Source organism: Vibrio minamisatsumaniensis (assembly GCF_050337445.1).
GTDB classification, from domain to species: domain Bacteria; phylum Pseudomonadota; class Gammaproteobacteria; order Enterobacterales; family Vibrionaceae; genus Vibrio; species Vibrio artabrorum.
In genome coordinates, this window is sequence record NZ_JAKJSY010000011.1 from 1 (window position 1) to 57,671 (window position 57,671).

Sequence of the window (57,671 nt, forward strand, 5' to 3'; positions counted from 1 at the left end):
ATCTGGTAGCGAGTCGTTTTTTCGATAACTTCTGCTTTAACAAAGCCACTGATATTGGCTGACTCCGTAGTTTGTAACTGCTGGCGCTTGGCATAAAAAGTAGAAAGACTTAACCCATTACGCTCACAGAAGACCCGTTGTGATAGATGACTGGATTGGTATTGCTCGAACAAGGTTTGCCATTCTTTGTTGGTGCGCCGTTTTGCCATTTCAAATCTCCTTGTAGTTGGAGATTTGATCTTATGGCGGACTGAGGATGATTAGAATGTGGGGTTTATGACGCGCTTACCGATTTTCATTCAATGATTTACGATGTAAAACAATAAAGTTCAATTAGCGCAGCTATTGATAAACTTGTTGCTACTTTTCTTTAGGCAAAAAAAACACCGCCATAAGGCGGTGCAAACAAATTTGACAGACAGGTCAAAATAAATATAGAAAGTACATGTCTCATTTCAGCATATTGCTACAACAAAACATTTGGTAGAACGCTACCTAACTCGAAAATGACGAGTTTGCAAACACAACATCGCAGGAGCCGAGCCAATTGATTCTGGAAAGAACCAAGCCGTTCAGGCTAGCTACTGCGGAACGAAATATAGAATTTCTCTAGCGGCTAGGCAATGGACAAATTATAATGTTTCAGATAAAAAAAACTAATGCTTATTTAGAGAGTGACTATGTCTCGTCGATTACCCCCATTAAACTCATTAAGAGTGTTTGAAGCTGCTGCTCGACACTTGAGTTTCACGCGCGCCGCAGAAGAGTTATTTGTGACTCAAGCGGCGGTCAGTCATCAAATAAAAGCACTAGAAGAATTCTTGTCTTTGAAGCTTTTTCGTCGAAGAAACCGCTCTTTACTCCTGACCGAAGAAGGGCAAAGTTATTTCTTAGATATCAAAGATATATTCACATCACTGGCCGAAGCGACTGATAAAGTGCTTGAGCGAAGTGAGAAGGGCGCACTGACCATCAGTTTACCCCCTAGCTTTGCGATCCAATGGTTAGTTCCAAGGCTTGCCGATTTTAATCAGCAAGAACCTGATATTGATGTAAGAATTAAAGCCGTTGATATGGAGGAGGGCTCATTAACTGATGATGTCGACGTTGCCATTTACTACGGGCGAGGTAATTGGTCTGGCTTACGAGCGGATAAGCTTTATCAAGAGTACCTAATTCCTTTGTGTTCTCCTTCAGTATTGCTAGGGGCAAAACCATTAGAAACGCTAAGTGATTTAGCATGTCATACGTTATTACACGATACCTCTCGAAAAGATTGGAAACAGTTTACCAAGCAAAATGGTATCGACGGCGTCAACGTGAACCATGGCCCGATCTTCAGCCATTCGACAATGGTGCTGCAAGCTGCGGCTCACGGACAAGGAATTGCACTGGGCAACAATGTCTTGGCGCAGCCTGAAATTGAAGCGGGTCGCTTGATTGCACCATTTGATGAGGTATTGGTCAGTAAGAACGCTTTCTATGTGGTTTGTCATGAGAAACAAGCCGACATGGGTCGTATCGCGACCTTCCGTGACTGGATGCTAGCGAAAGCACAGAGTGAGCAAGAGGATCTGCTGGATGAATAATGTCACCATTGACGGTGAAGGCAACCCTGTTACTTTTATTTTCGCACATGGTGCTGGCGCAGGTATGGATCATGAGTTCATGCGATTGGTTGCTAAAGGATTGGCCTTGAAAGGGATACGAGTGATTCGTTTCAATTTCCCGTACATGATTAAGCGTGCCGAAGAGGGGAAGCGTCGTCCTCCTGACAGAGCGCCTAAGCTACTTGAAGCTTACCAAGGTATCATTGAGCAGTGTTGTGATGCCGATAAGCTTGTGATTGGCGGTAAGTCGATGGGAGGACGTATGGCAAGCCATTTGTCTGAAGTTAATAAGGTGGCTGGCATCGCGTGTTTAGGTTTTCCTTTTCATCCACCGGGTAAGCCAGAAAAATACAAAGGTGAGCACTTAGCTGAGTTGAAAAAGCCATGTTTGATTTTACAAGGCGAGCGTGACACCTTTGGTAAGCGTGAAGAGTTTGCTGACTTTGATCTGTCTGACTCGGTACGTGTCGAGTTTATCCCAGATGGCGACCACAGCTTTAAGCCTCGTAAGAGTTCTGGTTACACCGAACAGCAGAACATGGCGTTAACCGTTGAGAAACTATCAGCGTTTATCAAAGAGGTGCTCGATGAGAAGTAAGTATTTACTATCGTTTGCTGGTTTATCTGGCGCGACTGCTGTGATGCTTGGCGCCTTCGCCGCCCACGGTTTGAAGGCTATCCTGCCTGAATATCTGCTCGGTGTGTTTGAGACCGGTGTTCAGTACCAGTTTATCCATACTTTGGCGATATTGGCGTGTGGTGCTCTGCTGCAGATGAAACTTGGTGCTAAATCACAAAAATATTTTTTCATTGCGGCAATTTGCTTTATCATCGGCATCCTTTGTTTTAGTGGCAGCCTTTATGGCTTGGCACTGACAGGAATAAAATGGTTTGGCCCTATCACTCCGTTTGGTGGTCTACTATTTATCATTGGTTGGGGAGTCTTCTCCTTCGCTGCTTTGAATATAAAAGAGGTAACTCAGTGAAACACGTACTACTTTATTGTCGCTCTGGTTTTGAAAAAGAATGTGCTGGCGAAATTCAAGACAAGGCAACACAACTGGAAGTGTTTGGTTTTCCTCGCCTAAAGAATAATACAGGCTTTGTATTGTTTGAATGTTATCAAGCAGGTGAAGCGGACAAGTTGATCAAAGAGATCGATTTCCAATCACTGATCTTTGCTCGTCAAATGCTAGCAGTGGCTGTTGAAATCAAAGACCTGCCAACAGATGACCGTATTTCTCCAATTCTTGAGGCGCTTTCTCATAAAGAAGGTTTCCCTCGTTGTGGTGATATCCGTATTGAAACGCCAGACACTAACGAAGCAAAAGAGCTTTTGAAGTTCTGCCGTAAGTTTACCGTGCCGATGCGTCAAGCGATGCGTGGTAAAGGCCTGATGACTGCGAAAGATAACGCTAAGAAGCCTGTACTTCATTTATGCTTCATCGCTCCGGGTCACTGTTTTGTTGGTTACTCTTACCCAACCAATAACTCACAGTTCTTTATGGGTATCCCTCGTCTGAAGTTCCCATCAGATTCGCCAAGCCGTTCTACATTGAAGCTAGAAGAAGCATTCCACGTATTCATCCCTCGTGATGAGTGGGACGAGCGTCTGGCTCCGGGTATGTGGGGCGTAGATTTAGGTGCGTGTCCTGGTGGTTGGACTTACCAATTGGTTAAGCGCTCGATGTTCGTTCACTGTGTTGATAACGGCATGATGGCAGACAGCCTAATGGAAACGGGTCAAATTAAGCACCATATGGTGGATGGCTTTAAATTCGAACCTGATCGTAAGAACGTAACTTGGATTATCTGTGACATGGTTGAGAAGCCAGCTCGTGTTGCGCACCTCATGGGGGAGTGGATCATCAAAGGTTGGGCAAAAGAAGCACTGTTTAACCTTAAACTGCCAATGAAAGGCCGTTACGATGAAGTACTGCAAGATATCGAGAACCTAAAAGTGTTCCTGATTGAGAACAAAGTGAAGTTCAAGATGCAGGCTAAGCACCTTTATCATGATCGCGAAGAGATCACGGTTCACATTCAAGCGCTTTCAAACATCTCACCGCACTAATACGCGGTTAATAAACATAAAAAACGCTCCTTGTTAGGAGCGTTTTTTTTGTATCAATATTATCGAGTCACAGCGACTTAAGAGTTTGCTTCGTAGCGTATATCTTGCAGATTGAACCCTAAATCAATATCGGTTTTGAGTGCCGATACTTGCTTACATACACGAGCGGATTCGATGTGTTCGTCGAACTTTTTACGATACTTTTTCGGTAGATCTTCTGCTTGATAGGCCGCTTCGATATCTGGGTATGTGGTTAAAATCTCTTTTGCGGCTTTGGGTCCAACGCCCGGGATCCCCGGAACTTGGCTAGAGCTCACGCCAGTTAATCCCCAATAGTCAGCAAGTTGTTCTGGTTTTACGCCGAATTCAGTTTCAATAAAAGGTTTGTCTAACCAACGGTGTTGGAAGTAATCACGAATCTGTAGTGTGGGTGATAACAGCTGGCAATAGCCTTTATCGGTAGAGATGATGGTGACTTTTTCGCCGTGCTCGGCCACTTTCTTGGCAAGTGTTGCCACGAGATCATCGGCTTCATCACCATCAGATAGTAACGAGTCAATACCGAGTTCCCACCAAGCCTGCTGAATAGCATCAAGGCCTTTCATTAATGGTTCTGGCATTGGCTTTCGGTTCTGTTTATAGGCAGGAAGCACTTTGGCACGCCAGCCTCGGTCTTGTAGATGATGATCAAATACCGCAATGATGTGCGTGGGTTGTGATTCGTTTAGGATTCGGTTCAGTGTACGAGTTGTGGTGGTGATGGTTCTTGCTATATCGGTGGGATCCGGTTGAGCAGAGTGCACGCGTCGGATGAGGTTCAAGGCATCGATAATAACAAGATGGATAGACATAAGTATTCCACTAAATAGGCAATAAATAAGGGGCTGCTAGCCCCTTATAGTAACGTATCAATCAGTGAGTTGATACGGTGTTGATGTCAACGTCATGACTTGTTGCTCTGTCTTAGAGCGATGGGCTAGAACCTAGGTGTCAAAGATGACTTAGGACCAATAAGAGTTCCATGATCAGTGTTGACTTGGTGCAATTTTGTAGCAAGGCACGTAGTCAGTGCCGCCCGGCAGTTTCATTCGATGTTGTTCAACAAAGTCATTCAGCAGCTGATCCATCTTAGTCATTAGCTCCTTATCACCATCAATCAGGAATGGGCCATGCTTCTCAATCTCTAGAATACCCTCGGCTTTGACATTACCTGCCACAATACCAGAGAACGCCTTACGCAGATTCGCAGCAAGGCTCTCTGTTTTTTGATCCATATGAAGGTCGAGCGCCGCCATTGATTGATGAGTTGGATCGAATGGCAGTTGGAACTCTGGCTCAATATGCAGTGACCAGTTGTAACTGTATGCATCGCCGGTCTCTTTGCGGTGAGATCGTACTTCTGGCATCGCTTGTTTCATGATTTTCGCTGCGCGAGCTGGATCATCAATGACGATTTCATAATGCTTTTGCGCTTCTTTACCTAACGTTTCACCAATGAATGTATCAATTGAGCGAAAGTAAGCTTCGCTCTCTTTTGAGCCAGTTAAAACGATAGGCATCGGTTGGTCTGCGTTACTCGGGTGCATCATGATCCCCAATATATACAACAGCTCTTCGGCAGTACCTGGGCCGCCAGGGAAAATGATGATGCCATGTGCCATCCGAACAAACGCTTCAAGGCGCTTCTCAATATCAGGCATGATCACCAGTTCATTGACGATGGGGTTTGGTGGCTCTGCCGCAATGATTGACGGTTCGGTAAGCCCTAGATAACGATGATTGGTATAACGTTGTTTCGCGTGACCAATAGCGGCACCTTTCATTGGGCCTTCCATCGCTCCCGGTCCACAACCGGTACAGATGTTCAGTTCGCGCAGGCCTAATTCATTACCGACTTCACGAGTGTATTGGTATTCGTTGGCATTTATGGAGTGACCCCCCCAACATACAATTAGGTTAGGTTCAATGCCTGGCGTTAGCGCACCTGCATTTCTCAAGATACCAAACACAAGGTTGGTGATGTGAGTCGCGTTGGTGAGATTGAGCCTTTGGTTATCGGCGAGATGCATGTTGACGTAAACAATGTCACGTAACACTGAAAATAGATGTTCTTGAATACCCTTAATGATTTCACCATCGACAAATGCATGCTCAGGTGCGTTATTCAGTTCGAGTTTGATCCCACGTTCACGGCGCACCACTTCAACATCAAATGATTGATATTTATCGAGCAACTCTTTGGAGTTGTCGGTGTGACTACCTGAGTTCAGGACCGCTAACGTGCAGTTACGATACAGTTGGTACAGATCACTAGATGCGGTTTTTTTAAGACGCTCAACTTCAAGTTGAGAGAGTAAATCCATGCTGCCAGTCGGGCTAATGTGCGTGATCATAGCGCCTCCTTATTAAGAAGAGCCGGGGCGCCGATTAAGTGCCCCTCAGGCTCGAGAGTGAGAAGCAAGCGTTGAAAGTGTTTGGTTAAAGGTGAGGAGTGTTAACCAGACGAAACGGTTACGACTGCTTGTTTAATGATTTTACCGATTTGCTTAATCGCTAATATACTGCTGTTTAAGTTAAGTGCATGTATATAGCATGACTTACCGAAAAAATGCTTGTTAATTTAATGTTAACTATCAGCTTAGCAAACATTGGGGAAGTGAGTATGTGATAACTATTTGAAAAAATGAAATAAATTAATTACAGAGTTACTTTAGTTCCAAACAAGTTGGTTAGTACCGCGTTTTTTCGCTTTATTTAGTGTTTTATTGAGTCGCTCTAACACTTCTTCCGGAGTATCTGACTCTTTAAATTGGATGCATGTCGCACATAAGGTTATCTTGATTTGTTGGTCACGGAACTTAAATGGCAGGAGGCTCACTTGAGTTTGGATGTTTTGAATCACCTTGTGACAATATTCATCCGTTTGTTCTGGCAGCAATAAAATGAACTCTTCACCAGAAAAACGTGCAACGGTGTCGGTCGTACTGGTCTCTTTAGTGATGGTTCGGGCAATGATTTTAAGCGCTTTATCACCGGCCGTATAACCAAAACTATCGTTAATGGCTTTGAAGTTGTCGATATCGAGCAATACCACACGCAACGAGTGTTGTGCCCGAATCCAACGTCGATATTCAAGCTCTAGGCGATCAGTAAACGCCGTTCGATTATAGACCTTAGTGAGAGGATCAAGCAGCATACGCTGAGCCTGATCTTCCAAGCGTTTGCGATAGTCTTGGGTTACTTCATAGAGTGAGTCTAACTGCGTTTTTCCATAATTCATTCGTTCGATTAGAGCATGTTCTTTCTGCTCTGCATGATTCAGTCTTTCTGAGAGAGAGGCCAACTCCTTAAGCAGAGGGGTGATGGATAGCTTTAAGTTATCCATGTCTGTCGCACAGTCAACAGAGTGTAAGCTTTTCGTAACAAGGTTATTAAGATTGGAATTAAGTTCTTGGCGGTGCTCAAAATAGCTTTGACTCTGATCGGTGTTTTGGGCGGCTGTTTTGATACTGCAAGCAAGTGAAGCATTGAGTTGATCGAGAAATTGTTCTGATTTCTTGCGCTCTAAGTTGGTGCCTTCAATAACTTGTTTGAGAACTTGAAGTGCTAACTCAAGTAGATGTTGGGTTGAAACACCAAGCAGCAGTTTTGCTCGAATATCAGTAAGTAAATCCCCAGATTCGCCTTCAAAGTCGAGCTCTGTGATCAGGTGTTGTAATTCTATCGATAAATCAGAAAGGAGTTCTTGCTCTGGAGTGTGGGCTGCATCGGCAAAATGAGTACGTGAGTCATTGGCCATGATTTTTATGGCACGTTCGTAAATACCGAGGAGTTTCATGGCATGGTCTACTTTCTGACTGCCATTGCATTCGGAGAAGCTCAGCAAGTTTCGTAGATCACGTTTCAACGGCGCTGGCAGGCCAGTTATGCGTTGTAGTGTTTCACCACTTTGCTTAATGCTATCATCCAGATATCCGTTCTGTTTATTCATAGCTAACGTTTTCTGCTTAAGCATCCTTTCTAAGATTGCCAACTTTGGGATCAGCGAGCTGATGTCTTTTTGCTTTTCTAGCTCTTCCCTCAGGGTAATAAGATTTTCATCTAAATAGCAGTTACTACCAGTACACGCATGACTTAAAGATGTAACGATACGCTTTAGAACTTTCTGCTCTCGAATAAATTTGAAAGAGGAGTCCCTTTGTGTCAAGCGAGTTTGTTCCAGCTGACATTTCAGTTGGTGGAGTTGCGCCTGAATGTCTTGTTCAAGAATGCCCATAGATGTATTAATTAGCGCCGCAGAGATCGATTACGATCGTTTAAATGAAATTCCGTTGCATCGATAATAACAAAACTAAAAATAAGGTCACGGCTTGCAAGTCTTAACCGCTCGCAAATCAGTCATCTTTTAGCAATTTTTTGATGTTGTCCTCATTCTTGTAAGATGATTGTACTTTTACTAACCCTTGATTAATGGCCTGTTTACAGGCTTCTCTTATGTTACCGGTTGCAAGACTGGCCGCGGGTGCATTGTCGATAGCCTTTAGATAGACCCATTGACTCGTGCCTTCTTTTAAGCTGATTTCACGCGCTAGGTTGGCCGACATCAATAAAACATCGAGCAGTTCTTGATCGTTAATCGCAGTGTAAGCTCTTGGTAAGAATGGGTAGTCCGCGATGCCCATCCGCACAGTCCGATTGATGTTGCGCTCTGGCTCGAAGTGATTAATCCAAGATTGAATTTTTAGGAACATCTCTTCTGGAGAGGAATCACGATCAGAGTTCGACTCTATATAAAGCAGGTTAGCATCAGAGAAGTGGTAGACGCGAGCCAAACCATCCAGTTTTGATTTTATGAAATTGCCGAAAGCGTCTTCGAGTTCTAAACCCGCCTTATAACCATTTTGCGTGTACATATTGCGTAAGAAAGGTAAATCAATCATCACAAAACGTAAACGGTCGTTGAGTGGTTCGTGGATCAGTTCGCCAAGTTGCCATTGTTCGAAATTTTGACTGGTTTTCTCCAAGGAGTTAGAGAGTTTCGCATTGAGCATTCTTAGATTTGGGAGCTTTGAACGCGAGTGCGTAAACAGGTCAGTTTGCAGCGAGTCCACTTCTTTGGCTAAGGTTTGAATGAGGTAGCCTCTGCGCAGCACGAAGAAAAACAAAATGATACTGAACAAGAATAGGGCGAACGATATTTTTTGGAATTTATGATGCTCTAATTGGTATTTTTGTAGTTCCTGCTCTTGGCCGGCATAGTGCAACGTTTGTTCGGCAAACTCTTTTTGTTGTCTGAATGCATCTTCACCAACCCGGTTGAGTTTTTGCTGCTCTAAAGAGACAAGACTGTTGTATTGCTTGAGGTTCGCTAAGGCTTGTTGAGGACGCCCCGCTTGCTCGTAACCCAAAGAGAGTAAATAGTATGAACGTTGAGACAGATACATGCTCTCTATTTGACGTGAGATTGTGAGAGCTCGTGTTGCATGCTTGATCACGTCGGCGCTGTTTTGTAAGTGATAAGCCAACCCTGCCGATAACAATGCCGCTCGGCCTTCCAGTCTTGGAATGTCTGTTTTTTCCAGCAGTTCAAGGGCTCGTGATAGGTAGTGTTCTGCTTGAGGATAGTTAAAAAGGCGTAAATAAGTGGCTGATAAACTCAAACGAATATCGATGACTTGGTGAATATCTCGGTCGCTACTCTCATGATCCAATACATTGAAAAAATGCACTAAAGCAAGGTTATATTTTCCTTGTAAGAAGTACACATCGCCCATCTTTTTGAGCACTTGCGCCAAAATAGGCGAGTTTTCAAAGCCGTCATAGAAATCAGCGGCTTGTGAAAGGTGTTCTAGTGCCTTATCTAACACTTGGCGTTCAAAGAAAAGTTGGGAAAGTAGGCGGTTGACTTTTGCTAAGCGTGCGCTTTGGTTGCTTTCTACTGATTTCCAATAGCCATATAGTAGCTCTGTAAGCGCGTGGTTGTACTCTTTGTGAGTCAGGTAAAATTCCCCAACGACAATGTGATAGTCGATGGTGACTTTTTCAGAGTAGCGTTGCTCTAAGTAAGATTTAGCTTCTTGGTAGAACATCTCGGCTTCGTCGACTTTATTATCATAAGAAGCAATATCAGCCTTCAACATAATTAAACGATAGGTAATGCCTTCTGTTAAGCGCAAGGTTTTGTTCACCGACTCTAGGTTGGTTTCGATCTTCGCGAGCTCGGCTTTTGCTGTGGTTGACTCTCTATCGTTCAGCCAAAGCAACTTAACTTTTAATATTTGAATATCCAGTTTTAGGTAGTCAATATTATAGGTTTTTGCTAACTCAGAGGCTTTGTCGAGTTGTTGAATCGCAGTATGGATGTTGCCAAGGTTATATTCCGCTTTCGCTAATATTTTGTAGGCATCGATGCTACTGCTTGGCGTTCTAATTGAAGAGTCTGTTTCCTCGCGAGAAATCGCTGATGGGCTCTTCTCGCGTTGATCTGATAGAACACGGCTCGTTAGATAGCTGTTCGCCATTTTTTTTGCTTGGCTTGGCTCGATCTCAATCAAGTTATTGGCTTCATTGAGTAGGGCTGACGAATAAATCGACGCATAGACCGGTGTGCTTAAGCTTAAAATAAACAGGCTAACAACGTATAACCAACGCATTTCTATGTCCCTTTAGAGGTGAAGTAGGTTCAAATAAGTGTGGGAGCTTCCAGCCTGGTTATTGGCGAGCCATACGCTTATTGTGACTTGGTCTGTCTTGTTCTGTTGAACGGTATGGATTGATATCCAAACCTCCACGACGCGTATAACGTGCAAACACGGTGAGTTTCGATGGCGCACAGTATTTCATGATGTCAGTGAAGATACGCTCAACACATTGTTCGTGGAATTCATTGTGCTCACGGAAAGAGACTAAATAGCGTAGCAGAGCTTCACGGTCAATTTGCTTACCTGAATATGCGATCTCAACGCTCCCCCAATCGGGTTGGTTTGTGATCAAGCAGTTCGACTTCAATAGATGGCTGTGCAGTGTCTCTTCAACGTCTTGCTTGCCTGCAGCGCCTTCAAGCAGTGACGCTTCAAAGTCGTAGCTAGTGATTTGGATATCTTGGTTGTCGATACAGTCACCTTCCATCGTCACGATAGGTTGGTTGGTGTAGTCGGTGACGGAGTTTACATTCACAAGCACTGTTTCACCTGCGCACGCCGACAAATCTTGAGTAAGACGCTCTATGACGTGGTCCCAGTTTTCAAATTGAGTCTGGTTATAGCTGTTTAAGTACAGTTTGAAAGATTTTGATTCAATCAAATTTGGACTGGTGGCTGGGATGAAAACTTCACCGACAGCCACTTGTGGTAGGCCGTTGCTGTTTAGCCACGAAAGTTCGTACATTGTCCAAATATCATGTCCAATAAAAGGTAGCTCACCGTTTAGCGCAAGATCATCACGATTCAAGCTACGAGGTACAGGTTGCAATAAACTTGCATCGTATTGGTTAGAGTATTCAGTTTTTTGGCCTAAAGTTAAACCCGCCAGCTCTTTTGCGTCAGAATATTTGCTCATACTTTCGTTTCAAATTCGATTAGAATGGGATCGATTTTACTGAATCCCCATTATCCTGTCATTAAGTCATCGCTCAATCGACAAGGAAAGGTTCCCTGATTCTATTTATTATTTTGTGTTTAGGAGATTTTCATGACTCAACGTGCTCAAGACGCACTACTTTCTTTTAGTCAGCGATACGTTGATGCGTGGCAACAGCAACATCAAAGTTTACCTTGTAACGATGAGCTGGTGGATATTGTGTCGCCTTGCGTAGAAGAAAAGAGCGACGATGCCGTGTTGTGGAAGCACTATCCACGTGAGCAATTCGCGGATTTTACCAACGTTGAAACCGGCATCGAGTTGACGCTGCATGATGACATCAAGACGTTCTACGGTGCACAATTTAGCGCAAATATGAACGCGACTTTTGATGGTAATGAACTGACTCTGTTACAGATTTGGAGTGATGAAGATTTCGAATGCCTTCAAGAGAACATTTTAGGTCACTTGGTGACTCAGCGTCGTCTGAAGTTAAAACCCACGGTTTTCATTGCCGCAACCGATGCCGAACTGGATGTTATCTCGATTTGTAACCTAACGGGCAACGTGATTTTGGAGCGTTTAGGCACTAAAAATCGTGATGTATTAGCCGAGACATTGGCTGAATTTTTAGAAAAGCTACAACCAGTGGTATAAATAGATGTACGTACTAGAGCTTCAATTTGAGTGTTTTGATAACACCACGGTAAGCGCTGTCGATAAGGCGGTTAACGGATTAATGGATGCACTTCGTTATAACGGACAAGTATTGGGGCGTGAATTTCCTATCGTGATGGGGGATGGTGAATTTTATGTTCGTGTAGTGTGCCCTGAGCAGGACAGCTTACACCCGCGTAATCATTCCGATTTCGTAAAAGTGTGTTTTGATCGCTTATCTGCAGCGAACTTATTAGCGCCCAAAATGCGTTTGCTTGGCCGAGATCTGAACTCTGAAGAAGTGGCAGAAGATGAAGCGCCGAGTTGGCAAGTGTTGTATACGACCTTTGTTCATACCTGTTCACCGCTGCGCAGTGGTGACAGCTTGCTGCCGATCCCTTTGTATCGAAATCCTCCGACTTTCAATGGCGACCATAAAGCGGTATTGAAATGGCAGACAGAATGGCAAGCCTGTGATGAAGTCCAAATGGGGGGAGGCTGTCGCGCTGAGCATGCAACACTCACTGAGATCAGTGACACCCAAAGCGTACTGTTTAAACGGGGTTGGGGTCTAAGAGGGCGCATTGAATATCTGACTAAGATTCCAACCTATTACTACTTATACCGTGTCGGAGGGATCAGTCTGAAAGCTGAAAAAGAGCGTAAATGCCCGCAATGTGGCGGTGAATGGCTGCTTGATGCGCCGATCCACGACATTTTCTATTTTAAGTGTGATGACTGCCGCTTGGTGTCGAACATCTCTTGGGATCACATTAAGTAGCCGCATTCAAGTCATCAGCAGTTCGAAGAAAAGAAAAAAGCCGATATTCAAAGATATCGGCTTTTTTGTTTATTTGCGTATCAGTAGGAAGTCAATCGGCGGGGTTACCAACCTTTAACTACACCACCGTGGAAGATATCAGAAGCGGCTTTGTACACTTCTTCAGTCTGGTAAGCTTTCACGAAGTTCTGCACGTTTTCAGCGTTTAAATTGTCTTCACGAGAAACGATTAGGTTTACGTATGGAGAGTCTTTGTCTTCAACGAAGACACCGTCTTTTTGTGGCGTCAGGTTGATAGAACTTGCGTAAGTTGTGTTGATGATAGCCAGAGTCACATCATCAAGAGAGCGTGGTAGTTGCGCAGCGTCCAATTCAACAATGGTTAGATTCTTAGGGTTGCTCACGATGTCACGTACTGTTGCTAGAAGACCGGCACCTTCACGAAGTGTAAGCAGACCTTGCTGCTCAAGAAGTAGTAATGAACGACCTAGATTGGTTGGATCGTTTGGTACCGCAATTCGAGAGCCGTCTTGGATTTCGTCTACAGATTTCACTTCTTTCGAGTAACCTGCAATTGGATAAACAAACGTGTTACCAGCGATTGTTAGTTTGTAACCACGGTCGGCAATTTGCTGATTTAGATAGGGTGCATGTTGGAATGCGTTGATGTCGATAGAACCATCATCCAACGCAGCGTTTGGTGTTACATAATCAGTAAAAGTAACCAGTTCAACATCCAAGCCATATTGCTCTTTTGCTACTTTCGCAGCCACTTCAGCGACTTGTGCTTCAGCACCTGCCATTACGCCAACTTTTATTTTAGACGTGTCCACTTCTTTATCACCACAACCGGCTAGAACAAGCGCTGATGCTGTTACTGCGATAGCAAGTAGAGCTTTAAGGTTAAATTTCATAATAATCTCCTTTTAATAAATCGATGTCATTTAATTCAGACGACTGACGTTCCTCATAACGTTACATTAACGCAGTCAGTCGTTATCTGTGATCAACGCGGCGAACCAATGCATCACCGATTGATTGAATAATTTGTACCAGCACAATCAACATCACTACTGTCACGGCCATAATGGTCACCTCGTAGCGGTGGAATCCGTAACGAATTGCCACATCACCTAGGCCACCACCGCCCACGGTACCAGCCATTGCTGAGTAGCTAACTAGAGTCACGAGCGTAATCGTTACTGAGTTGATGATCGTTGGTAGTGCTTCTGGAAGCAGAACCTTATTGATGATTTGCATAGGGGTTGCGCCCATTGATTGAGCGGCTTCCACAAGACCGGTTGGTACTTCAAGTAGTGCACTTTCGATAAGTCGAGCCACGAATGGGATAGCACCGATCGTCAGAGGTACAATTGCTGCGGTTGTCCCAATGAAAGTGCCAATCAGCATTTTAGTCAGTGGAATAATCGCAACCATGAGTACTAAGAAAGGCACGGAACGACCTACATTCACAATCGCACCTAAAATTTTGTTTAGCTTGGTGTTCTCTAACAGGCCACCTTTTTTGGTTGTGTGTAGAATCACGCCCAGTGGGATACCAACCGCGAAGCCTACAATGCCTGCAACTGCAACCATGTAAAGTGTTTCGCCCGTTGCGCCCAATAGAAGGCTACCGTTAAGGCTGATCCAATCAGCAATCTCGTTGAAACTAAAGGACATAACCAAGCACCTCTACTTTTACATTGTTATCGCGTAGGAATTGGATTGCAGCATTATCATCGGCTTCATTTCCGAACAGTTCTGCGACCATCATGCCAAACTTCACACCACCGGCGTAATCAAGGTCAGAGCTTAGGATGCTGACATCGATGTTGAATTTACGAGCAATTTGCGTCATCAGCGGAGCATCAACCGTCGCACCTGTAAACTCAAGGCGTACCAGTGGGTAGCTGTTGTTGACGCGAGTTTGTTGTAAACGCGCTTGGTAGTCTTCAGGAATCGTCAAGTCCAGTGTTGAGCGAATGAATTGATGGGCGAGTTCCGTTTTAGGGTGTGCAAATATTTCACCCACAGTCCCTTTTTCGACCAGCTCACCACCACCAATGATCGCGACTTGATGACAAATGCTTTTAACCACATCCATCTCGTGAGTAATCAGTAGGATAGTGATATTTAACTTACGGTTGATTTCACGTAGCAGCTCAAGGATAGATTGAGTGGTCGCAGGATCCAATGCGCTCGTTGCTTCATCACATAGCAGTACTTTTGGGTCTGACGCGAGTGCACGCGCAATCGCCACACGCTGTTTTTGACCACCACTTAGGTTTGAAGGATAAGTATCACGCTTATCAGCAAGGCCAACCAGTGCAAGTAACTCGCTTACTTTTGTTTCAATAACCGCTTTATCTTTACCAGCAAGCTCTAAGGGCAGTGCTATATTATTAAAGACAGTACGGGAAGAGAGCAGGTTGAAGTGCTGGAATATCATGCCGATGTTACGGCGTGCTTCGCTAAGTTCTGATTTACTGAGTTTTGTCAGGTCGATACCGTCAACAATCACTTCACCGGAAGTCGGAGCTTCCAACATGTTGACACAACGGATCAGGGTGCTTTTCCCAGCACCTGAAGAGCCGATGACTCCAAAGATTTGACCTTGAGGTATATGAAGGTTGATATCTGTTAAGGCATTGATTTCTTTAGTACCTTGATAAAAAACCTTGTTGACTTGATTCACTTTAATCATAGAAAAACTCGTGCAGGTGAAACAGAATAATATGTCGATAGCTCGCTCGATTTACAGACGATGCTATGGTGTTCTGTGATCTAAGTCAATAGATATTTTTACGTCTAGACGGCTAAACGCCAGTTGTATTATTTGCTGCGCAACAACTGATTAACAAGCACAACGCTAAATAGATAGTGATGAAGCAAATAAAGCGTGTAATAATTAATGATTAATAGAGAGTTGATAGAGAACAAAATTTTGTCCAAACCTGCTGTTTTTTTAGATCGTGATGGTGTGATTAACATTGATCACGGCTATGTACATGATGAGCATGACTTTGAATACATCGACGGTGTGTTTGATGCGGTGAAAGCGTTTAAAGATATGGGCTATTTGTTAGTACTTGTGACTAACCAATCAGGTATTGCTCGCGGCATGTTTAGCGAAGATCGTTTTCTTTCTTTAACGCAATGGATGGATTGGAACTTTGTCGATAATGGCGTTGAGCTAGATGGCATTTATTATTGTCCTCACCATCCAGAACACGGTATTGGTGAGTACAAGCAAGATTGTGAATGTCGTAAGCCAAAGCCAGGTATGTTCATTTCTGCTCGTGACTTTCTGAAGATTGATATGGCGAACTCTGTCATGATCGGCGATAAAGCTGAAGATATGATGGCAGCAGAATCCGCGGGGGTTGGTACTCGAATATTGGTGAAAACCGGTAAGCCAATCACTGAAAAAGGTGAAGCATTAGCCAGTGTGGTACTTGATAGCATTAAAGACGTGCCTGCTTTCCTGAAAGGCTAAGACATTTCTCTATCGTTAACGGGCTTAACTTATCACTCTAGCCCGTCAACTGGGTAGCCTCCCTTATATAGAGATAAGCGTCGTTAACTATATGGATGAGGAACACAGTATGAAAACATTGTTATTAGCATCTTTAGGTACGGTAGCGTTAGTCGGATGTTCGAATTCCGCAGCGCCTGACAATGCAGTATCAGATAATCAAGTCGTGACTTATCAATGTGAGGCTGACGTTTCGTATGAAGTCACTTACCTTGATAATGAAAAAGCGGTACTGAGTTTATTCGATAATGAATACCACCTGATCCAAGTACCGGCAGGCTCTGGAACGAAATACATTTTAGATGACGATACCTCAAAAGAGGCTGAGGGGCGCAACGTTACTTTACGTACTAAAGGTGATCATGCTCGCTTAGTCGTTGACCGTAATGTTTATAAAAATTGCCGACAGTAACTCATCGCAGCTGTTAGGCGTTACAAACAGTTAAGTGAGGGATTGCCCTCACTTTTTCTTCTCTTTCCTTTAACATTAGACTTTTATGAGCAAAAAACTCACTATCCTCGATATTGCTAAGTTGTCCGGAGTTGGTAAATCAACGGTATCACGCGTTTTGACTAACGATCCAAAAGTGAAACCTGAAACCCGCGAGAGGGTAGAAAGAGTCATTCAAGAGTCAGGGTACACGCCTTCTAAGTCTGCGCAGTCGATGCGTGGTGGCAGTCAAAAAGTTATCGGTGTCATCATTTCTCGTTTGGACTCGCCCTCAGAAAATAAAGCGGTAAGTACAATGCTGGCTGAGCTGTATCGAGCGGATTACGATGTCTTGATCATGGAAAGCCAACTCGATAGAGAAAAAGCCAATGAGCACCTACAGGTTCTCAAGCGTCGTAATGTGGATGGGATTATCGTGTTTGGTTTTACTGACTGTGATATTCCGGCAATTGAAGCTTGGGAACACAAAGCTGTGGTGATAGCCCTAGATACTGAGAATGTAACGTCGATTAACTATGATAACCAGCAGGTGATCAATAGTGCGTTGACCCATTTGTCAGAGCAGGGGATCTCTGAGGTTAGTTTCATTGGTGTTGATCCCAGCGATAAATCAACGGGTGAATTGCGCCTTAGGGCTTATCTTGAGTGGTGTGAAGATACGGGCGTGATGGCAAACTATCGTACAGGCCAACTTCACCATGAAAGCGCTTATCAGTTGGTGGATGAAGTGCTAACTCCCGCGACTCAAGCGATCGTTTGTGCCAGTGACACGCTCGCGCTTGGCGTCATTAAACGTTTACAAGAACGACAACGTGAAGATGTCGTGGTCACCGGTGTCGGTGGTAATGATCTTCTCTCTTTTTTGTTCCCGCGAGTATTTAGCATTGATCCTGGCTATCAGTCTGCGGGGAAATTAGCCGCTAACCTTTTGATCTCTCAACTTTTAGGTAACGCAGAAATCTCTCATCACACACAATCTCCGATTCAATAATCCATTCAATTAAGCGCAATTTAACTGCCTAGATTAAAAATATAATGTGATCGCTTTCAATTGATGGGACTGTTCCCATTTTAATTCATTATCCATCTTGGCATTATAATTACCGTAATTGGGAATGTTCCCATAAGTCTAAGTCTGAGTGGTTATTGCTTTACGGTTTAGATGAGTAATTGAATGAAACCTGGGTGGGATAGTATGAGTAAGATAGCGAAGCAAGACGTCGCGCGTCTTATCGAGTTAGTCGGCGGCAAAGAGAACATTGCGAGTGTCAGCCATTGTCTGACTCGATTGCGTTTTGTATTGAACGATACAGAACAAGCGAGCAAAGTAGAATTAGAGAAGCTTAAGTTAGTAAAAGGCTGTTTTACGAATGCAGGTCAATTCCAAGTGGTTATTGGCACCGAGGTTGATGAGGTATACGCACTTCTGATCGAGCAAACTGGCAAAGAGGCATCATCAAAAGATGAGGCTAAACTGGCGGCTCGTCAGAATATGAACGTCCTTGAACGCGGCATCTCTCATTTAGCCGAAATTTTTGTACCACTGCTACCAGCCATTATTACCGGTGGTTTGATTCTCGGTTTCCGTAATGTGATTGGTGACATTCGCATGTTCGATGGAAAAACCTTGGTTGAAATTAGCCAATTTTGGGCAACCGTTCACTCTTTCTTGTGGCTGATTGGCGAAGCGATTTTCTTTTTCCTACCGGTTGGCGTGTGTTGGTCAACGGTTAAGAAACTCGGTGGAACGCCGATCTTGGGTATCACGCTCGGTATAACCTTAGTTTCCCCGCAATTGATGAACGCTTACATGATCGGTAAGTCGGTTCCTGAGGTGTGGGACTTTGGCTGGTTTGTGATTGAGAAAGTCGGCTATCAAGCGCAAGTCATTCCTGCGATGTTAGCGGGGGTCGCTTTGGCGTTTATTGAGACGAACCTCAAGCGTATCGTACCCTCTTACCTATATCTGGTTGTTGTGCCATTTGTCTCGATTATCTTGTCTGTGATTTTGGCTCACGCCTTTATTGGTCCATTTGGTCGTATGCTTGGTGATGGTGTGGCATTTGCAGCTAAAGCTGCGATGACCGGCGACTTTGCGATTATTGGTTCTGCGATATTTGGTTTCCTATATGCACCGTTGGTGATTACGGGGATTCACCACACCACCAACGCGGTGGATCTTCAATTGATGCAAGACTTAGGTGGCACACCAATCTGGCCTTTGATTGCACTATCAAACATTGCACAAGCTTCAGCGGTTGTCGGCATCATTATCTTGAGTAAGCGTGAAGGTGAACGAGATATCTCGGTTCCTGCAGCAATCTCAGCCTACTTAGGTGTAACAGAGCCAGCGATGTACGGTATTAACCTTAAATACAAATTCCCAATGCTGAGCGCAATGATTGGTAGTGCTGTTGCCGCCGCAATCTGTGGCAGCGCAGGTGTGATGGCGAATGGTATCGGTGTTGGCGGCTTGCCGGGCATCCTATCGATTCAACCTCAATATTGGTCGATTTACCTAGTCGCGATGCTGGTGGCGATAGTACTGCCTATCACGTTAACCCTGTTCTTCTACAAGCGAGCCCAATCAAAGGGTGAGTTAGAAACCGCGAACGCGTAATGCATTTAATAAGCGATGACTCCAAAGTGAGTTATCGCTTCTTCTCTTAGGAATGACTCCTATTCGACCATGATTTGCATGGTGATTTTTATTTTATATTTTCTGGTAAGTGAGTGTTAGAGATGGCGATGACTGAACGTGATGAAAGCTGGTGGAAAACCGCAACCATCTATCAAATCTACCCAAAGAGCTTCTGCGACAGTGGCAGTAAGGGTACTGGCGATATCAAAGGGATCATTTCGAAACTGGATTACCTCAAACATTTGAGCGTCGATGCGATTTGGCTAACCCCGGTTTACGCATCACCCATGATCGATAATGGCTACGATATTTCAGACTACTACGCGATTAATCCTCAATTCGGCACCATGCAAGACTTCGACTTATTGCTGTCTGAAGCGCACCAACGTGGTATCCGTATCGTGATGGATATCGTGGTAAACCACACCTCGACAGAGCATGCATGGTTTCAGTCTGCACGGGGTGACAAAAACAGCCCATACCGTGATTATTACATCTGGAAAGACCCAGTAAACGGTCAAGCACCAACTAACTGGCAGTCTAAGTTCGGTGGTAATGCGTGGGAATTAGATGAGACGACTGGGCAATACTTCCTACACCTGTTCGCCAAAGAACAGGCTGACCTAAACTGGGAGAACCCGGTTGTACGCGAAGAAGTGAAAGACGTGATCAGCTTTTGGGCCGAGAAGGGCGTTGACGGTTTCCGCTTGGACGTGATCAACCTGATTTCAAAGCAACAAGACTTCCCTAATGATGATATTGGCGATGGTCGTCGTTTCTATACCGATGGCCCACGAGTACACGAGTACCTGAAAGAGATCAGCGAAGCGGTCTTCCAGAAATACGGCAGCGTGACCGTCGGCGAGATGTCTTCAACCACGTTGGAACATTGCCAGCAATACTCAAACGTTGATAACAGTGAGCTATCGATGGTGTTTAACTTCCACCACCTTAAGGTCGATTACACCAATGGTGAGAAGTGGACTCATGCGCCATTCGATTTCTTACAGCTTAAGTCGATCTTCAATCACTGGCAAACGGGATTGAACGGCAAAGGTTGGGGCGCACTGTTCTGGTGTAACCACGACCAACCAAGAGTGGTGAGCCGCTTAGGTAACGATCAGCAATATCGCGTTGAATCAGCCAAGATGCTCGCTGCTTCTGTCCACATGATGCAGGGCACACCTTATATCTATCAAGGTGAAGAGATTGGCATGACTAACCCTGGCTATACTGAAATTAGCCAGTATCGTGATGTTGAGAGTACCAATATGTACGACATCATGGTCAACCGTGATGGTGTGGCTCATCAAGATATGATGGCGATTTTGGCGCAGAAGTCTCGTGATAACTCTCGTACACCAATGCAATGGAACAGTGAGCTTTACGCAGGATTCTCACAAGCTCAGCCTTGGCTTGATGTAGCGAATAATTACTCTGAGATCAACGCTGAGCAAGCACTTGAAGACCAAGACTCTGTTTTTTACTTCTATAAGAGCTTGATTGAGTTACGTAAACAAGTGCCAGTGATTACGGATGGCAGTTATCAAGATCTACTGCCTGAGCACTCATCCATTTTTGCGTATGCACGTGAGAACGAAGGGCAAACCTTGCTGTGCATTAACAACTATTATGGTGAAGAGGCGGAGTGCGTGTTACCGGAGCGTTTTGAGATGACGAAGGCGCTGAGCCTGTTGTCTAATTATCCAGTGAGCGAGCGTTCTGTTACGTCTCATCGCCAAGTGCTACGGCCTTACGAGACGCGTATTCTCTTGATTGAAGGGTAACCTTGTTTCATTTTAATAAGCCTAATTCTGATTCCCCTTAAAGGATTCGGCTTCTACAAAGGCTTTGGAGTGCTCCCCAAAGCCTTTTTTATCGTGGTTTGGCTAGTTAGCAGTTACGCTCAGGTTTAGTGAATCTAAGTCAAGGCTAGCTAATCGAAGTCAGTATCGCTGCTGATTCTTCGATCGTAGATTGTTCTACAGACATCAATTCAATCTGTTCAATCAAACCGATGCTAGGGTTGAACCAGCGTTCTGATGATGTGCCAAATTCTGCGGAATCCATGCCTTCACATCTGATGTAGTAGGTGTTTTTCTCTGTTAGGTTCGCCGCTTCGATTGATTTTTCTGAGATAGTGAAACTCTTACGTACGCCTGTTTCGCCAATTTTTCGTTGCCAGGTAACTTGGCATGAAGTATCAATCGGCAAATTTTTAACCCATAGGTGCTCTTCAAAGTCGTCTAATATATTTTTGACATCTGCACCATTTAGAGTCATTAGTCGTGAGGTGGTTTCTTCACTGATATCGAGGTTAGGGTTACTTTCTTTCACATCGGCGCCATTCAAACGAAAAAGTGGACTGCTGCGCATAACTGTTGTGATGAATAGGCTATCAATAAAGTAAGCATTGGTGATTTCATGTAGACCGCGGTCAGGGCCTGCAAAATAAATGCTGCCGTCTTCTTGTGTACCTTCAACATTCGTCATGATGTCTTCAGAAACATAAAATTCGGTGATGCCGTAATTGATCAGGTCATTGATAACTTGAACAACCGCTTCATTGCCGGCCTCTTCTTCTAACCCTGCAATAATGAGTTCACCACTTAAAGGAGTGAAGTTCATTGTCATCACGCCTTCAGTCTGACCATCTTTGGTAAACGAGTAGCCCAATGTTGTTTCTGGTTTAGGGGAAAATGCAGAGCTCGCAATCGGGTAATCCACCTGATTGTTTGGACCTTTATTGCCATCTGTTGAACCAGAAGAAGAGCCGCCTCCGCCGCCACAACCATAGAGAGCAAAGAGAGAGGTCGCTAGCAGGGTCATTGTTTTTTTCATGTTGAACATTCCTAAAGTTGGAAGCCCTTGGTGGGCCCGATGTTTTTAGGAATGCTATTGTTTGAGGAGTAAATAGGGCAAAAAACGAAGTCACATAAGATCTTAATTTATGTTTAAGTTATTTATTTCAAAGGTTTTTTGTTTTTCCTTTGAGAGCTGTTGCCCGACAGCAGTGCAGTAGTTAAGCATTAATTTTTCCCACTGCTTTATGATTAAAGGTTCTTTAACGCTTAGCTTTAAGTTCTTCCAAGGTTGTAGGCAGGTCGATTTGGATTCAGGTTTGGATAGTCGAGCGAATAGATCTTCGGATGGAACCACTCTTAATAACGCAACCAGAGACTCCATGTAGTTTAGGCGGAACTTCTCCATGTTGCCTTGCTTATAAGCAATGTGAGAAACCATCATATAAACCAACGCATTTTCGATCGTAGAGTTTCCTGAGGTATTGGTCAGGAGTTCTTTTGCGGTTTGCAGGTCTCTCAGTTTGAAATGAATGATACCAACCCACAGTTTGAGTTCGTCTGGCAGTAACTTAAATCGAGTTTGGACAAGATTGGTGAACGCAATGAGCTTCTTCTGATCCGTTTCAAATAGAGCAAGTTGTCGTGCAATCAGAGTAGACGTCATGGTGTTGAGCTTGATGTTATCAAACATTATGGGTTTTCCACTCAGCAACTCGCTGACTTCGGTATTGTCGACAGACCATTCCGGCGACAACGGTGCGGGCAAAGCAAAGTAGCTGGCTAGCTCTTGGTTAATCTCCATCAAGCTTTCGCTGAGGTTGTCTATATCAACAGAATAAACGCCACGAAAGGCAAGCTTACCTGAGATCGGGTAGATCAGGCTGACCTTGGCCGCGAGTCGTTTGTTAACTTCTTGGTCCTTCAGTTGAATGTTAAGTAGATAGTCACTGGTGCGCATGTTTTTCGCGCCAGGGAAGAAAGGGGAGCTATCTATTGGATCTAAGAAGTAACTAGGAGCATCTTGGTTGGCTAAATCGGTGTAGGCGTACTCAATTTGCTGTTGAAGTAGCAGAGCTTTAACTACCTTGCGATAGTGCCTTGCGTTGTCTCCGACAGCATCAATGCGATTGAGTAGCAGCTCAACCTTAGGAATCAATCGTTGGTCGCGTTCGACTTCAGAGGCTCGAGTCGAAGATTGCCAAAGCATATAACTCATTACCGCAGTGCTGATCAGCAAAACCAAAGACACCACAATAAGCCAAGGGTTAGCAGGATTGGAGCTAAATCCTTTTTTATTGGTTGGAGACTCTATGGTGGCGTTATTAGGTGCGTTTTCAGGGGAAGCCGCGGCAAAGCTAACCGAGCTTGGGTTAAGGAAGTAGCCCTTGCGTGGGTAAGTCACCAGTATTTTGGTCGCGTCGCTATCTGGTAGGTGTTTTTGAAGTACTGAACGTAAGGTACTGATTCGGTTTGTCAGAACATTTTTGGAAATGAAGTTACTTTGCCATACAGATTCAATGATGTGCTCAGCAGCGAGCGGTTCACCCACGCTAGTCAGAAACAGTTCGAGTAATTCAATAGAACGAGGTTCTAAATCGATGACCTGCTCGTCGCAGCTTAAGACTCGTGTGTTGGGGTTGAATTTCAAGCCTTCAATATAAATAGAGGTTTGTTGGTCTTTGGCGCTAGAGAGGTAATCTTGCATAGAAAAGGCGACGGTTTATAAAACCTAAATTCTAGCTGTTTTTGTTTTTAAAAACAGCTAGTAATTCACAGGGTGATTGGTATTAAGACGCGTAATTCACCGAGTAGCGAGTTGGTTTATGATTCATCGCAAGCACGATATTCAATACAGCGGTGCCCAATACTGAAACGGCAATTATCCAAGGGGATACGAAGAAGAACGATGCAAACAGAATACACGCATCAATACCCATTTGTGTTTTACCTACCGAGATACCGTAGCGGTCTTGGATAAACAAACACAATACGTTGAAACCACCTAGGCTTGAGCGGTGACGGAATAGGATTAGCATACCTAAGCCCATTAACAAGCCGCCGGCAACAGCACAATAGATCTCGTTATGAACTTCTAGCGAAATAACTAAGTATAAATGGTCAGCAAGGACAGACACTAACGCCCCAGCGATGGCACTGCTAATCGCAAAGCTACGGCCGAACCGTTTCCATGCTAACAAGTAGAAAGGGCAATTGGCCATAAAGTACAAAGTACCAAAGGTTACAGGCAAGAATTGACTCAAAAGCAGAGCCAGACCTGTAGTACCACCGGTAAGCAGATTCGCTGACTGCAAAAAGAAGACGCCTAACGCCACCAAAAACGTGCCAGTGAGAATCGCGATCCAATCTTCTTTACGTGAGTGTTTTTCCATCGTTTTTGTCATTACCTAACCAATAAAGGCGAGCATAGTAGAGAAAAACTTTAGCTTTCGGTAGCTTGAGGTGCAAAATTAAGGTAAACCTATGTAATCTGCGTTTTACAGGGTGTAAAGCGTATAATTGACAGTAAGCGTCATCTTTGGTTCGATAAGCTTAATAACCATGATGAATCTTATTTGTGATTATGAAAAAACTGCATGATAAAATGGCAATTAGCTCTTTATGACCTAGATCAAATTATGTAGAATGCATCGCATTAAAACAGTGACGAAAACGTTTGCTTTCGGTCGTTGTGCGGTTTTTTTGAAACTTTCAGTACAATCTGAGTCAGGAGATACAGATGCTTAAGCGTGACATGAACATTGCTGATTACGATGCGGATCTATTCGCAGCTATCCAAGAAGAAACTCTTCGTCAGGAAGAGCACATCGAACTTATCGCTTCAGAAAACTACACAAGCCCACGTGTAATGGAAGCGCAAGGTTCTCAACTTACAAACAAATACGCTGAAGGCTACCCAGGTAAGCGTTACTACGGTGGTTGTGAGTACGTAGATAAAGTTGAAGCGTTAGCAATCGAACGTGCATGTGAACTGTTTGGCGCGCAATACGCAAACGTACAACCTCACTCAGGTTCTCAAGCAAACAACGCTGTGTACATGGCTCTTCTAAACGCTGGCGATACCGTTCTGGGCATGAGCCTTGCGCACGGTGGTCACCTTACTCACGGTTCTCCAGTCAACTTCTCTGGTAAGCTTTACAACATCATTCCTTACGGCATCGATGAAGCTGGTCAAATCGATTACGAAGAGATGGAAGCGCTAGCGATCGAGCATAAGCCTAAGATGATCATCGGTGGTTTCTCTGCTTACTCTCAAGTTTGTGATTGGAAGCGCATGCGTGAAATCGCTGACAAAGTTGGTGCTTACTTCTTCGTAGATATGGCTCACGTTGCTGGTCTAATCGCTGCGGGTGTTTACCCGAATCCAGTGCCACACGCTCACGTTGTAACAACAACAACGCACAAAACGCTTGCTGGTCCTCGTGGCGGTCTTATTCTTTCTAATGAAGGTGAAGATCTTTACAAGAAGCTAAACTCAGCAGTATTCCCAGGCGGTCAAGGTGGCCCTCTAATGCACGTTATCGCGGGTAAAGCTGTAGCGTTCAAAGAAGCGCTAGAGCCAGAGTTCAAAGAGTACCAAGCTCGTGTCGTTGCTAACGCAAAAGCAATGGTTGCTGAATTCCTAGCACGCGGTTACAACATCGTGTCAGGTTCTACAGAGAACCACCTGTTCCTAGTTGACCTAATCGACAAAGACATCACAGGTAAAGAAGCAGATGCAGCACTAGGTTCAGCGAACATCACTGTGAACAAGAACTCAGTACCTAACGATCCTCGTAGCCCGTTCGTGACTTCAGGTATCCGTATCGGTTCTCCTTCTATTACTCGCCGCGGTTTCTCAGAAGCCGATGCGAAAGAGCTAGCAGGTTGGATGTGTGACATCCTAGATAACATGGGCGATGAGTCTGTTATCGAAGCAACGAAAGCAAAAGTACTAGAGATCTGTAAGCGTCTACCGGTTTACGCATAATTTTTCTGCGTAGTAATTTGAACTTCGTTGTCGAGCATGCTCACTTACATCCGTAAGCTCCGCGTGCTCTCCTAGAATTTCAAACGACTACTTTGAAAAACGGTAAATTTGAAGGCTCCTGTTGGGAGCCTTTTTTGTATTCGTAAGTAATAAAGTCGTTGTCGAGCATGCTCACTTACATCCGTAAGCTCCGCGTGCTCTTCTAGAGTTTCAACGTCTACTTTGAAAAATGATGATACTAGAGGCTCCTTCATAGGAGCCTTTTTTTGTTTTTGAAGATGGGTTATTGCAGGAAACAAAAAGGGGTTGATGTTTGCACATCAACCCTTTAGCGTTTTCTGATCTTGGTTTTATTTTTTGATGCTCAATAAAGTGCCTGACTTACACTTAAATGAGTAGTAGTTGCGGCTTTCATTGAATTTGCCTAAGCCCTCGCCATCACAGTAGTCGATGTTGATATCACGCATCACTTCCAGCGTGTCTTCGCTGTTCAAAGCGAACTTGGAACCGTCAGAGCAGACGATACGAACGCGCTCATCTTGGCTGACAGAGTAGATATCGACTTCAGTATTACACAGCTCAAAAGAGGCTTCACGAAAGTTGTCTTGCTGAGTATTTGAAGCGCACCCAGCCATGAATGTGGCTGCGATAACGGCTAAAATTCCGAGTCTTTTCATTATTAGTCCTTCGGTATTATCGAATGTGGCGATGAATGTCATAGGGTACTTGAGGTAGCCTATACAACAATACGCTTTGGTTCAAGGCGCGTTCGTTGACTCTAAGATATACAAGTATAGATGTAGGCAGACAATTTATTATTGACTCACTACATGTTTATCCAATACGTATCATTAAAAAAAAGACCAACACTGAGGCTGGTCTTTCAAAATTAAGCGTGTTCTAAATGACTATCGAAACTGTTTGGCTTCTGGAAGATAATCAAACCCCGCAGATGCCAGTTTTGCGATTAATGCTGCTTTGTCTATTTCATAGAAATTGACCACTCGATCTAAATCCCCACCGAAGTCGTCACGTAGCTTCATGTTGACGATACTCATCAACATCACGGGATCCATCTTTTCAAAGTTAGCGAGATTCATATTAGTCCTCGAAATCAGAGATCAACAGGTTAGCTGCGGCAAAGGCGGCACGATCTCTTGCCTCTTTCGGCAGTGCTTCATCTGCAGCAAGGTCATTCAATGTTTTGACCGCACAGGTGATCGCTTTAGGAATATAGCCTTGGTCGCCACTGCCAATTTGAGAATACAGTTCACGCACCAAATCACAACAATCGTATACTTTCATTTTTATACCTAACCAAATGATAACTGCTCTCAATATACACATAGAGGTAGATAAAACAAAGTGGAGATTATGAAGAGCAGGGTTATTTTGTTCTGGCTCAATGTCTCATTTCACCAGCAAGAGAACTCAGTGGATATTCGGTCGCAGTGGATTTTCTTTACTGATAAATAAAAGGCCACCTAATGGCAGCCTTTCAATGGTTATCTGGTCAGTTATCGGATTACTTAGCGAGTTGAGCTTTAAGGTGGTCGATAACTGTGTCCATAGCGATAGCTTCTTTATCACCAGTGCGACGGTTTTTGTATTCGAAGTTGCCTTCGTCCATGCTGCGATCGCCGATAACGATAGTGTGAGGGATACCCACTAGTTCGATATCTTTAAACATGACACCTGGGCGCTCTTTACGGTCATCGAATAGTACTTCGATACCCATAGCTGTTAATTCAGCGTATAGCTTCTCAGCGGCTTCTTTAACGCGCTCCGATTTGTGCATGTTCATTGGTACGATAGCAACTTGGAACGGCGCTAGTGCGTCAGGCCAAGTGATACCGAATTTATCGTGGTTTTGCTCGATAGCCGATGCAACAACACGTGAAACACCGATACCGTAACAACCCATTTCTAGGATTACGCTCTTACCATCCGGACCAAGCACGTTACAGTTCATTGCTTTAGAGTAAGTATTACCCAGTTGGAAGATGTGACCAACTTCGATACCACGCTTAAGCTGAATAGTACCTTGACCACATGGGCTTAGGTCGCCTTCAACAACGTTACGTAGGTCTTCAACTTGAGCAAGCTCTACATCACGACCCCAGTTGATGCCAAAGTAGTGCTTACCATCTACGTTAGCGCCCGCGCCGAAGTCACTCATTACAGCAACAGAGCGGTCAACGATGAATGGTAGCTCTAGACCAACAGGGCCAAGTGAACCCGGACCGGCACCAACAAGTGCACGGATTTCTTCTTCAGAAGCCATCTCTAGCGGAGAAGCAACTTGTGGAAGGTTCTCTGCTTTCACTTCGTTCAGTTCGTGGTCGCCACGGATGATTAGCGCGATGATATCAGCGTCTACTTCATCAGAAGCTTTAACGAATAGAGTCTTAACTGTCTTCTCGATGGCTAGACCGTGTTGCTCTACCAATTCTGCGATTGTTTTTGCGTTTGGCGTATCAACCAGTTCCATCTCTTGAGTTGGCGCTGCCGCTTCAGTCGTTGGAGCTAGTGCTTCTGCTTTCTCGATGTTCGCTGCGTAATCAGATTCTGTAGAGAATGCGATTAGGTCTTCGCCGCTTTCAGCAAGAACGTGGAATTCTTGAGAGCCGCTGCCGCCGATTGCGCCAGAGTCTGCCAATACTGGACGGTACTCAAGGCCCATGCGGTCGAATGCTTTACAGTAAGCATCGTGCATCGCTTGGTAAGACTTTTCTAAGCCTTCTTTATCGATATCAAAGCTGTACGCATCCATCATAGAGAATTCACGTGCACGCATTACACCAAAACGAGGGCGGCGCTCATCACGGAATTTAGTTTGGATTTGGTACAGGTTTAGCGGGAGCTGTTTGTAAGAGCTGATTTCGTTACGTACTAGGCTCGTCACTACTTCTTCAGCTGTTGGGCTAAGAACAAACGGACGAGAGTGACGGTCTGTGAAACGAAGTAGCTCAGGCCCCATCTTTTCGCTGCGGCCAGTCTCTTCCCAAAGCTCAAACGGTTGAACGACGGGCATCAAGATTTCAACGGCACCTGCATTATCGATCTCTTGGCGAACGATATTTTCAACTTTACGCAGTACACGTAGACCGGTAGGTAGCCAAGTATATAAACCTGAAGCTAGCTTACGGATCATACCTGCACGTAGCATCAGCTGGTGGCTGATAACTTCTGCGTCGTTTGGAGTCTCTTTCAGAGTAGAAAGAAGGTAGTTACTGGTACGCATTCTATGGTATCCGTTTCATCATTGATAAAAGAAAACTTGCTGTGCTTAGTGACCACAGCAAATCTGATATAGCCGTATATAATATCAGCCTATTTGGGATCTCAAAAGCGTTCAATGTCAGTTACATTGATGAAAAGCGTTTCAACCACGAATTTCACGTTAAGATCGAATAAATTTACCGCATATTCCTTGTTGTCAGGCTTACCTTTCTTATAGGCAGGGCGAGGATCTTGGCCTAATACTTCTTTGATCACCTGAATGATATGGCGTGCTTGTGGATGACTGGCGAGCTTATTTTGCGCTTGCTGCGAAAAGTTAACGTCGAACACCTCTGGTTCATCGGTGGCAAATCCTCCCAATGCATTCGGAATCGAATCTGAGTAGGGGATATAGGGCTTGATGTCGATGATCGGTGTGCCGTCTACTAAGTCGACGCTGCCGAGATCCAACCAAGTTTGTCCTTTCTCTTGAGACACGCCTTTTAGTTCAACCGCTGACATGCCAATTCCATTGGGTCTGAATGTGGCACGAGACGCGAAGACACCAATACGTTCGTTCCCACCAAGGCGAGGGGGTCTCACGGTTGGTTTCCAGCCGGCTTCAAGGTTCTTGTCGAACAGAAACAGTAACCAAACATGGCTAAATTGCTCAATATCACGCACAGACTCAAGACAGTTTGCTGCATCAACCAACCTAACTCTAGAGGTGGATGTCGGTACCAACCTAGGCTGCCTTGGCACAGCGAACTTCTCTTTATAAGGAGACTCAATAAAGCCAACAGGTTCAATGGTGTACATAGTTGGGTGTTCTCTGATTACGATTAAGACGGAAAAATATCATAAAATCGCTTGTTTTTCTTTTGATAATAATTATTATTTGTGATGTTATAACATTTCAAATTGGTTGTTTGAGGGAAATAGAATGAAAGTTGTGAAATCACTTAAAAGTGCGAAAAGCCGTCATCCTGATTGTCAGATAGTAAAGCGCAGAGGGCGTCATTATGTTATCTGTAAAACCAATCCGAGATTTAAAGCGGTTCAAAAATAGGCGGTCTGTTTGATGTGACATGTGTGTAAAAAGCGAGGGAAAAGTCAAACGTCGTTCATTCGTCTGTATTTCTTTTCCTTCGAATCGAGGCCAGTGGACGCTAAAGTGGATTTTATCGCACGGAAAACCTTATAACAAGTTAAATCAATAGGTTATAGTTTTAACTATATCTTTTATGAATATCTTCGTGTGAGCTATAATTCTAAGCTTGGTGTTTTTTGTGGTTTAATTTGCTAATTAATTGTTTGTGTTTGGTTAAAAATCGTCAAATATTACATGTTTTGTAACATTTTGGGGTTTTTCATCGATACTTTTGTCGCGTACTCTGCGTTGGCAATTTGAACATTTTTGTCACAATTGCACAGGAATCACTACAAGGAGGGAACTGATGAGTTCATCAGCTTCAATACAAAACAACTCACCAAAGAAACCTATTTTTACCCGCTTTCTCGATGGTGTTGAATATTTGGGGAATCTATTACCCCACCCAATTACTCTTTTCGCAATCTTCTGTGTCGCAATACTGATTTCTTCAGGGATCGCTGGTTACTTCGACGTTTCAGTTATGGATCCTCGCCCAGAAGGGGCCAACGGTCGTTCCGCTGATGGCATGATCTACGTTGTAAGTTTACTTAATGCTGAAGGCTTACAGCTCATTGTTACGAATCTAGTTAAAAACTTTGTTGGCTTTGCGCCACTTGGTACTGTGCTTGTTGCAATGCTCGGTGTTGCGATTGCTGAGCATTCAGGTCTGTTATCAGCGGCTATGCGTGGTATGGTAATGGGCGCATCTAAGCGCATGGTTACGGTTACTGTCGTTTTTGCCGGTATTATCTCTAACACGGCTTCTGAGTTGGGTTATGTGGTACTTATCCCGTTGGCAGCAATGCTTTTCCACTCTTTGGGGCGTCACCCATTGGCGGGTCTCGCAGCCGCGTTCGCGGGTGTCTCTGGCGGTTACTCTGCAAACCTTTTAATCGGTACGGTTGATCCATTGCTTTCTGGTATTACAGAAACAGCCGCTCAAATGATAGACCCATCTTACTCTGTTGGTCCCGAATCAAACTGGTACTTCATGTTTGTTTCTACCTTCTTCATTGCGATTACAGGTGCGTTAGTAACAGAGAAAATTGTTGAACCCAAGCTTGGTAAGTACAACGATGAAGAGGCGTCTGAAGATCTTTCAAATGACTCTATGGGTAAGCTGACTGCTATTGAGAAGAAAGGCCTTAAGCTAGCGGGGATTGCTGTATTCATCGTCAGTGCGCTTTTAGCTTGGACGGTGGTTCCTGCTGACGGTGTTCTGCGTTCAGAAGCGGGTACGATTTCAGGTTCTCCATTTCTAAAAAGTATTGTCGCATTTATCTTCGTCTTCTTTGCTATTCCTGGTTTTGTTTACGGCAAAGTTACTGGTTCAATGAAGAGTGACCGTGATGTGATTAATGCAATGGCAACGTCTATGTCTTCAATGGGCATGTACATTGTTCTTGTATTCTTTGCTGCACAGTTTGTTGCTTTCTTTAAGTGGACTAACTTTGGTCAAGTGGTCGCTGTCGGTGGCGCAACATTCCTTCAGGATATCGGCCTAACGGGTCCAATGCTGTTCTTCGCATTCATCCTAATGTGTGGCTTCATTAACCTGATGATCGGTTCAGCTTCTGCACAGTGGGCAGTAACAGCGCCAATCTTCGTTCCAATGCTAATGCTAGTAGGCTACGCACCTGAAACGATTCAAGCGGCATACCGTATCGGTGATTCAACAACCAACATCATTACACCAATGATGAGCTACTTCGGTCTTATCCTTGCCGTAGCGACTCGCTACATGAAGAACCTGGGTATCGGTACACTGATCGCGACCATGTTGCCTTACTCAATGGTATTCATGTTCGGTTGGAGTATCTTGTTCTACCTATGGGTCTTCGTATTCGGTCTTCCTGTCGGCCCTGGTGCTGCAACGTACTACACACCTTAGTATAGAGTGAGTTATCGCTTTGATGGGGAACCTCTTCTTTATCGATAATAAAAAACCTGCATAGATTGCAGGTTTTTTTGTTTTGACAAATCAAACGTAAATGGATGGACTAACGTTTGGCTAGAATTCTATCCAAATGATTCGCGAATTCACGACGATCAGTTTGAGAAAGGGTGCTTGGTCCACCCGTTTGGATACCGCTTGAACGCATGGTATCCATAAAGTCACGAATGTTGAGACGTGCTTTGATGGTCTCTTTGGTGTAAAGCTCGCCGCGAGAGCTGAGTGCTTGTCCGCCTTTGGTGATCACTTCATCCGCCAGAGGAATGTCAGAGGTAATCACGAGGTCACCGGGCTCTGTGCGTTTTACGATTTCGTCGTCAGCGATATCAAACCCGCTCGGTACTTGAATTGAGTGAATGTTGTTGCGTTTGGGAACCGGAACCAGATGGTTTGCCACAAAGGTGCATTGTACCCCTGTGCGCTCAGCGGCGCGTACGATTGTTTCTCGGATAACCTTGGGACAAGCGTCCGCATCAACCCATATCTTCATAGTGTTCTATTTCTCTGTTAGCTTATTTGTCTAATAGCTTAGCTTCTAGTGTGGCAACGCGAGCGGTGAGTTCAAGGATTTGCTTTTCCAGTTGGCTAACACGATCGAGTGCCGGCGCTTCTTGTGTTGCGACTTCCACTTTAGGAACGCGATTTGCGCTTTTCCAGCTCTTGATGGTCGCGATTAAAGCAGGCATCGGAACTGATGTGCTCATACGGGCTTTAACTAAAGCAACGGTCGGCTCTTTCCCTTGCGCTTGCAGTCCTTCAAGCACAGTTTTCAACTCTTCAGACACATCTTTTGTCAGCATGTTGACCTCCATTTTTAGTCTTTAGTCATTTTACTCGCTCTGGTGAATGATAGCGAATCATAAAACCGCCCATAGCTTGTGAGAGATCTCTTACAAAGTCTGTGAGATAACGCGAATTGTTCTTTAGGGAAATGGATGTGTTCTTGATAACTTTTTGATTTTTAATTGTTTTATATAGTTAACAATTCAGGTGGGGTAAAAATGAGATACCCATCTATTGCCCGAAATTCTAAATCACGTAAATTGAATCTTGTCGGAAGGATTCTGACACGGAACAGGAAAGCACCAAGGATTTGGTTATCTTCAGGATGAAGATTTGGTTACTTAGGATTGAGTGATCAAGCATGGAGCGTAAGGACATTGTAGGGATGCAGTCAGTTAACAGGACGTTAGCTGCAACGGAATGACAATGGACACCTTTAGGATTAAAGGGTTGGATTAGCATCAGGATGATGTAAAGGACACCGCTCACGGAACAAGTGATGTGCGCTAACTTGGATGGTTAGCTTTCAGGATGATTTGGACACCGCTAGGATGGCGAAGTAAAGGAAAGAGCTGAAGGATTACAGCCACTATTATGGATGATGCATGGAGCATTAATGAGTAGCTGGACTGCTGCGAGTAAGACCCTAGCCCTGACACTTCGGTGTTGGGGCTTTTCTTTACCTGAAGCTTTTTATCTAGGGGCTTTGGATGAAGGTGCCTCTATCTAAGTATGCAGCCTCTGCTTTTCTGCTAATGGTCAACACAAGGAGTGTTTTATGACGATAGCAACCTCAAGAACGCTGTTAGTTCCTTACACTGAACAGCTACAACACGACTTTATCAAGTTGAATTGCTGCCCGATTAATCGGGCTGAAATGAACGGACCGTATTCTGTTGCCTCAGCGAAGCACATTTTTCAACAAATTCTGCAAGATAACGTTGGCTTTTGTCGGGCGATCATTCATAACCAAACCCGTGAATACCTTGGACATGTCTTTGTTTCATCTGAAAAAGGGAGACATGAACTTGGCTTTATTTTGGATAAAAAATACTGGAATCAAGGTTTTGCTAGTGAAGTGTTAAAACCGTTTTTTAGTTTCGTTTGTTTTGAAGAACGTCTAACGAATGTGATTGCAACGGTGAATGTCGGCCACAACCCATCCATTAAATTATTGGAAAAAATAGGCTTTGAATTTAAAGAGACCAAACAAGATCAGTTTGGCCCTTTTCATGAATATCGTTACACCAGGTATTGCGACGCTATATTCTGTGAGGCTGCAGCTCAAACCGCATAGAGCGGAACCCCACCATGGTCAGTTTGCCTTTGTAGCAGTCGTCACCTAACGCAGAAAATTCGAATTGATAAACGGTATGCCAACGCCAAATTGTAGTCAGTTCATAGCGCATCTTAAGTTTATGGCCACTGAAAGCGACACTCAACAATTGTAAGTCGAGCTCTTTACATTTTCTCGCAATGGCAGCCTTCGCAAGCTCTGACTGCCTGCGCTGTTGCCAAAACAGAAAGCAAAACAGGCATAGAAACAAAATAGCCAATAAATTATCTACCATATATCCCTTTAATCTCTATTCCAATGGTGAGTCTTGCCTATTTTGATGCGTTATCGAGCTTTGAGCTCGTTGTCAGTCACAATTATTGAGATTTAGCCGCGTTTTGTAACTCTACAAGTGCGTTTGCAAGCTCTGGTGATGGGTTTGAGTTCAACAAGGGTAAAAATACCATTCTGAGTGTTGGAATCATCACTAAATCTGCAAATAACTGATTGAATAGGTTTTGGTTGCCCGTTTGTGCGAGGCGCAACAAGAATTGCTCAGCAATTGCTGGATCTTGTAATGCGTGCCAGCTACGACCGGCTAACCCAATCAATACCTCTTGATGACTTAAGCGTGGGCTAGCCAAAACTTGGTTAATTACAGCGTTGGTTATGCTTTGCTCTGCACCAGAAAGGGCACGAACTAATGCAGACAGCAAGAACAGATCCGGATCTTGACTGGTCATCTCATTTTCAGCCATCTCTTGTAAGCGTTGAGCGAGCTTGTCATTGATTTGCGTATGCTCAAGCGCCCCGAGTGTCGCGTATAGAGGTTCTGAAGGCAGTTTATTCAATGCTTTGCGAATTGTGACACCGTTTTGTTGGCTGCCTAAACGAGCACACATATCTGTGATGCCCTGAAGGCCAACGGTTTTCCAGTTATCCCATCCCAGTTCACCGGTGAAGTAGTGTTGAGCGTGTTCGTAGTACTGGCTCGTCGTAAGGTCTAACGCTGCTCTGACTTGGCTATGGAATACGGCCATCTTGTCTTCGGAAGGTTTAAAAGTATATGGGTTGTTAGACAGCTTTTGTTGTTGAGCTTCGCTGATCTCGCCGTTCAAACGGGTGCCCATCGCTTCGATAACAAACTTGAGAAAATTGCCCACATCGCCTTGGTGCAATAAGCCTCTTTCGTCCAGTTTGAATTTTAGAAACCAAATCCAAGGCTGTTTATGTTCATTCCAGTAGCTAATCGCTAAATGAGCTTGTTTCTGTAGTGGAAATGGGTACGGCTGTTTCCCTTGCTCAACGTCAGAGAATAAGGTGTTATCGATCTTCTGGATACGACGACCTAGGTCGTAGATGTCGTATTGGCAACCGCTATTCTTTAGCAACTGAGTGAGCGTGTGAATGGTTTCCATAGTAATAAAGCTCCTAACTTTCTTTCCTAAATAGATGGTACTCTATGCCCCAATTTCAAGGTCACTCGATAAATAACTTGGTGAAAAATGACAGCCGACACAAAGTTACCTCTTTTACTTCAACAATTAGAACAACAAATGCGCCAATGTTCGATGTGGAGCACGCTTCCACCTTCTGATGAAGCTTTGGCGAGCGTTGAACCTTTTGCCATTGATTCTCTACAGCCAGAAGAGTGGTTGCAGTGGATCTTTATCGTAAAGATCAACGCAATGATGGATGCGAAAGTACCGCTACCTAAGGGGTTTGCTATCTATCCATACTTTAGTGAAGTGTGGAAAAACGAGGTAGATAAGGCTGAACTGCTCGTCACGATTCAGAGCATTGATGAGGTATGCGCATAATGTTAGAGATCATTTATCAAGATGCGTATTTTGTCGCGGTGAATAAGCCCGCGGGCATGCTAGTGCATCGTTCATGGTTGGACAAGCATGAGACTCAATTTGTGATGCAGACACTGCGTGATCAAATGGGTCAGCATGTCTTTCCTTTGCACCGTTTAGACAGACCGACATCGGGTGTGCTGGTGTTTGCGTTGTCGAGTGAGGTTGCTTCACAGGTGATGCCAATGTTCGCTAATCATGAGATGCAAAAAACCTATCATGCGATTGTTCGTGGTTGGATCGAAGAGGGCGATACGCTCGATTATGCACTTAAGGTTGAGCTGGATAAGATCGCAGATAAGTTCGCGAAAGAAGACAAAGAAGCGCAAGAGGCGGTGACAGTCTATGAACCGCTAGCAAAAGTAGAAGTGCCATACTCTACAGGACGGTTCCCGACCAGTCGTTACTGCTTGGTTGAGATGATGCCAAAGACAGGCCGCAAACATCAGTTGCGTCGTCACATGGCGCATCTAAGACACCCGATTGTGGGTGATACTTCACATGGTGATGGTAAGCACAACCGACTGTTCCGTGATGATTTAGATTCGCACCGTTTGTTGTTGCACGCTTCTGAGCTTCGCTTTATTCATCCTTACACAAAAGAAGAGTTGGTGATGAAAGCCAACCTGGATGAAACTTGGCTAAGGTTGTTTGAAACCTTTGAGTGGGATACCAACCTAATCGATGCTCAAACATGTTTGTCTAAGTTAATCCCAACCGGTTAAGTAATGACACCGAAGGGAATTGAGAAATTAGAATAAAAACAAAGGGCTGATCGTGATATCAGCCCTTTTTGATATTTGTGTGATCTTAGCGACATAACTCATGTTGGCTAGTCAACCGTTCATTGCAGGATCATTTCAGCTTTGCAAGGTCGGCTTCGATCTCTGCGATCTTGCTAGAGACGACTTTCTCTAGGTGGCGTAAGTCAGTCAGGATCTTCTGCTTTACATCCACTTCGGCCATTGGGGTCGGTTTAGTGATTTTGTTCAGTTCATCAATCACAAGCGTGAGGTTGCGGTTAATCTCAGTCACTTCTTTGTATTGATTATTGCCACCACTAACCAGCACACTTTTTACTTGTCGTGGGTACTTAAACTTAACACTTTTCGCGAACAGTTCGCCTTTCTGCTTTCGAAAGTAAATCTTCAAAATATCTTTGTAGGCTTCTTGGCGAAGGGAGTAACGTTCAATCTGTTTAGGTTCGTGGATACCTAAGCCAGTGAGGTTTGGATACATAAGCGACCTCTAGTTGATGAATGTAATACTTTTATGTCATTGACTTAATCAATGTAGCAGTCTAATGATGAGCTAGATAGATGAGATCTAGGAATTGATGGTAAGTTGTGGGCAAGATCGCTCTCTATCTTTACCCACTCTTCGTTCATGATTGGATTCTCTTATTAGGGGGCCAGTTCCGAAACATGTTCCGTCAATCTTTCTCTCAGCGCTTGCTCCTGCTCTTCAGAAAGTCTTCCTCCGGCTTCACTGGTCAGTATGAACAAATCTTCTGCTCGTTCGCCTATCGTGGTGATCTTCGCGCCATGCAAATTTATGTCCAATTCAGCAAAGGTCGCACCGACTTCAGCCAATAACCCCGGAGTGTCGAGTGCTCTCAACTCCATCAAGGTATGCTTTTTGCTCTTTGTCGGGAGAAATTCAACCAGAGTTTTCACCTTGAAGTGCTGTAAATTTCGAGGGGTGCGACGTGTTTTTATTTTGGTTGGACGACCATCAGTAAGAACGTGCAACAAGTGTTTGGCGATGGCTTTGTGTCTTGCTTCGTCAATCGCTTCGCCATGCTGGTCCAGCACAATAAATGTATCCAAAACATGGCCATCTTTGCTGATCATGACCTGCGCGTCGTGAACATTAAAGTTACGTCTGTCGAGTTCGGCAACCACGGTCGCAAACAGTGCCGCTTGATCTTTACAGTAAACAAACACCTCGGTACCACCACGAGTGGCTTTTTTGCTGATTAATACTAGGGGTTGGCTTGGATCTTCTAAGCGAAGCAAATGCTCACAATGCCAAGCGATTTGCTTATGCGTATGACGTAAGAAGTAGTCGGCTTTGAAGCGCTGCCAAAGTACCTCAATTTGACGAGCTGTGAAGCCCTCTTTACGCAGCAGTGCTGAGGCCATTTGTTGGTTATGACGAATACGATCTCTGACATCAACCGGGTTTTCTAGACCGCGACGCAGTGCTCTTTGTGTTGAGTGAAATAACTCTGCCAACAAAGTGCGTTTCCAGCTATTCCAAAGATCGGGGTTAGTTGCACAAATGTCGGCGACAGTCAGACACACTAATAATTCTAACGACTCTTCATCGCGAACTTTTTTCGCGAACTCGGCAATGACATCAGGATCGTGGATATCACGGCGTTGAGCGGTGACCGACATTAACAAGTGGTTTTGTACTAACCAAGATACTTGCTTGGCTTCTGGTTTTGATAGCCCGTGCTCGATACAGAAAGAGTAAGCTTCAACAGCACCGATCTCTGAGTGGTCTCCACCGCGGCCTTTGCCGATGTCGTGGAAGATAGCCGCGAGAATCAAGATCTCTTTCTTTTGCACGCGTGGATACACTTCACAGCAAATAGGGTGCTTGTCGTGGTTTTCGATTTGACCAAATCGGTTGATGTGCTTGAGTAGGCGAATACTGTGCTCATCAACGGTGTAAACATGGAATAGGTCAAACTGCATCTGACCAACGATCTGGCTCCACTGGGGTAAGTAAGCGGAAAGCACGCCCAGCTTATGCATTAAGCTAAAAGCTTTATGCAGGGCATTTGGGTGGCGAACCAATGCCATGAACTTATCGCGTGCTTCAGGGATTGTATGCAGGAATCGATTCAATCGACGACGCGCTGTTCGCAGTTGTCGCAATGTGGGTGGGCTGACCCCTTCAATAGAAGAGTCATTCGCGATGTGGATGAACATATCGAGAATAGTTTCTGGTCTTGCTTGGAATAGGGCTGGCTTACGCGCTTCAATCAATGAACCTCGACGTTGGAAGTCGTTGTCAAGAATCTCAGCCTCTTGGGTCTGACCACCGTTAATGATCGCTTGGTCGAACAGCTTAAGCAGCATCTTGTTAAGTTCAGCAACACGACGAAGGGTTCGGTAGAACTCCTTCATCATCATTTCGACGCCAAGATTGCCTTCCCCCGTATAGCCAAGGTGTTCTGCCACTTGAGCTTGATGGGCAAAGGTGAGTCGGTTGTCGTAGCGGCGTAATTCAATGTGCAGTGCAAAACGAACGCGCCATAGGAAATCTTGGCACTCAACTAATTCACGATACTCTGCATCGGTGAGAAAACCGTATTTGCTCATCTCTAACAAAGAGGTCGCACCGAAGTGGCGGCGTGCTACCCAACTCAATGTATGGATATCTCTTAAGCCTCCAGGCGTCGATTTGATGTCCGGCTCTAGGTTATACGTGGTGTCGTGGTAACGAGCATGACGCGTTCTCTGCTCTTGAATCTTAGCTTGGTAAAAAGCCTCACTTGGCCAAAATGAATCGGAATGAACCTTGAGTTTTAATTCTTGGAAGGTGTCTTCACTGCCACACAGTAAGCGCGACTCTTGCAGATTGGTTGCAACGGTTAAATCATCACTGCCAATCTCAATACACTCAGCAATAGTACGTACCGCATGGCCAACCTCGAGTTTTAAATCCCAAAGCAAGGTAATGAATTGACTGATCTTTTCACCCAGTGCGGGGGGTAATGTTTTTTGCGAGACGATCAAAATATCAATGTCGGAAAGAGGGTGGAGCTCGCCTCGGCCATAGCCACCAACCGCAACAAGAGCGATATGAGGCAAGTGATTGAATTCAAAATATTCCCATAATCGATTGAGAAGCAAGTCCATGTAATCAGAGCGCATCAACACCAAATCAGTCACTGGGTGATGATTTAGAAATTCATCTTTCTGATATTGCGTAAAGACTTCAAGCTTATTTTTCAATTCGCAGATTTCAATTTGTTCGTCATTGAACGTAAGAGGGCATTGATAAGGCATAGTTTGCTATCCGTGCAAGCAAATGAGAAGAGTAAACAATTTAACAGAAGCTGATGGAAAATCGAAATGGGGTAGATAAAAAATATCCTCGACAATGCGAGGATATTTTTAAAAGTCTGATCTATTCAGCTTGTTGGACTAAGCGTTCTTCATGATACGTGGAATGGTATCATCGCTGCGCAGCGTTAGCACTTCACAACCCGTATCGGTCACAACCAAGGTGTGTTCCCACTGCGCTGAGTTTTTGCTGTCTGCTGTGTACACTGTCCAGCTATCTTCATCATCGAGACGGCAACCAAACTTACCCGCGTTGATCATTGGTTCGATAGTGAAACACATTCCAGCTCTTAGTACTGTGCGGTCGTTGTTTTTGTAGTGAACGACTTGGGGCTCTTCGTGGAATTCAGACCCAATGCCGTGACCACAGTAATCTTTTACAATTGAGAACTTAGCGCGTGGGTTATTCTTATTGTTTGTTTTGATGTACTTCTCAATCGCGGTACCGATTTGACCGAGCTGAACACCGGGTTTTACTTGGCGCATGCCTTCGTAAAGCGCTTCTTGAGCAACCATACACAGACGCTTGTTTGCCGGTGACACTTCACCAACCAGGAACATCTTAGACGTATCACCATGATAACCTTGTGGGCGTACACTGAGGTCGGCGTTTTCGTCATCAGGAACGATGACCGTGATATCAACGTTCAGAATGTCGCCATCTTTTAATACCGCAGGCTTGAATTGCCCCGTGCTGCCCACCTCGTCTTGTGACGCTGGAATGCCGTGACACACAATATGATTGATAGACGTACAGATTGACTTAGGAAAACCGTGGTAATCAAGTGGTGCTGAGTATGCGCCTCTTTCTAGCGCGTACTGATGACAGATTTCGTTGAGCTCTTCTGTCGTTGTGCCGGCTTGGATGTGAGGTTCAATCATCTCCAAAATGTCAGAGGCCAACTTGCCAGCGACGCGCATTTTTTCAATTTCTTCAGCAGTTTTAATTTTTACAGCCATTGCATATCTCTTAATTGGGTAGCACCTAAGTGTGCATATTGGGGCTATTCTATCAGTGCAGCATTTTAGCGCAACATTCCCATACCCCTATAATATAGGTGGATACTGCTCTGTCTGGGGCGATAATATTCGGTTCTATAATCCAAACGTAGTTTGAGTAGGGCACTATTTTATAGAGGAAATTGGTCGCTAGGGAACAGGATAGCCGTTGCCATTTTTCGATTTTTTTCTAGCCATAGATAGACTAAATATGGTATAAAGCGCGCCGGACATCAGGACTGTTTTCTCTGATTTTGCGAAACAAGCTTCATGTCTACTAACTTATATCTTTAAATCACACACATTCCGACACATGTTCCGGGGTGCCTCAACAACACGAATAACGGCTGAAAAGTGGTTAGTTGTTAGGGGTCGGATTCATGGGGGATGTGGAGGCCTAACCCCATAGAGGATTTTAAAATGGCAACTGTATCAATGCGCGAAATGCTTAAAGCTGGTGTTCACTTCGGTCACCAAACTCGTTACTGGAACCCAAAAATGAAGCCATTCATCTTTGGCGCTCGTAGCAAAGTACATATCATCAACCTAGAAAAAACGGTACCAATGTTCAACGAAGCTCTAGCTGAAATTGCTAAAGTTGGCGAGAAAAAAGGTAAAGTTCTTTTTGTTGGTACTAAGCGCGCTGCATCTGAAGCTGTTAAAGAAGCTGCTATCAACAGCAACCAGTACTACGTTAACAACCGCTGGTTAGGCGGCATGCTAACGAACTACAAAACTGTTCGTCAGTCTATCAAGCGTCTGAAAGAACTTGAAGCGCAAGCTCAAGACGGTACTTTCGACAAGCTTACTAAGAAAGAAGCTCTAATGCGTACTCGTGAAATGGAGAAGCTAGAGAAATCTCTTGGTGGTATCAAGAACATGGGCGGCCTTCCAGACGCTCTATTCGTAATCGATGCTGATCACGAACATATCGCAGTTAAAGAAGCAAACAACCTAGGTATCCCAGTTTACGCTGTTGTTGATACTAACTCTAACCCAGACGGTGTTGACTTCGTTATCCCTGGTAACGATGATGCAATCCGTGCAGTACAGCTTTACCTAAACGCTGCTGCAGACGCGGTTAAAGAAGGTCGTAACAAAGATGTTGTTGCTGTAGCTGCTGAAAAAGACGGTTTTGTAGAAGCTGAATAATAGCGGCTCTGAGCCATATTTAGTTCATATTAAGCGGTCACAATAGATGGCTTAATGGACTGAATACAGTCAATATCAGGGGCCAATTAATGAGGCCCCTGTTTTTTATCTTTTTTAGAATTTACTAAGGAATAGAGAATGGCAACTGTAACTGCAGCTCTAGTTAAAGAACTTCGTGAACGCACAGCAGCGGGCATGATGGAATGTAAAAAAGCGCTTGTTGCTGCTGAAGGCGACATCGAGCTAGCAATTGAAAATATGCGTAAATCTGGTGCAGCGAAAGCAGCTAAAAAAGCTGGTAACGTTGCTGCAGAAGGCACAATCATCATTAAAGAAGAAGGTGGCGTTGCTGCTCTTCTTGAAGTGAACTGCCAAACTGATTTCGTAGCTAAAGATGCAGGTTTCCTTGCGTTCGCTAACGAAGTTGCTGAAGCGGCTCTAGCTGAACGTCTAGACATTGCTGCACTTCAAGCTAAGTTTGAAGAAGCACGTATCGCACTAATCACTAAGATCGGTGAAAACATCAACATCCGTCGCGTACAATTCGTTGAAGGTGTTGCACTTGCTTCTTACCGTCACGGCGAGAAAATCGGTGTTGTTGTTGCAGGTGAAGGCGAAGCTGAAACGCTTAAGCACGTTGCAATGCACGTTGCTGCATCACGTCCTGAGTTCCTAAACCCAGAAGACGTACCTGCTGACGTAGTAGAGAAAGAAAAAGCCGTTCAAGTTGAAATCGCTATGAACGAAGGCAAACCAGCTGAAATCGCAGAGAAAATGGTTGTTGGCCGTATGAAGAAATTCACAGGCGAAATCTCTCTAACTGGTCAAGCTTTCATCATGGAGCCTAAGCAAACTGTTGGCGCTATCCTTAAAGAGAAAGGCGCTTCAGTATCTGACTTCGTACGTCTAGAAGTTGGTGAAGGCATCGAGAAAGCAGCTGAAATGAGCTTTGCTGACGAAGTTGCAGCGGTACAAAAAGGTTAATCCTTAGCGTATTTGTTTGAAAAGAGACCGTGGCAAATGCTGCGGTCTTTTTATGAATAATGAATTATTTTTCGATTTTAGCGGTAATGAATGCAAACTGACTGGCTCAGTTTTTATCCATGACTGTTAATCATCAACTCTTTGGAAGGTAAACTCCATGACTACGAACCCTAAACCGGCATATCAACGTATTCTGTTAAAACTTAGCGGTGAAGCACTACAAGGCGAAGAGGGCTTTGGCATTGACCCGACGATCCTTGATCGTATGGCTCAAGAAGTGAAAGAATTGGTTGAACTAGGTGTTCAAGTAGGCGTTGTTATCGGTGGCGGCAACCTTTTCCGTGGTGCGGGCCTGGCTGAAGCAGGTATGAACCGCGTTGTTGGTGACCATATGGGGATGCTTGCAACGGTAATGAACGGCCTTGCAATGCGTGATGCTCTGCACCGCGCTTACGTAAACGCACGTGTAATGTCAGCCATCCCTCTGAAAGGTGTGTGTGACGACTACAACTGGGCAGATGCAATCAGCCAATTACGCCAAGGTCGCGTTGTGATCTTCTCGGCGGGGACAGGTAACCCATTCTTTACTACGGATTCTGCTGCATGTCTACGTGGTATCGAAATTGAAGCTGATGTCGTTCTAAAAGCGACAAAAGTAGATGGTGTATTTACTGCTGACCCTGTAGCAAACCCAGACGCAGAGCTGTATGATACGTTGTCTTACAACACGATTCTTGATAAAGAATTGAAAGTGATGGACTTGGCTGCATTTACGTTAGCACGTGATCACAAAATGCCAATCCGTGTATTTAACATGAATAAACCAGGCGCCCTACGTCGCGTGGTTATGGGTGAAACTGAAGGTACATTAATCAGCGACGCTGACTAATTTTTCGGGCTTACTGAGGCGTTATACTTTGGTAAGCTTATCCTTATCACTCCAAATAAAAAGCTTTCTTGAAGAAAGAACATAATCAAGGTGAAATTGTGATTAACGAAATCAAAAAAGACGCTCAAGAGCGCATGGTAAAAAGTGTTGATGCACTAAAAAACAGCCTACAAAAAATTCGTACAGGTCGTGCTCACCCGAGCCTACTTTCTGGCCTGACTGTTGAGTACTATGGTGCGCCAACACCTTTGGCTCAAGTAGCGAACGTTATCGCTGAAGATGCGCGTACACTTGCGATTACAGTGTTTGATAAAACACTGACGCCACTCGTTGAAAAAGCAATCCTGACATCTGACCTAGGTCTAAACCCTATGTCTGCGGGTACAGTTATCCGTGTTCCACTTCCACCGCTAACGGAAGAGCGTCGTAAAGATCTCGTTAAAATTGTTCGTGGCGAAGCTGAAGGTGGCCGTGTTGCTATCCGTAACATCCGTCGTGACGCGAATGGCGATCTAAAAGCACTTCTTAAAGATAAAGAAATCTCTGAAGACGAAGATCGTAAAGCACAAGACGAAATTCAAAAGCTAACTGACGCTGCGGTTAAGAACGTAGACGAAGTTCTAGCTGTTAAAGAAAAAGAGTTGATGGAAGTTTAATTTTCCATATTCTTTTCTTTCCGGAAAAACGCTGTACTCACGGTGCAGCGTTTTTTTATGCTACTCTGTTCGACTATTAGAATTTGATTCACTCTTTTATGCATAATTCTCAAGCGTTCACAGACTCTCTTCCTAAACACATTGCTGTCATTATGGATGGTAATGGCCGCTGGGCAAAAGCTCAGGGCAAGCCTCGCGTATTTGGCCATAAAAACGGTGTTCAAGCCGTTCGAAAAACCATCGCTTCTGCTGCTAGACTGGGCATCCAAGCCGTAACGCTGTTTGCGTTCAGTAGTGAGAACTGGCGTCGTCCTGAAGAAGAAGTCGGTATATTGATGGAATTGTTCATTTCAGTTCTATCTAGTGAAGTGAAAAAACTTCATAAAAACAATCTACAGTTTCGTGTTATTGGTGACAAAAGTCGTTTCAATGATCGATTACAAAAGAAGATAGAAGAAGCGGAAGCTTTGACTCGCAATAATACTGGTATGATTGTTAATATTGCGGCCAACTACGGCGGCAAGTGGGATATTCAACAAGCAATGACCTCCATTGCCCGAAAGGTAAAGTCTGGTGATATTAATGTAGAAGACATTGATGAATCTATGATTACACAGCACCTAACAATGGCGGATATTCCTGAAGTTAATCTGTTGATCCGAACGAGTGGTGAATGCCGCATTAGTAATTTTATGCTGTGGCAATTGGCTTATGCCGAAATGTATTTTACTGAACAATTCTGGCCAGATTTTAATGAAGACAGCTTAGTAGAAGCTGTGACTTGGTTTGTAAATCGTGAGCGTCGTTTTGGATGCACCGGTGAGCAAATTAAAGCCATGATGGGCAGTTAATAAGGATTTTTTGTTTTGAAACAACGAATTATAACGGCGTTGATTTTAGCTCCCCTAGTTATTCTAGGCATTTTTGAGTTATCACTTCCCACATTTATTCTTTCATTAGCGGTAATCGCTCTACTGGGCTTTTGGGAGTGGACTCAGTTTGTTGAGAGTAAATCGCGTTACCTAGCACTGATTCCAACGGTAGCGGTCAGTGCTGCCAGTTTTGCTTTTATCCCGTTTGATGCTTTTAGTCTTAATCATTTATCTAGCATTCACTACGCCATTCTTATTATTGGTGCGGTTTGGTGGGTTATCGCAAGTGGTATGGCAGTGACTTACCCTAAGTCGATGCCAGCATGGAAAAATTCTTCTCTTCTTCGACACGCATTTGGTATTTTGACTCTATTACCCTTTTTCTGGAGTGTCGTTATTTTGCGCGCCAATGGTATCGATGTGGATCCTTACCACGGAGCAAAGCTTGTAATGTTTGTTTGTTTGCTGGTATGGGCGGCAGATAGTGGCGCGTATTTTTCAGGCAAGAGCTTTGGTAAGCGAAAAATGGCGCCCGCGGTAAGCCCTAATAAGACGATTGAAGGTCTTGTTGGTGGTATTATAGCAGCGGTGATTGTGGCTTGGATCTTTGCTGGCTTGTTTGATATTCAATTTACAAGTCCGCTTAACATGATTGTTATTACCCTCGTGACGGTTGTGATTTCTGTTCTAGGTGACCTTGTTGAAAGTATGTTTAAGCGTGCTTCAGGGGTCAAAGACAGCAGTAATCTGATCCCAGGTCATGGTGGTATTCTTGATAGAATAGATAGCTTAACCGCTGCGTTCCCTGTCTTTGCACTGCTTTATTTAGCTCTCTAATAAAAAGGGTGGTAACTCTGCTGCCCTTTACTACATTTCTACGGTCATATTCGATGCGAAATCTAACTATCCTTGGCGCTACTGGCTCAATTGGCATGAGTACACTCAAAGTCGTTGAGCAAAATCCAGAACTGTATTCGGTTATTGCTCTGGCTGCTGGCTCGAACGTTGAAAAGATGCTGGCGTTAGTTGAAAAGTGGCGACCAAGCTATGTTGCGATGGCTTGCCCAAATGCAGCGTCCCAGCTCGCTGAAATGTTGTCTGAGGAACACCCTAATATCCAAGTACTTTCTGGAGATGAAGGGGTGTGTCAGGTTGCTTCTCTAGAAGAAGTGGACACCGTAATGGCTGCAATTGTTGGTGCGGCAGGATTACTTCCTACTATGTCTGCGGTTAAAAAGGGTAAGCGTATCCTGCTTGCAAACAAAGAAGCTTTGGTTATGACAGGGCAGTTGTTTATTGACGCCGTAGAAAAATACGGTGCTGAGCTACTTCCGGTCGACAGTGAACATAATGCTATTTTTCAATGCCTACCACAAAATGTACAAACTAACCTAGGTCGTTGTGATCTCGAAGAAAACGGTGTTAATCATATTCTTTTGACTGGTTCTGGTGGCCCTTTCCGTTATACCGATGTTGCTGAACTCGAATCAGTCAGCCCTGAACGAGCCATTGCGCACCCCAACTGGTCGATGGGGCCTAAGATCTCTGTCGATTCTGCGACGATGATGAATAAAGGCTTAGAGTACATTGAAGCGAAATGGTTATTTAATGCTTCTCAGGAGCAGTTAAAAGTCATTATTCACCCTCAGTCAGTGATTCATTCTATGGTCCAATTTAAAGATGGCTCTGTGCTTGCTCAAATGGGCGAACCCGATATGGCGACCCCTATTGCTTTGACGATGTCTTACCCTGAGCGTACTGAAGCGGGTGTTAAGCCGTTGGACTTTACTAAAATTGGTGAGCTGACGTTCTTAGATCCCGATTTGACTCGTTACCCGTGTTTAAGACTCGCGATTGAAGCGTGCTACTTAGGTCAGCACGCAACCACTGCCATTAACGCGGCAAATGAAATTGCCGTCGATGCTTTCTTGACCAAGCGGGTGAAATTTACCGATATTGCTGTCATTAACGAATATGTGATGAGAAAAGTATGTGAACAACATAACTCTGAGGGCTTAGATAGCTTGGAAAGCCTTCTCGAGCTCGATAGTATGTCTCGTCAAATAGCCATCCAATTTATTAAAGAGCAGCTAGCATGAGTGGAATTCTATGGAACTTCGCCTCCTTTATTGTAGCGCTTGGCATTCTGGTCGCAGTTCATGAGTTTGGACACTTCTGGGTTGCGCGTCGCTGTGGTGTGAAAGTTGAGAAATTCTCGATTGGTTTTGGTAAATCAATCTGGAGCAAAGTGGGTCGTGATGGCACGGAATACAGTTTATCTGTTATTCCATTAGGCGGCTACGTTAAGATGCTTGATGGGCGTGTTGACGACCTTTCTGAAGATGAACAACAGTACGCTTTTGATAAGAAGCCATTGTGGAAACGAACCGCCATTGTCGGTGCTGGCCCAGCATTTAACTTTATCTTTGCCGTTTTTGCGTATTGGTTGGTCTTTTTGATTGGTGTACCGGCGGTTAAGCCTGTTATTGGTGAAGTCATTCCGCAATCTATTGTGGCACAAGCCGGAATTGAAAGTGGAATGGAACTTAAATCTATTTCAGGAATCAAAACCGCAGATTGGGAATCAGTAAACATGGGTTTGATATCACATATTGGTGATCAATCCATGACAGTAACGGTTTCTTCTCCTGACGATATTGGCTTTGAACAACAGGTGACATTGGATATTTCAGACTGGTCGTTTAACCCAGAAACTGAATCTGCGATGACGACGCTTGGCTTTAAACCGTATTCTCCAGAGATCTCGACTGTCGTTGCCCAAGTGATTGATAATGGCGCGGCCTCTGCGGCTGGCCTAGAAGCCGGCGACAAAATTGTAGAAATCAATGGGCAGTCGATTGAAAAGTGGCCGTCGGTGGTTGAGGCTATTCGTTCAAACCCGATGACATCCATAGATCTTGTCGTATTGCGTAACGGTGCTGAGCAGTCATTGGTTATGACACCGAAAAGTCGTGAGCTTTCGGATGGTTCGACAATCGGCTATGCAGGTATTGCTCCAGAAGTCGCAGAATGGCCAGAAGATTATCGCTTTGAGTTACAATTTGGTGTAATTGAGTCTGTAGGGAAAGCATTTGATAAAACAGGTCAAATCATTGACTTGACACTGACAATGCTTAAAAAGCTCATCGTTGGCGATGTTGGCTTAAACAACCTAAGTGGCCCGATTTCAATTGCTAAAGGTGCCGGTACAACCGCCGAATACGGTCTGGTTTACTTCTTAGGCTTTTTAGCTCTGATTAGTGTTAACTTAGGGATTATTAATTTGGTTCCGCTACCGATGCTTGATGGCGGACATTTGCTCTTTTTTGCTATTGAAGCTGTTACTCGTAAACCTGTCCCTGAAAAATTTCAGGAAATGGGATACCGAGTGGGAGGGGCAATTCTCTTCTCTTTGATGGCTCTGGCAATATTTAATGATTTTACTCGTCTGTGAATGGTTTCTCACAGGAATTGGTAGTAGCAAGGAATAATTAGAATAAGTATGGCGATTAAGCAAATTCTGTTCGCAAGTCTATTAGCCACCAGTGTGGCTGCGAATGGAGCACAAAACTTTGTGGTTAAAGACATTAAAATCGAAGGTTTACAGCGTGTTGCACTTGGTGCTGCTCTACTTAAAATGCCAGTTCGTATTGGCGACGAAGTAGATCAAGGCGATGTCTCTGAGATCATTCGTGCACTGTATGCTTCAGGTAATTTTGAAGACGTTAAAGTGCTTCGTGATGAAGGTGTTCTCGTTATTCAAGTGAAAGAGAGACCCACTATTGCCAGTATTTCCTTCTCAGGTAACAAGGCGATCAAAGAGGAGCAACTTCAACAGAACCTAGATGCATCTGGTGTTCGTGAAGGGGAAGCGCTTGATCGAACAACCTTAAGTAACATCGAGAAAGGTCTTGAAGACTTCTACTACAGCGTTGGTAAATATAACGCGACAGTAAAAGCCGTTGTTACGCCTTTGCCGCGTAATCGTGCAGACCTTAAGTTTGTGTTTACTGAAGGGGTATCCGCGAAGATTCAGCAAATTAACTTTATCGGTAACAAAGTTTTTTCTGATGCTGAATTATTGAGTCGTTTCAACTTGAACGCGAATGTCGCATGGTGGAATTTTCTTGCAGATGAAAAATATCAGAAGCAAGTACTGGCCGGCGATATCGAAGCGCTAAAATCTTACTACCTTGACCGTGGTTACCTGAAATTTAAGGTTGATTCTACGCATGTAGCGATTTCTCCCGACAAGAAAGGGGTTTATATCACTCTTGGTCTTGATGAAGGTGAAGCCTATACCGTTAAAGAGGTCAAATTCCGTGGTGATCTGATAGGGCGTGAAGCGGATTTTGCAGCCTTAGTACCTTTTGAGGATGGCGATATTTATAACGGTTCTTCCGTGACATCATTGGAAGAGAACGTAAAACGAATTCTTGGTGAGTCCGGTTATGCTTACCCGCAGGTTCGTACTATCCCAGAGTTTAATGATGAGACGAAAGAAGTTTCATTAGTGATCAACGTAGAAGCGGGTAGCCGTATCTATGTTCGTGATATTCGTTTTACAGGGAATAACTCGACCAAAGATGAAGTGTTACGACGTGAGATGCGTCAGATGGAAGGCAGTTGGCTTAACTCGAAATCGATTGATACCGGTAAGAGCCGTCTTAACCGTTTAGGTTACTTCGAAACGGTAGATGTACAAACGGTACGGGTTCCTGGTACTGAAGACCAAGTTGATTTGGTTTACAACGTAAAAGAAGCGAACTCAGGCAGTATTAACTTCGGTGTCGGCTACGGCACGGAATCTGGTATTAGTTTCCAAGTTGGTCTGCAACAAGATAACTTTGCTGGTACTGGTAATCGTGTTGGCGTTAGTGCCATGATGAACGATTACCAAAAAAACTTGAGCTTAGACTACCGTGACCCATACTGGAACCTTGATGGTGTCAGTTTAGGTGGGAAGATATTTTATAACGAATTCGAAGCCTCTGAGGCGGGTATTGTTGATTATAATAACCAAAGTTATGGCACCAGCCTAACATGGGGTTTCCCAGTCGACGAGCTTAATCGCATCGAGTTTGGTGTTGGTTATACGCACAACAAGATCGGTAACGTACCAACTTATGTCCAAGTTGAACAGTTCACGAGAAGTATTAACCAATATGGAAACGAAAACATCTTAACGGATGATTTCGATATCAATATCTCGTGGACTCGTAATAATCTTAACCGTGGTTTCTTCCCAACAGAGGGGAACCATCAACGTGCTTTTGCCAAAATGACAGTACCAGGTTCGGATGTTAAGTACTTTAAATTGCAGTACGATGTAAAACATTACATACCGCTGACCAAAAAGCATGAGTTCACTCTATTGATGCGTGGCCGATTAGGCTATGGTAATGGTTACGGTAAAACAGATGGTAACGACAACTTGTTCCCATTCTATGAAAACTACTATGCGGGTGGCTTCACTACGCTGCGTGGTTTTGGCTCTAACTCGGCAGGTCCAAAAGCGGTTTACGGCAGTAGCTCCGGTAATAACCCTACCTACAGCTCTGCAACCGATGATTCGGTTGGTGGTAACGCGGTGGCTTTGGCTAGTATAGAGTTAATCGTACCTACGCCGTTTGCTTCAGATGAAGTACGAAGTCAGATCCGAACCAGTGTCTTCTTTGATATGGCCAGTGTATGGGATACAGAATTCGTAGATCGTGGTAGGCCTAATAGTGGTGGCCAATATTACTACGATTACTCTGATCCAACCAATTACCGTTCATCTTATGGTGCTGCTCTTCAGTGGATGTCACCGATGGGCCCACTGGTTTTCTCTTTAGCGAAACCAGTTAAAATTTACGAAGGTGATGATGAGGAATTCTTCACATTTACCATTGGTAGAACTTTCTAATATTTAAAGGACAATATTTTGAAAAATATGATTAAAGCTGCGGGTTTAGGCCTTGTAGTTCTTAGCTCTTCTTTCTTTGCAACAGCGGCTGAAGCTGCGCAAAAAGTGGGTTTTGTAAACACTGCACAAGTATTCCAGGCTCTACCTCAGCGCGAAGTTGTTCTTCAAAAAATGCAGGAAGAATTCAAAGATAAAGCGGCCGAGCTGCAGAGCATTCAAGCCGAAGCGAAAACGAAGATTGAAAAACTTAAGCGTGATGGCGAACTGCTAGGCCCTGACGAAGTTGAGAAGCTTCGCATTGAAGTTGGCCAATTAGACAGTAAGTACAAAATCAAAGCTCAAGCATTAGAAAAAGCCAGTCAACGTCGTGAAGCACAAGAGAAGCAAAAACTATTCAAAGTGATTCAAGATGCTGTCACTAAAGTTGCAGAGAAAGAAGGCTACGACATGATTATTGATACTCAAGCTCTGCAATACGGCAAGCCTGAGTACAACATCTCTGAGCAAGTAATTAAATCACTGAAATAAGTTATATGAAGAACCTGACTTTAGCCGAATTGGCAACGATTACCGGAGGGGAGTTACATGGAGACGGTGCCATCACTGTCTCAGTTGTTGCTCCTATGGATAAAGCGCAAGAAGGGAGCATTACGTTCCTTTCGAACACGAAGTACAGCAAGCTTCTAAGTGACTGTAAAGCATCTGCTATTATGGTTAAAGAGAGTGAGCGTGAACTGTGTAAAACCAATGTGATTGTGGTCAGCGACCCTTACGTGGCTTTTGCTAAAGTTGCTCAAGCGCTTGATACAACGCCTGCCCCTGCGGCGGAGATTGCTGATTCTGCTTCAATTTCAGGCGACGCAACCATTGGGCAAAATGTGTCCATTGGTGCAAATGCTGTGATTGAATCTGGTGTGGTACTGGGTGATGATGTGATCATCGGTGCTGGCTGTTTTATTGGTAAAAACGCGAAAGTTGGCGCTGGTACTAAGCTATGGGCTAACGTAAGTGTTTACCATGACGTTGTGATTGGTGAAGCATGCTTGATTCAATCAAGCACGGTTATTGGTTCTGATGGCTTTGGTTATGCGAACGAGAAAGGCGAATGGGTTAAGATTCCGCAAGTCGGTTCCGTTCGCATTGGTAACCGAGTTGAAATCGGCGCGTGTACCAGCATTGACCGCGGTGCATTAGATGACACGATCATTGAAGACAACGTTATCCTAGATAATCAGCTTCAGATTGCTCACAATGTTCACATCGGATATGGTTCAGCCCTTGCGGGTGGTACTATTGTGGCTGGCAGCACAACGATAGGTAAGTACTGTATTATTGGTGGTGGCTGTGTGATTAATGGTCACATTGAAATCATTGACGGCGTTACGATCACCGGTATGGGGATGGTAATGCGCAGCATCACTGAGAAAGGCATGTACTCTTCGGGTATTCCTTTACAGCCAAATAAAGATTGGCGTAAAACAGCAGCGCGTGTTCATCGTATTGATGAAATGAACAAGCGTTTGAAATCCGTTGAAAAACTTATCGAGAAGAGCGTGGAATCATAATTCCAGCATTTCTAATAAAAGGCTCGCGTATAGCGAGTCTTTTTCGTTTATAATCCTTTTAATTAAATAAAGAATATACATAGGAATACGACTTTGACTACTGAACAGACAACGATGAACATTACTGAAATTCAGGAACTATTACCTCATCGCTACCCATTCTTAATGGTTGATCGTGTGACTAGCTTTGAAAAAGAAAAAACACTGACCGCAATTAAGAATGTCTCTGTTAACGAACCTCAGTTCACAGGCCACTTCCCTCAGCTTCCGGTATTCCCGGGCGTGTTGATCTTAGAAGCAATGGCACAAGCAACAGGCCTTCTAGCGTTCAAATCTTTCGGTGCGCCTTCTGGTAATGAGCTGTACTACTTTGCCAGTATCGACAAAGCAAAATTCCGTAAGCCGGTGGTACCTGGTGACCAACTGGTTATTGACGTTGAATTCTTAAAAGAGCGTCGTGGTATCGCATCGTTCAACGGTGTTGCAAAAGTTGACGGCGTGGTTGTATGTTCGGCTGAACTTAAATGTGCTCGCAGAGAGTTTTAATATGATCCATGAAACAGCGAAAATTCACCCGGCAGCCGTCATCGAAGGTGATGTCACTGTCGGTGCTAACGTGACGGTTGGGCCTTTCACTTACATTGCTGGTAACGTGACAATTGGTGACGACACCGAAGTGATGTCGCATGTGGTGATCAAAGGTCACACAACCATTGGCAAACAAAACCGTATCTTCCCACACGCTGTTATTGGTGAAGAAAACCAAGACAAGAAATACGGCGGTGAAGAGACGACGGTTGTGATCGGTGATCGCAACGTGATCCGTGAAGCTGTTCAAATTCACCGCGGCACGGTACAAGACAAAGCAACCACTGTGATTGGTGATGACAATTTACTTTGTGTTAATGCTCACGTAGCGCATGATGTTATTGTTGGTAACCACACTCACATTGGTAACAACGCTATTCTTGGTGGTCACGTAACGGTGGGCGATTACGCGGGTGTTATGGCTCTTTCTGCCGTTCACCCATTCTGCTCAATTGGTGCTTACGCTTATATTGGTGGCTGTTCTGCGGTTGTTCAAGATGTACTGCCGTACGTGCTTGCACAGGGTAACCATGCTGCTCCATTCGGTCTTAACTTAGTAGGCTTGAAGCGTAACGGATTTGAGAAACCAGAAATTCGTGCATTACAGAAAGCGTACAAAGAGTTATACCGTTCAGGTAAAACACTTGAAGAAGCGAAAGCAGCTTTAGTTGAAATGGCGAAAGAGTTTACTTCGATAGCCCCTATGCTAGAAATGCTAGAGAGCTCTGAACGCGGTATTATTCGTTAATACTTGATGTGGTTATGTACCAATCAACGTGAGTATGGCAATAATTATTTCGTCAGAATGGTATAACAAAAAGATCGCTACTTATTAGGCGATCTTTTTTGCTTTAAGCAACAAGGAAAAACTATGGCACAGCAAGATACACAAACCAATAGCTCGAACTTTGTTTCGAATGAACCACTGCGTGTGGGTATTGTTGTTGGAGAACTGTCAGGCGATACGCTGGGTGAAGGCTTTATCAAAGCGATCAAATCACAATACCCGAATGCTGAGTTCGTTGGCATTGGCGGCCCGAAAATGAAAGCTCTGGGTTGTGAGTCTCTTTTCGAAATGGAAGAGTTGGCCGTGATGGGCTTAGTTGAAGTGCTTGGCCGTTTACCTCGCTTGTTAAAAGTAAAAGCAGAGCTGGTTAAGCATTTCACTCAAAACCCACCCGATGTGTTTGTCGGTATCGATGCGCCCGATTTTAATCTAAGGCTTGAGTTAGACCTTAAGAACGCTGGAATCAAAACGGTACATTACGTGAGCCCTTCCGTATGGGCTTGGCGTCCAAAGCGTATCTTTAAAATCGATAAAGCAACCGACTTGGTCTTGGCTTTCTTGCCGTTCGAAAAAGCGTTCTACGATAAATATAACGTTGCTTGTGAGTTTGTTGGTCACACGTTAGCAGATGCATTGCCTTTGGAACCGAGTAAACGAGACGCTCGAGAACGGCTGGGCTTAGACCAAGATAAGCCTTGGTTCGCCGTATTACCGGGCAGTCGTGGTGGTGAGATGGGTTTGATTGCTCAACCCTTTATCGAAACTTGCCAGCGTGTTAAGCAGAAGTACCCTGATATCAACTTTGTTGTTGCGCTGGTCAATGAACAGCGAAAAAAACAGTTTATCGAGATCTGGCAATCGACGGCTCCTGAGCTTGAATTCACGTTAGTTGAAGATACGGCAACCAATGTGATTACCGCGGCTGATTCTGTGCTTTTGGCTTCAGGTACCGTGGCGCTTGAATGTATGTTACTTAAGCGTCCGATGGTCGTCGGCTACAAGGTCAACAAGCTCACTGGCTATATCGTGAAGAAATTGTCGATCACAGAATTTGTGTCGCTACCGAATATCCTCGCGGGTGAAGAGATCGTGAAAGAGCATATTCTTGAAGAGTGCCACCCAGACTTTTTGTTCCCGTCTGTCGATAAAATGCTATCAGCCGATAACAGTGCCTTGATCGAACGCTTTACCGAGATGCATCACTGGATCCGTAAAGATGCTGATAAACAGGCGGCTAACGCGGTGTTGAAATTGATTGGCCGACCTTTTGTTGAAGCATAAAGCGCTTACTTACCGAACATGAAGAGATGAGTTATGGCAGTAAAAGAGAAAAAAGAGCTTCCTCCTTTTGAGTACCCGCAAGGCTACCAGCTGTTTGCGGGCGTGGATGAAGTCGGACGTGGTCCTTTGGTTGGTGATGTTGTGACGGCTGCGGTTATCCTCGATCCGAAGAAGCCAATTGAAGGCTTAAACGATTCAAAAAAGCTGTCAGAGAAGAAGCGCCTAGCACTGCTTCCTGAAATCAAAGAGAAAGCACTGGCTTGGTCGGTTGGCCGTTGTTCTCCTCAAGAGATAGATGAGCTCAATATTCTTCAAGCGACCATGGTGGCAATGCAGCGAGCTATCGCAGGTTTGAGCGTTCAACCTGATATGGCGTTGATAGATGGAAACCGTGTTCCGGAGTTACCCATGGATGGGTTGGCTATTGTGAAAGGTGACTTGCGAGTGGCTGAAATCAGTGCCGCGTCTATTATCGCTAAAGTCGTTCGTGACCAAGAGATGGAAGAGCTTGATAAACTTCATCCAGAGTTTGGTTTCGCTCAACATAAAGGTTACCCAACCAAAGCACATTTCGAAGCGATTGAAAAACACGGCGTAACCGAGCATTACCGCAAAAGTTTCAAACCCGTGAAACGTATATTAGGTATCGATTAAAGCGTATCGATGACAACTTAATAGGGTTAGAGCGTCCTATCGAAATCGGCTTCATACTGATTAGAATATCATGGTGATTGAAGCGAGGTCGCGAATAAAGTTGCTTAGTTGCGGTAGAAAAAAATAGAATACATCCAGTTGTAATCCTAGGCTTAGGTCTAGAACTCAGGAAAAATAATGTCAGATCCAAAATTTGTTCACCTCCGCGTACACAGTGACTTTTCAATGGTCGATGGCCTGTCCAAGGTACCGCCATTAGTTAAAAAAGTTGCAGAGATGGGTATGCCCGCTTTAGCACTGACCGACTTTACTAACCTATGCGGCTTGGTGAAGTTTTACGGTAATGCCCATGGCTGCGGGATTAAACCAATCATTGGTGCTGACTTCTTGATGCAGTCTCCAGAATTCGGTGACGAGTTGACTAAGCTCACTGTTCTCGCAATGGACAATAAAGGTTACAACAATCTAACATTATTGATTTCAAAGGCTTACCTTCGTGGCCATGTTCAACATCAGCCTGTTATTGATAAAGAGTGGCTAATTGAGAATGCAGACGGTCTGATTATTCTGTCGGGTGCCAAAGAAGGTGGGGTGGGTAAGGCGTTGCTGAAAGGCAACCGTGAGTTGGTTGCCAATAGTGTTGAGTTTTACAAAACACACTTTCCAGATCGTTTTTATTTAGAGCTGATTCGCACGGGTCGTCCTGATGAAGAGTCTTATCTCCACTTCGCGTTAGAGCTTGCTGAGCAGCAAGATCTGCCTGTTGTCGCAACCAATGAAGTGGTTTTCCTAACCGAAGATCTTTTCGATGCTCATGAGATCCGAGTGGCGATTCACGACGGTTTCACGATGGTCGATCCGCGTCGACCGAAAAATTACAGCCCTCAA

At 44.4% G+C, this 57,671-nt stretch carries 57 protein-coding genes (1 of these 57 running past the window's edge); 33 read left to right on the forward strand and 24 right to left on the reverse strand.

Features of this window, described 5'->3' with window-relative positions; all coding sequences use genetic code 11:
- A partial coding sequence (tnpA, locus tag L4B77_RS02210) for an IS66 family insertion sequence element accessory protein TnpA (RefSeq protein ID WP_429748264.1) occupies nt 1–209 on the reverse strand: 209 nt, incomplete at its 3' end.
- A 471-nt stretch (nt 210–680) separates the two neighbouring features.
- Here tnpA and L4B77_RS02215 point away from each other — a divergent pair.
- From L4B77_RS02215 to rlmM, 4 genes are read left to right on the forward strand one after another with little or no spacing between them, the layout of a single operon-like run.
- Nucleotides 681–1,589 (forward strand): transcriptional regulator GcvA, encoded by a 909-nt coding sequence (locus L4B77_RS02215; protein ID WP_261837922.1) that lies wholly within the window; start codon nt 681–683, stop codon nt 1,587–1,589.
- Entirely contained in the window at nt 1,582–2,208 is a 627-nt protein-coding gene (locus L4B77_RS02220; RefSeq protein WP_429748265.1) for an alpha/beta family hydrolase, read from the forward strand. Before L4B77_RS02215 ends, L4B77_RS02220 begins: the two co-directional genes overlap by 8 nt.
- On the forward strand, nt 2,198–2,596 hold the full coding sequence (locus tag L4B77_RS02225; protein ID WP_261837920.1) for a DUF423 domain-containing protein: 399 nt from the start codon (nt 2,198–2,200) through the stop codon (nt 2,594–2,596). The genes L4B77_RS02220 and L4B77_RS02225 overlap by 11 nt, the downstream gene beginning before the upstream one ends.
- Entirely contained in the window at nt 2,593–3,684 is a 1,092-nt protein-coding gene (gene rlmM, locus L4B77_RS02230) for a 23S rRNA (cytidine(2498)-2'-O)-methyltransferase RlmM (protein WP_429748266.1), read from the forward strand. The genes L4B77_RS02225 and rlmM overlap by 4 nt, the downstream gene beginning before the upstream one ends.
- Nucleotides 3,685–3,761: 77 nt before the next feature.
- Here rlmM and xni read toward each other — a convergent pair whose 3' ends face one another.
- From xni to queF, 5 genes are all read right to left on the reverse strand, one after another.
- Nucleotides 3,762–4,535: a flap endonuclease Xni gene (gene xni, locus L4B77_RS02235; protein ID WP_429748267.1), complete on the reverse strand. Its 774-nt coding sequence runs from the start codon at nt 4,533–4,535 to the stop codon at nt 3,762–3,764.
- A 174-nt stretch (nt 4,536–4,709) separates the two neighbouring features.
- The gene (ppnN, locus tag L4B77_RS02240) at nt 4,710–6,077 is read right to left on the reverse strand and encodes a nucleotide 5'-monophosphate nucleosidase PpnN (protein WP_261837917.1); all 1,368 of its coding nucleotides are present in this window, start codon (nt 6,075–6,077) and stop codon (nt 4,710–4,712) included.
- Nucleotides 6,078–6,394: 317 nt separating this feature from the next.
- On the reverse strand, nt 6,395–7,960 hold the full coding sequence (locus tag L4B77_RS02245) for a GGDEF domain-containing protein (RefSeq protein WP_429748268.1): 1,566 nt from the start codon (nt 7,958–7,960) through the stop codon (nt 6,395–6,397).
- A 118-nt stretch (nt 7,961–8,078) separates the two neighbouring features.
- On the reverse strand, nt 8,079–10,337 hold the full coding sequence (locus tag L4B77_RS02250; protein WP_429748269.1) for a tetratricopeptide repeat protein: 2,259 nt from the start codon (nt 10,335–10,337) through the stop codon (nt 8,079–8,081).
- A gap of 58 nt (nt 10,338–10,395) precedes the next feature.
- Entirely contained in the window at nt 10,396–11,241 is an 846-nt protein-coding gene (gene queF, locus L4B77_RS02255) for an NADPH-dependent 7-cyano-7-deazaguanine reductase QueF (protein ID WP_429748270.1), read from the reverse strand.
- Nucleotides 11,242–11,373: 132 nt separating this feature from the next.
- Here queF and syd point away from each other — a divergent pair, with 132 nt between their 5' ends.
- Nucleotides 11,374–11,919, forward strand: coding sequence for a SecY-interacting protein (gene syd / locus L4B77_RS02260; RefSeq protein WP_261837913.1), 546 nt, complete (start codon nt 11,374–11,376; stop codon nt 11,917–11,919).
- 4 nt (nt 11,920–11,923) lie between these two features.
- Nucleotides 11,924–12,700, forward strand: a complete 777-nt coding sequence (locus L4B77_RS02265) for a Zn-ribbon-containing protein (protein WP_261837912.1) — start codon at nt 11,924–11,926, stop codon at nt 12,698–12,700.
- 104 nt (nt 12,701–12,804) lie between these two features.
- Here L4B77_RS02265 and L4B77_RS02270 read toward each other — a convergent pair whose 3' ends face one another.
- The 3 genes from L4B77_RS02270 to metN all read right to left on the reverse strand — a co-directional run bounded on the left by L4B77_RS02270 (nt 12,805) and on the right by metN (nt 15,404).
- Nucleotides 12,805–13,614, reverse strand: a complete 810-nt coding sequence (locus L4B77_RS02270; RefSeq protein ID WP_261837911.1) for a MetQ/NlpA family lipoprotein — start codon at nt 13,612–13,614, stop codon at nt 12,805–12,807.
- Nucleotides 13,615–13,696: 82 nt separating this feature from the next.
- A complete protein-coding gene (locus L4B77_RS02275) occupies nt 13,697–14,380 on the reverse strand; it encodes a methionine ABC transporter permease (protein ID WP_261837910.1) in 684 nt (227 codons plus the stop codon).
- A complete protein-coding gene (metN, locus tag L4B77_RS02280; protein WP_429748271.1) occupies nt 14,370–15,404 on the reverse strand; it encodes a methionine ABC transporter ATP-binding protein MetN in 1,035 nt (344 codons plus the stop codon). Before metN ends, L4B77_RS02275 begins: the two co-directional genes overlap by 11 nt.
- Nucleotides 15,405–15,644: 240 nt before the next feature.
- Between metN and gmhB the strand changes: the two genes are divergently transcribed.
- The 5 genes from gmhB (at nt 15,645) to treC (ending at nt 21,114) form a co-directional block, all read left to right on the forward strand.
- Entirely contained in the window at nt 15,645–16,196 is a 552-nt protein-coding gene (gmhB, locus tag L4B77_RS02285) for a D-glycero-beta-D-manno-heptose 1,7-bisphosphate 7-phosphatase (RefSeq protein WP_372040210.1), read from the forward strand.
- 109 nt (nt 16,197–16,305) lie between these two features.
- Nucleotides 16,306–16,647, forward strand: coding sequence for an MliC family protein (locus L4B77_RS02290; RefSeq protein ID WP_429748272.1), 342 nt, complete (start codon nt 16,306–16,308; stop codon nt 16,645–16,647).
- A gap of 85 nt (nt 16,648–16,732) precedes the next feature.
- Nucleotides 16,733–17,677, forward strand: coding sequence for a trehalose operon repressor TreR (gene treR / locus L4B77_RS02295; protein WP_372094031.1), 945 nt, complete (start codon nt 16,733–16,735; stop codon nt 17,675–17,677).
- A 204-nt stretch (nt 17,678–17,881) separates the two neighbouring features.
- Nucleotides 17,882–19,306, forward strand: coding sequence for a PTS trehalose transporter subunit IIBC (treB, locus tag L4B77_RS02300; protein ID WP_261837907.1), 1,425 nt, complete (start codon nt 17,882–17,884; stop codon nt 19,304–19,306).
- Nucleotides 19,307–19,428: 122 nt separating this feature from the next.
- Nucleotides 19,429–21,114: an alpha,alpha-phosphotrehalase gene (gene treC / locus L4B77_RS02305; RefSeq protein WP_429748273.1), complete on the forward strand. Its 1,686-nt coding sequence runs from the start codon at nt 19,429–19,431 to the stop codon at nt 21,112–21,114.
- 145 nt (nt 21,115–21,259) lie between these two features.
- On the opposite strand, the gene L4B77_RS02310 is transcribed toward treC, so the two are convergent.
- The 3 genes from L4B77_RS02310 to L4B77_RS02320 form a co-directional block, all read right to left on the reverse strand.
- On the reverse strand, nt 21,260–22,168 hold the full coding sequence (locus L4B77_RS02310) for a hypothetical protein (protein ID WP_429748274.1): 909 nt from the start codon (nt 22,166–22,168) through the stop codon (nt 21,260–21,262).
- A 102-nt stretch (nt 22,169–22,270) separates the two neighbouring features.
- Nucleotides 22,271–23,836 (reverse strand): winged helix-turn-helix domain-containing protein, encoded by a 1,566-nt coding sequence (locus tag L4B77_RS02315; RefSeq protein WP_429748275.1) that lies wholly within the window; start codon nt 23,834–23,836, stop codon nt 22,271–22,273.
- 82 nt (nt 23,837–23,918) lie between these two features.
- Nucleotides 23,919–24,521: a YitT family protein gene (locus L4B77_RS02320; RefSeq protein WP_261839725.1), complete on the reverse strand. Its 603-nt coding sequence runs from the start codon at nt 24,519–24,521 to the stop codon at nt 23,919–23,921.
- A 347-nt stretch (nt 24,522–24,868) separates the two neighbouring features.
- On the opposite strand from L4B77_RS02320, the gene glyA reads away from it, so the two are divergent.
- Nucleotides 24,869–26,119 (forward strand): serine hydroxymethyltransferase, encoded by a 1,251-nt coding sequence (gene glyA / locus L4B77_RS02325; protein ID WP_429748276.1) that lies wholly within the window; start codon nt 24,869–24,871, stop codon nt 26,117–26,119.
- A gap of 350 nt (nt 26,120–26,469) precedes the next feature.
- Here the strand turns inward: glyA and L4B77_RS02330 are convergent, their stop codons facing one another.
- The 5 genes from L4B77_RS02330 to tsaA all read right to left on the reverse strand — a co-directional run bounded on the left by L4B77_RS02330 (nt 26,470) and on the right by tsaA (nt 30,160).
- Nucleotides 26,470–26,796, reverse strand: a complete 327-nt coding sequence (locus L4B77_RS02330) for a hypothetical protein (protein ID WP_261837902.1) — start codon at nt 26,794–26,796, stop codon at nt 26,470–26,472.
- 231 nt (nt 26,797–27,027) lie between these two features.
- Nucleotides 27,028–27,219: a DUF4250 domain-containing protein gene (locus tag L4B77_RS02335; RefSeq protein ID WP_372040215.1), complete on the reverse strand. Its 192-nt coding sequence runs from the start codon at nt 27,217–27,219 to the stop codon at nt 27,028–27,030.
- Between the two features lies 1 nt (nt 27,220).
- A complete protein-coding gene (locus L4B77_RS02340; protein WP_017086219.1) occupies nt 27,221–27,424 on the reverse strand; it encodes a YaeP family protein in 204 nt (67 codons plus the stop codon).
- 220 nt (nt 27,425–27,644) lie between these two features.
- Entirely contained in the window at nt 27,645–29,363 is a 1,719-nt protein-coding gene (locus L4B77_RS02345; protein ID WP_261837900.1) for a proline--tRNA ligase, read from the reverse strand.
- Nucleotides 29,364–29,464: 101 nt separating this feature from the next.
- Nucleotides 29,465–30,160, reverse strand: a complete 696-nt coding sequence (tsaA, locus tag L4B77_RS02350; RefSeq protein ID WP_429748277.1) for a tRNA (N6-threonylcarbamoyladenosine(37)-N6)-methyltransferase TrmO — start codon at nt 30,158–30,160, stop codon at nt 29,465–29,467.
- Between the two features lie 124 nt (nt 30,161–30,284).
- On the opposite strand from tsaA, the gene ykgO reads away from it, so the two are divergent.
- Complete coding sequence (gene ykgO / locus L4B77_RS02355; protein ID WP_004734365.1) at nt 30,285–30,410, forward strand: type B 50S ribosomal protein L36; 126 nt, start codon at nt 30,285–30,287, stop codon at nt 30,408–30,410.
- A 388-nt stretch (nt 30,411–30,798) separates the two neighbouring features.
- Nucleotides 30,799–32,385 carry an AbgT family transporter gene (locus L4B77_RS02360; RefSeq protein WP_429748278.1) on the forward strand — a complete coding sequence of 529 codons (1,587 nt, stop codon included), beginning with the start codon at nt 30,799–30,801 and terminating at the stop codon, nt 32,383–32,385.
- A gap of 109 nt (nt 32,386–32,494) precedes the next feature.
- Here L4B77_RS02360 and L4B77_RS02365 read toward each other — a convergent pair whose 3' ends face one another.
- Both L4B77_RS02365 and L4B77_RS02370 read right to left on the reverse strand, forming a co-directional pair.
- The gene (locus L4B77_RS02365; RefSeq protein ID WP_372040217.1) at nt 32,495–32,938 is read right to left on the reverse strand and encodes a YaiI/YqxD family protein; all 444 of its coding nucleotides are present in this window, start codon (nt 32,936–32,938) and stop codon (nt 32,495–32,497) included.
- A 22-nt stretch (nt 32,939–32,960) separates the two neighbouring features.
- Nucleotides 32,961–33,248, reverse strand: a complete 288-nt coding sequence (locus tag L4B77_RS02370; protein ID WP_261837896.1) for a hypothetical protein — start codon at nt 33,246–33,248, stop codon at nt 32,961–32,963.
- A 761-nt stretch (nt 33,249–34,009) separates the two neighbouring features.
- Here L4B77_RS02370 and L4B77_RS02375 point away from each other — a divergent pair.
- Entirely contained in the window at nt 34,010–34,528 is a 519-nt protein-coding gene (locus tag L4B77_RS02375) for a GNAT family N-acetyltransferase (protein ID WP_429748279.1), read from the forward strand.
- Here L4B77_RS02375 and L4B77_RS02380 read toward each other — a convergent pair.
- Both L4B77_RS02380 and L4B77_RS02385 read right to left on the reverse strand, forming a co-directional pair.
- Nucleotides 34,494–34,802, reverse strand: coding sequence for a DUF3301 domain-containing protein (locus L4B77_RS02380; protein ID WP_261837894.1), 309 nt, complete (start codon nt 34,800–34,802; stop codon nt 34,494–34,496). The genes L4B77_RS02375 and L4B77_RS02380 overlap by 35 nt on opposite strands.
- 82 nt (nt 34,803–34,884) lie before the next feature.
- The gene (locus tag L4B77_RS02385; RefSeq protein ID WP_429748280.1) at nt 34,885–35,925 is read right to left on the reverse strand and encodes a DUF3549 family protein; all 1,041 of its coding nucleotides are present in this window, start codon (nt 35,923–35,925) and stop codon (nt 34,885–34,887) included.
- A gap of 87 nt (nt 35,926–36,012) precedes the next feature.
- Between L4B77_RS02385 and L4B77_RS02390 the strand changes: the two genes are divergently transcribed.
- Nucleotides 36,013–36,327 (forward strand): YqcC family protein, encoded by a 315-nt coding sequence (locus tag L4B77_RS02390; protein ID WP_372064931.1) that lies wholly within the window; start codon nt 36,013–36,015, stop codon nt 36,325–36,327.
- Nucleotides 36,327–37,091, forward strand: coding sequence for a tRNA pseudouridine(65) synthase TruC (gene truC / locus L4B77_RS02395; protein WP_429748281.1), 765 nt, complete (start codon nt 36,327–36,329; stop codon nt 37,089–37,091). Before L4B77_RS02390 ends, truC begins: the two co-directional genes overlap by 1 nt.
- Before the next feature lie 130 nt (nt 37,092–37,221).
- Here truC and L4B77_RS02400 read toward each other — a convergent pair whose 3' ends face one another.
- The 3 genes from L4B77_RS02400 to map form a co-directional block, all read right to left on the reverse strand.
- Nucleotides 37,222–37,605 (reverse strand): DUF3461 family protein, encoded by a 384-nt coding sequence (locus L4B77_RS02400; protein ID WP_429748282.1) that lies wholly within the window; start codon nt 37,603–37,605, stop codon nt 37,222–37,224.
- A gap of 164 nt (nt 37,606–37,769) precedes the next feature.
- Complete coding sequence (gene glnD / locus L4B77_RS02405; RefSeq protein ID WP_261837889.1) at nt 37,770–40,391, reverse strand: bifunctional uridylyltransferase/uridylyl-removing protein GlnD; 2,622 nt, start codon at nt 40,389–40,391, stop codon at nt 37,770–37,772.
- A 138-nt stretch (nt 40,392–40,529) separates the two neighbouring features.
- A complete protein-coding gene (map, locus tag L4B77_RS02410) occupies nt 40,530–41,408 on the reverse strand; it encodes a type I methionyl aminopeptidase (protein WP_261837888.1) in 879 nt (292 codons plus the stop codon).
- Between the two features lie 459 nt (nt 41,409–41,867).
- Between map and rpsB the strand changes: the two genes are divergently transcribed.
- The 16 genes from rpsB to dnaE form a co-directional block, all read left to right on the forward strand.
- A complete protein-coding gene (rpsB, locus tag L4B77_RS02415) occupies nt 41,868–42,599 on the forward strand; it encodes a 30S ribosomal protein S2 (RefSeq protein WP_429748283.1) in 732 nt (243 codons plus the stop codon).
- A gap of 138 nt (nt 42,600–42,737) precedes the next feature.
- Nucleotides 42,738–43,583 carry a translation elongation factor Ts gene (gene tsf / locus L4B77_RS02420; RefSeq protein ID WP_261837886.1) on the forward strand — a complete coding sequence of 282 codons (846 nt, stop codon included), beginning with the start codon at nt 42,738–42,740 and terminating at the stop codon, nt 43,581–43,583.
- Nucleotides 43,584–43,740: 157 nt separating this feature from the next.
- Nucleotides 43,741–44,472, forward strand: a complete 732-nt coding sequence (gene pyrH / locus L4B77_RS02425; protein WP_261837885.1) for a UMP kinase — start codon at nt 43,741–43,743, stop codon at nt 44,470–44,472.
- A 98-nt stretch (nt 44,473–44,570) separates the two neighbouring features.
- On the forward strand, nt 44,571–45,128 hold the full coding sequence (frr, locus tag L4B77_RS02430; protein ID WP_261837884.1) for a ribosome recycling factor: 558 nt from the start codon (nt 44,571–44,573) through the stop codon (nt 45,126–45,128).
- A 98-nt stretch (nt 45,129–45,226) separates the two neighbouring features.
- On the forward strand, nt 45,227–45,979 hold the full coding sequence (gene uppS / locus L4B77_RS02435; RefSeq protein ID WP_261837883.1) for an undecaprenyl pyrophosphate synthase: 753 nt from the start codon (nt 45,227–45,229) through the stop codon (nt 45,977–45,979).
- A 15-nt stretch (nt 45,980–45,994) separates the two neighbouring features.
- Nucleotides 45,995–46,837, forward strand: a complete 843-nt coding sequence (locus L4B77_RS02440; RefSeq protein ID WP_261837882.1) for a phosphatidate cytidylyltransferase — start codon at nt 45,995–45,997, stop codon at nt 46,835–46,837.
- Nucleotides 46,838–46,890: 53 nt separating this feature from the next.
- Nucleotides 46,891–48,099, forward strand: coding sequence for a 1-deoxy-D-xylulose-5-phosphate reductoisomerase (gene ispC / locus L4B77_RS02445; protein ID WP_429748284.1), 1,209 nt, complete (start codon nt 46,891–46,893; stop codon nt 48,097–48,099).
- Nucleotides 48,096–49,454 (forward strand): sigma E protease regulator RseP, encoded by a 1,359-nt coding sequence (rseP, locus tag L4B77_RS02450; RefSeq protein ID WP_261837880.1) that lies wholly within the window; start codon nt 48,096–48,098, stop codon nt 49,452–49,454. Before ispC ends, rseP begins: the two co-directional genes overlap by 4 nt.
- A 48-nt stretch (nt 49,455–49,502) precedes the next feature.
- Nucleotides 49,503–51,908 carry an outer membrane protein assembly factor BamA gene (gene bamA / locus L4B77_RS02455; protein WP_261837879.1) on the forward strand — a complete coding sequence of 802 codons (2,406 nt, stop codon included), beginning with the start codon at nt 49,503–49,505 and terminating at the stop codon, nt 51,906–51,908.
- A gap of 27 nt (nt 51,909–51,935) precedes the next feature.
- Nucleotides 51,936–52,436, forward strand: a complete 501-nt coding sequence (locus tag L4B77_RS02460) for an OmpH family outer membrane protein (protein ID WP_261839724.1) — start codon at nt 51,936–51,938, stop codon at nt 52,434–52,436.
- Nucleotides 52,437–52,441: 5 nt separating this feature from the next.
- Nucleotides 52,442–53,473: a UDP-3-O-(3-hydroxymyristoyl)glucosamine N-acyltransferase gene (gene lpxD / locus L4B77_RS02465; protein WP_372040224.1), complete on the forward strand. Its 1,032-nt coding sequence runs from the start codon at nt 52,442–52,444 to the stop codon at nt 53,471–53,473.
- A gap of 93 nt (nt 53,474–53,566) precedes the next feature.
- A complete protein-coding gene (fabZ, locus tag L4B77_RS02470; RefSeq protein WP_261837877.1) occupies nt 53,567–54,019 on the forward strand; it encodes a 3-hydroxyacyl-ACP dehydratase FabZ in 453 nt (150 codons plus the stop codon).
- A 1-nt stretch (nt 54,020) separates the two neighbouring features.
- Nucleotides 54,021–54,809 (forward strand): acyl-ACP--UDP-N-acetylglucosamine O-acyltransferase, encoded by a 789-nt coding sequence (gene lpxA / locus L4B77_RS02475; RefSeq protein WP_372093197.1) that lies wholly within the window; start codon nt 54,021–54,023, stop codon nt 54,807–54,809.
- 123 nt (nt 54,810–54,932) lie between these two features.
- Complete coding sequence (gene lpxB / locus L4B77_RS02480; RefSeq protein WP_429748285.1) at nt 54,933–56,129, forward strand: lipid-A-disaccharide synthase; 1,197 nt, start codon at nt 54,933–54,935, stop codon at nt 56,127–56,129.
- A 33-nt stretch (nt 56,130–56,162) separates the two neighbouring features.
- A complete protein-coding gene (gene rnhB / locus L4B77_RS02485; protein WP_261837874.1) occupies nt 56,163–56,783 on the forward strand; it encodes a ribonuclease HII in 621 nt (206 codons plus the stop codon).
- A gap of 177 nt (nt 56,784–56,960) precedes the next feature.
- Nucleotides 56,961–57,671 carry the 5' portion of a DNA polymerase III subunit alpha gene (dnaE, locus tag L4B77_RS02490; protein ID WP_429748286.1) on the forward strand. Its footprint extends 2,769 nt past the window's final position, so only the first 711 of its 3,480 coding nucleotides appear in the window; the start codon lies at nt 56,961–56,963; the stop codon falls past the right edge of the window.

Bases quoted from the DNA above. Each gene is read 5' to 3' on its own strand.
- treB (WP_261837907.1), top strand. From the start codon at position 17,882: ATGAGTAAGATAGCGAAGCAAGACGTCGCGCGTCTTATCGAGTTAGTC.
- L4B77_RS02370 (WP_261837896.1), bottom strand. From the start codon at position 33,248: ATGCTGACAAAAGATGTGTCTGAAGAGTTGAAAACTGTGCTTGAAGGA.
- treC (WP_429748273.1), top strand. From the start codon at position 19,429: ATGGCGATGACTGAACGTGATGAAAGCTGGTGGAAAACCGCAACCATC.
- L4B77_RS02335 (WP_372040215.1), bottom strand. From the start codon at position 27,219: ATGAATCTCGCTAACTTTGAAAAGATGGATCCCGTGATGTTGATGAGT.
- truC (WP_429748281.1), top strand. From the start codon at position 36,327: ATGTTAGAGATCATTTATCAAGATGCGTATTTTGTCGCGGTGAATAAG.
- L4B77_RS02400 (WP_429748282.1), bottom strand. From the start codon at position 37,605: ATGTATCCAAACCTCACTGGCTTAGGTATCCACGAACCTAAACAGATT.
- L4B77_RS02375 (WP_429748279.1), top strand. From the start codon at position 34,010: ATGACGATAGCAACCTCAAGAACGCTGTTAGTTCCTTACACTGAACAG.
- map (WP_261837888.1), bottom strand. From the start codon at position 41,408: ATGGCTGTAAAAATTAAAACTGCTGAAGAAATTGAAAAAATGCGCGTC.
- lpxB (WP_429748285.1), top strand. From the start codon at position 54,933: ATGGCACAGCAAGATACACAAACCAATAGCTCGAACTTTGTTTCGAAT.
- treR (WP_372094031.1), top strand. From the start codon at position 16,733: ATGAGCAAAAAACTCACTATCCTCGATATTGCTAAGTTGTCCGGAGTT.
- lpxA (WP_372093197.1), top strand. From the start codon at position 54,021: ATGATCCATGAAACAGCGAAAATTCACCCGGCAGCCGTCATCGAAGGT.
- uppS (WP_261837883.1), top strand. From the start codon at position 45,227: ATGCATAATTCTCAAGCGTTCACAGACTCTCTTCCTAAACACATTGCT.
- L4B77_RS02380 (WP_261837894.1), bottom strand. From the start codon at position 34,802: ATGGTAGATAATTTATTGGCTATTTTGTTTCTATGCCTGTTTTGCTTT.
- L4B77_RS02310 (WP_429748274.1), bottom strand. From the start codon at position 22,168: ATGAAAAAAACAATGACCCTGCTAGCGACCTCTCTCTTTGCTCTCTAT.
- ppnN (WP_261837917.1), bottom strand. From the start codon at position 6,077: ATGATCACGCACATTAGCCCGACTGGCAGCATGGATTTACTCTCTCAA.
- L4B77_RS02385 (WP_429748280.1), bottom strand. From the start codon at position 35,925: ATGGAAACCATTCACACGCTCACTCAGTTGCTAAAGAATAGCGGTTGC.
- L4B77_RS02250 (WP_429748269.1), bottom strand. From the start codon at position 10,337: ATGCGTTGGTTATACGTTGTTAGCCTGTTTATTTTAAGCTTAAGCACA.
- L4B77_RS02245 (WP_429748268.1), bottom strand. From the start codon at position 7,960: ATGGGCATTCTTGAACAAGACATTCAGGCGCAACTCCACCAACTGAAA.
- tsf (WP_261837886.1), top strand. From the start codon at position 42,738: ATGGCAACTGTAACTGCAGCTCTAGTTAAAGAACTTCGTGAACGCACA.
- L4B77_RS02265 (WP_261837912.1), top strand. From the start codon at position 11,924: ATGTACGTACTAGAGCTTCAATTTGAGTGTTTTGATAACACCACGGTA.
- rseP (WP_261837880.1), top strand. From the start codon at position 48,096: ATGAGTGGAATTCTATGGAACTTCGCCTCCTTTATTGTAGCGCTTGGC.
- ispC (WP_429748284.1), top strand. From the start codon at position 46,891: ATGCGAAATCTAACTATCCTTGGCGCTACTGGCTCAATTGGCATGAGT.
- tsaA (WP_429748277.1), bottom strand. From the start codon at position 30,160: ATGTACACCATTGAACCTGTTGGCTTTATTGAGTCTCCTTATAAAGAG.
- rpsB (WP_429748283.1), top strand. From the start codon at position 41,868: ATGGCAACTGTATCAATGCGCGAAATGCTTAAAGCTGGTGTTCACTTC.
- ykgO (WP_004734365.1), top strand. From the start codon at position 30,285: ATGAAAGTTGTGAAATCACTTAAAAGTGCGAAAAGCCGTCATCCTGAT.
- metN (WP_429748271.1), bottom strand. From the start codon at position 15,404: ATGATTAAAGTGAATCAAGTCAACAAGGTTTTTTATCAAGGTACTAAA.
- queF (WP_429748270.1), bottom strand. From the start codon at position 11,241: ATGAGCAAATATTCTGACGCAAAAGAGCTGGCGGGTTTAACTTTAGGC.
- glnD (WP_261837889.1), bottom strand. From the start codon at position 40,391: ATGCCTTATCAATGCCCTCTTACGTTCAATGACGAACAAATTGAAATC.
- L4B77_RS02290 (WP_429748272.1), top strand. From the start codon at position 16,306: ATGAAAACATTGTTATTAGCATCTTTAGGTACGGTAGCGTTAGTCGGA.
- L4B77_RS02345 (WP_261837900.1), bottom strand. From the start codon at position 29,363: ATGCGTACCAGTAACTACCTTCTTTCTACTCTGAAAGAGACTCCAAAC.
- lpxD (WP_372040224.1), top strand. From the start codon at position 52,442: ATGAAGAACCTGACTTTAGCCGAATTGGCAACGATTACCGGAGGGGAG.
- L4B77_RS02460 (WP_261839724.1), top strand. From the start codon at position 51,936: ATGATTAAAGCTGCGGGTTTAGGCCTTGTAGTTCTTAGCTCTTCTTTC.
- L4B77_RS02330 (WP_261837902.1), bottom strand. From the start codon at position 26,796: ATGAAAAGACTCGGAATTTTAGCCGTTATCGCAGCCACATTCATGGCT.
- L4B77_RS02315 (WP_429748275.1), bottom strand. From the start codon at position 23,836: ATGCAAGATTACCTCTCTAGCGCCAAAGACCAACAAACCTCTATTTAT.
- syd (WP_261837913.1), top strand. From the start codon at position 11,374: ATGACTCAACGTGCTCAAGACGCACTACTTTCTTTTAGTCAGCGATAC.
- rnhB (WP_261837874.1), top strand. From the start codon at position 56,163: ATGGCAGTAAAAGAGAAAAAAGAGCTTCCTCCTTTTGAGTACCCGCAA.
- L4B77_RS02320 (WP_261839725.1), bottom strand. From the start codon at position 24,521: ATGGAAAAACACTCACGTAAAGAAGATTGGATCGCGATTCTCACTGGC.
- L4B77_RS02270 (WP_261837911.1), bottom strand. From the start codon at position 13,614: ATGAAATTTAACCTTAAAGCTCTACTTGCTATCGCAGTAACAGCATCA.
- glyA (WP_429748276.1), top strand. From the start codon at position 24,869: ATGCTTAAGCGTGACATGAACATTGCTGATTACGATGCGGATCTATTC.
- L4B77_RS02365 (WP_372040217.1), bottom strand. From the start codon at position 32,938: ATGAAGATATGGGTTGATGCGGACGCTTGTCCCAAGGTTATCCGAGAA.
- pyrH (WP_261837885.1), top strand. From the start codon at position 43,741: ATGACTACGAACCCTAAACCGGCATATCAACGTATTCTGTTAAAACTT.
- xni (WP_429748267.1), bottom strand. From the start codon at position 4,535: ATGTCTATCCATCTTGTTATTATCGATGCCTTGAACCTCATCCGACGC.
- L4B77_RS02225 (WP_261837920.1), top strand. From the start codon at position 2,198: ATGAGAAGTAAGTATTTACTATCGTTTGCTGGTTTATCTGGCGCGACT.
- L4B77_RS02390 (WP_372064931.1), top strand. From the start codon at position 36,013: ATGACAGCCGACACAAAGTTACCTCTTTTACTTCAACAATTAGAACAA.
- L4B77_RS02275 (WP_261837910.1), bottom strand. From the start codon at position 14,380: ATGTCCTTTAGTTTCAACGAGATTGCTGATTGGATCAGCCTTAACGGT.
- L4B77_RS02340 (WP_017086219.1), bottom strand. From the start codon at position 27,424: ATGAAAGTATACGATTGTTGTGATTTGGTGCGTGAACTGTATTCTCAA.
- L4B77_RS02220 (WP_429748265.1), top strand. From the start codon at position 1,582: ATGAATAATGTCACCATTGACGGTGAAGGCAACCCTGTTACTTTTATT.
- L4B77_RS02215 (WP_261837922.1), top strand. From the start codon at position 681: ATGTCTCGTCGATTACCCCCATTAAACTCATTAAGAGTGTTTGAAGCT.
- L4B77_RS02360 (WP_429748278.1), top strand. From the start codon at position 30,799: ATGAGTTCATCAGCTTCAATACAAAACAACTCACCAAAGAAACCTATT.
- bamA (WP_261837879.1), top strand. From the start codon at position 49,503: ATGGCGATTAAGCAAATTCTGTTCGCAAGTCTATTAGCCACCAGTGTG.